This window comes from Pseudomonas canadensis (genome assembly GCF_030980095.1).
Lineage (GTDB): Bacteria > Pseudomonadota > Gammaproteobacteria > Pseudomonadales > Pseudomonadaceae > Aquipseudomonas > Aquipseudomonas canadensis.
Window position 1 is genome coordinate 5,182,837 of the sequence record NZ_CP133298.1, and the last position, 44,664, is coordinate 5,227,500.

The 44,664-nt window shown below is 59.7% G+C and carries 41 protein-coding genes, 1 tRNA gene and 2 rRNA genes (2 of these 44 cut by a window edge); 7 read left to right on the forward strand and 37 right to left on the reverse strand.

From position 1 onward, the window contains the following. The 4 genes from ptsP to treP all read right to left on the reverse strand — a co-directional run. Positions 1–1,578, reverse strand: partial view of a phosphoenolpyruvate--protein phosphotransferase gene (gene ptsP / locus RB216_RS24085; protein ID WP_308907976.1) — the 5' portion only. 939 nt of this gene lie to the left of the window's left edge; the window shows 1,578 of its 2,517 coding nt (coding positions 1–1,578); the start codon lies at positions 1,576–1,578; its stop codon lies beyond the left edge, outside the window. Positions 1,579–1,721: 143 nt separating this feature from the next. Beyond that, a complete protein-coding gene (locus RB216_RS24090; protein WP_028617830.1) occupies positions 1,722–2,942 on the reverse strand; it encodes a maltoporin in 1,221 nt (406 codons plus the stop codon). A 94-nt stretch (positions 2,943–3,036) separates the two neighbouring features. After that, a complete protein-coding gene (gene treC / locus RB216_RS24095; protein WP_308907977.1) occupies positions 3,037–4,683 on the reverse strand; it encodes an alpha,alpha-phosphotrehalase in 1,647 nt (548 codons plus the stop codon). A 119-nt stretch (positions 4,684–4,802) separates the two neighbouring features. Next, a complete protein-coding gene (treP, locus tag RB216_RS24100) occupies positions 4,803–6,245 on the reverse strand; it encodes a PTS system trehalose-specific EIIBC component (protein WP_308907978.1) in 1,443 nt (480 codons plus the stop codon). 238 nt (positions 6,246–6,483) lie between these two features. Between treP and treR the strand changes: the two genes are divergently transcribed. Beyond that, positions 6,484–7,188, forward strand: a complete 705-nt coding sequence (treR, locus tag RB216_RS24105; RefSeq protein WP_028617833.1) for a trehalose operon repressor — start codon at positions 6,484–6,486, stop codon at positions 7,186–7,188. Positions 7,189–7,386: 198 nt separating this feature from the next. On the opposite strand, the gene guaA is transcribed toward treR, so the two are convergent. From guaA to RB216_RS24125, 4 genes are all read right to left on the reverse strand, one after another. Continuing rightward, complete coding sequence (gene guaA, locus RB216_RS24110; RefSeq protein WP_028617834.1) at positions 7,387–8,964, reverse strand: glutamine-hydrolyzing GMP synthase; 1,578 nt, start codon at positions 8,962–8,964, stop codon at positions 7,387–7,389. An 80-nt stretch (positions 8,965–9,044) separates the two neighbouring features. Further along, on the reverse strand, positions 9,045–10,514 hold the full coding sequence (gene guaB / locus RB216_RS24115; RefSeq protein ID WP_016977684.1) for an IMP dehydrogenase: 1,470 nt from the start codon (positions 10,512–10,514) through the stop codon (positions 9,045–9,047). Between the two features lie 221 nt (positions 10,515–10,735). Further along, positions 10,736–11,284 (reverse strand): hypothetical protein, encoded by a 549-nt coding sequence (locus RB216_RS24120; protein WP_028617835.1) that lies wholly within the window; start codon positions 11,282–11,284, stop codon positions 10,736–10,738. Positions 11,285–11,419: 135 nt separating this feature from the next. Beyond that, positions 11,420–12,187, reverse strand: a complete 768-nt coding sequence (locus RB216_RS24125) for a sulfite exporter TauE/SafE family protein (RefSeq protein ID WP_122685577.1) — start codon at positions 12,185–12,187, stop codon at positions 11,420–11,422. 99 nt (positions 12,188–12,286) lie between these two features. Between RB216_RS24125 and RB216_RS24130 the strand changes: the two genes are divergently transcribed. The 4 genes from RB216_RS24130 to leuA all read left to right on the forward strand — a co-directional run bounded on the left by RB216_RS24130 (position 12,287) and on the right by leuA (position 17,395). After that, positions 12,287–13,177: a LysR family transcriptional regulator gene (locus RB216_RS24130; RefSeq protein WP_236317713.1), complete on the forward strand. Its 891-nt coding sequence runs from the start codon at positions 12,287–12,289 to the stop codon at positions 13,175–13,177. A 10-nt stretch (positions 13,178–13,187) separates the two neighbouring features. Next, complete coding sequence (gene xseA, locus RB216_RS24135; protein WP_028617838.1) at positions 13,188–14,567, forward strand: exodeoxyribonuclease VII large subunit; 1,380 nt, start codon at positions 13,188–13,190, stop codon at positions 14,565–14,567. A 3-nt stretch (positions 14,568–14,570) separates the two neighbouring features. Then, complete coding sequence (locus RB216_RS24140) at positions 14,571–15,392, forward strand: M23 family metallopeptidase (protein ID WP_068937981.1); 822 nt, start codon at positions 14,571–14,573, stop codon at positions 15,390–15,392. A 323-nt stretch (positions 15,393–15,715) separates the two neighbouring features. Next, complete coding sequence (gene leuA / locus RB216_RS24145; RefSeq protein WP_016977678.1) at positions 15,716–17,395, forward strand: 2-isopropylmalate synthase; 1,680 nt, start codon at positions 15,716–15,718, stop codon at positions 17,393–17,395. Positions 17,396–17,555: 160 nt separating this feature from the next. On the opposite strand, the gene RB216_RS24150 is transcribed toward leuA, so the two are convergent. The 21 genes from RB216_RS24150 to trmJ all read right to left on the reverse strand — a co-directional run bounded on the left by RB216_RS24150 (position 17,556) and on the right by trmJ (position 36,329). Beyond that, complete coding sequence (locus RB216_RS24150) at positions 17,556–18,347, reverse strand: amidohydrolase (RefSeq protein WP_308907979.1); 792 nt, start codon at positions 18,345–18,347, stop codon at positions 17,556–17,558. Further along, positions 18,335–19,483, reverse strand: coding sequence for a pyridoxal phosphate-dependent aminotransferase (locus tag RB216_RS24155; protein WP_028617842.1), 1,149 nt, complete (start codon positions 19,481–19,483; stop codon positions 18,335–18,337). The genes RB216_RS24150 and RB216_RS24155 overlap by 13 nt, the downstream gene beginning before the upstream one ends. A gap of 121 nt (positions 19,484–19,604) precedes the next feature. Continuing rightward, a complete protein-coding gene (gene der, locus RB216_RS24160) occupies positions 19,605–21,074 on the reverse strand; it encodes a ribosome biogenesis GTPase Der (RefSeq protein ID WP_016977675.1) in 1,470 nt (489 codons plus the stop codon). Between the two features lie 134 nt (positions 21,075–21,208). After that, positions 21,209–22,360: an outer membrane protein assembly factor BamB gene (gene bamB, locus RB216_RS24165; RefSeq protein ID WP_122728709.1), complete on the reverse strand. Its 1,152-nt coding sequence runs from the start codon at positions 22,358–22,360 to the stop codon at positions 21,209–21,211. Further along, a complete protein-coding gene (locus RB216_RS24170; protein WP_016977673.1) occupies positions 22,353–22,994 on the reverse strand; it encodes a YfgM family protein in 642 nt (213 codons plus the stop codon). Before RB216_RS24170 ends, bamB begins: the two co-directional genes overlap by 8 nt. Positions 22,995–23,035: 41 nt before the next feature. Continuing rightward, a complete protein-coding gene (hisS, locus tag RB216_RS24175) occupies positions 23,036–24,325 on the reverse strand; it encodes a histidine--tRNA ligase (RefSeq protein ID WP_027605419.1) in 1,290 nt (429 codons plus the stop codon). Between the two features lie 23 nt (positions 24,326–24,348). Continuing rightward, positions 24,349–25,458, reverse strand: coding sequence for a flavodoxin-dependent (E)-4-hydroxy-3-methylbut-2-enyl-diphosphate synthase (gene ispG / locus RB216_RS24180; protein ID WP_003175952.1), 1,110 nt, complete (start codon positions 25,456–25,458; stop codon positions 24,349–24,351). Between the two features lie 2 nt (positions 25,459–25,460). Then, positions 25,461–26,450, reverse strand: a complete 990-nt coding sequence (locus tag RB216_RS24185) for a RodZ domain-containing protein (protein ID WP_122685585.1) — start codon at positions 26,448–26,450, stop codon at positions 25,461–25,463. Continuing rightward, the gene (gene pilW / locus RB216_RS24190; protein WP_305382696.1) at positions 26,450–27,208 is read right to left on the reverse strand and encodes a type IV pilus biogenesis/stability protein PilW; all 759 of its coding nucleotides are present in this window, start codon (positions 27,206–27,208) and stop codon (positions 26,450–26,452) included. The genes RB216_RS24185 and pilW overlap by 1 nt, the downstream gene beginning before the upstream one ends. A 12-nt stretch (positions 27,209–27,220) precedes the next feature. Continuing rightward, a complete protein-coding gene (gene rlmN, locus RB216_RS24195; protein ID WP_308907980.1) occupies positions 27,221–28,369 on the reverse strand; it encodes a dual-specificity RNA methyltransferase RlmN in 1,149 nt (382 codons plus the stop codon). Positions 28,370–28,398: 29 nt separating this feature from the next. Beyond that, complete coding sequence (gene ndk, locus RB216_RS24200; protein ID WP_003175956.1) at positions 28,399–28,824, reverse strand: nucleoside-diphosphate kinase; 426 nt, start codon at positions 28,822–28,824, stop codon at positions 28,399–28,401. Positions 28,825–28,916: 92 nt separating this feature from the next. Continuing rightward, the gene (iscX, locus tag RB216_RS24205) at positions 28,917–29,117 is read right to left on the reverse strand and encodes a Fe-S cluster assembly protein IscX (protein ID WP_003238461.1); all 201 of its coding nucleotides are present in this window, start codon (positions 29,115–29,117) and stop codon (positions 28,917–28,919) included. A gap of 14 nt (positions 29,118–29,131) precedes the next feature. Continuing rightward, on the reverse strand, positions 29,132–29,473 hold the full coding sequence (fdx, locus tag RB216_RS24210) for an ISC system 2Fe-2S type ferredoxin (protein ID WP_015885743.1): 342 nt from the start codon (positions 29,471–29,473) through the stop codon (positions 29,132–29,134). A 3-nt stretch (positions 29,474–29,476) separates the two neighbouring features. Then, entirely contained in the window at positions 29,477–31,339 is a 1,863-nt protein-coding gene (hscA, locus tag RB216_RS24215) for a Fe-S protein assembly chaperone HscA (protein WP_308907981.1), read from the reverse strand. Positions 31,340–31,392: 53 nt separating this feature from the next. Further along, positions 31,393–31,914 (reverse strand): co-chaperone HscB, encoded by a 522-nt coding sequence (gene hscB, locus RB216_RS24220; protein WP_028617850.1) that lies wholly within the window; start codon positions 31,912–31,914, stop codon positions 31,393–31,395. An 8-nt stretch (positions 31,915–31,922) separates the two neighbouring features. Beyond that, entirely contained in the window at positions 31,923–32,246 is a 324-nt protein-coding gene (iscA, locus tag RB216_RS24225; RefSeq protein WP_191950490.1) for an iron-sulfur cluster assembly protein IscA, read from the reverse strand. Positions 32,247–32,274: 28 nt separating this feature from the next. After that, complete coding sequence (iscU, locus tag RB216_RS24230) at positions 32,275–32,661, reverse strand: Fe-S cluster assembly scaffold IscU (protein ID WP_003175965.1); 387 nt, start codon at positions 32,659–32,661, stop codon at positions 32,275–32,277. Positions 32,662–32,760: 99 nt separating this feature from the next. Next, entirely contained in the window at positions 32,761–33,975 is a 1,215-nt protein-coding gene (locus RB216_RS24235) for an IscS subfamily cysteine desulfurase (RefSeq protein ID WP_308907982.1), read from the reverse strand. A gap of 50 nt (positions 33,976–34,025) precedes the next feature. Beyond that, the gene (gene iscR, locus RB216_RS24240) at positions 34,026–34,517 is read right to left on the reverse strand and encodes a Fe-S cluster assembly transcriptional regulator IscR (RefSeq protein ID WP_003194020.1); all 492 of its coding nucleotides are present in this window, start codon (positions 34,515–34,517) and stop codon (positions 34,026–34,028) included. Positions 34,518–34,773: 256 nt separating this feature from the next. Beyond that, complete coding sequence (gene cysE, locus RB216_RS24245) at positions 34,774–35,556, reverse strand: serine O-acetyltransferase (protein WP_028617852.1); 783 nt, start codon at positions 35,554–35,556, stop codon at positions 34,774–34,776. A gap of 2 nt (positions 35,557–35,558) precedes the next feature. Next, the gene (gene trmJ / locus RB216_RS24250; RefSeq protein ID WP_010207895.1) at positions 35,559–36,329 is read right to left on the reverse strand and encodes a tRNA (cytosine(32)/uridine(32)-2'-O)-methyltransferase TrmJ; all 771 of its coding nucleotides are present in this window, start codon (positions 36,327–36,329) and stop codon (positions 35,559–35,561) included. 145 nt (positions 36,330–36,474) lie between these two features. On the opposite strand from trmJ, the gene suhB reads away from it, so the two are divergent. Further along, positions 36,475–37,290 (forward strand): type III secretion system regulator SuhB, encoded by an 816-nt coding sequence (gene suhB / locus RB216_RS24255; protein WP_003175971.1) that lies wholly within the window; start codon positions 36,475–36,477, stop codon positions 37,288–37,290. 57 nt (positions 37,291–37,347) lie between these two features. Here suhB and RB216_RS24260 read toward each other — a convergent pair whose 3' ends face one another. The 6 genes from RB216_RS24260 to queA all read right to left on the reverse strand — a co-directional run bounded on the left by RB216_RS24260 (position 37,348) and on the right by queA (position 43,421). Further along, positions 37,348–37,890, reverse strand: a complete 543-nt coding sequence (locus RB216_RS24260; protein WP_010207894.1) for a glycine zipper 2TM domain-containing protein — start codon at positions 37,888–37,890, stop codon at positions 37,348–37,350. 123 nt (positions 37,891–38,013) lie between these two features. Next, positions 38,014–38,928, reverse strand: a complete 915-nt coding sequence (secF, locus tag RB216_RS24265) for a protein translocase subunit SecF (protein WP_028617853.1) — start codon at positions 38,926–38,928, stop codon at positions 38,014–38,016. Between the two features lie 9 nt (positions 38,929–38,937). Beyond that, positions 38,938–40,806, reverse strand: coding sequence for a protein translocase subunit SecD (gene secD / locus RB216_RS24270; RefSeq protein WP_028617854.1), 1,869 nt, complete (start codon positions 40,804–40,806; stop codon positions 38,938–38,940). A 62-nt stretch (positions 40,807–40,868) separates the two neighbouring features. Continuing rightward, positions 40,869–41,207 carry a preprotein translocase subunit YajC gene (yajC, locus tag RB216_RS24275; RefSeq protein ID WP_003175975.1) on the reverse strand — a complete coding sequence of 113 codons (339 nt, stop codon included), beginning with the start codon at positions 41,205–41,207 and terminating at the stop codon, positions 40,869–40,871. A 43-nt stretch (positions 41,208–41,250) separates the two neighbouring features. Further along, entirely contained in the window at positions 41,251–42,366 is a 1,116-nt protein-coding gene (gene tgt / locus RB216_RS24280) for a tRNA guanosine(34) transglycosylase Tgt (protein ID WP_003175976.1), read from the reverse strand. 5 nt (positions 42,367–42,371) lie between these two features. Continuing rightward, complete coding sequence (queA, locus tag RB216_RS24285) at positions 42,372–43,421, reverse strand: tRNA preQ1(34) S-adenosylmethionine ribosyltransferase-isomerase QueA (protein WP_028617855.1); 1,050 nt, start codon at positions 43,419–43,421, stop codon at positions 42,372–42,374. Positions 43,422–43,529: 108 nt separating this feature from the next. Between queA and RB216_RS24290 the strand changes: the two genes are divergently transcribed. After that, positions 43,530–43,614, forward strand: a tRNA-Leu gene (locus RB216_RS24290). Positions 43,615–43,980: 366 nt separating this feature from the next. Here RB216_RS24290 and rrf read toward each other — a convergent pair. Next, a 5S ribosomal RNA gene (rrf, locus tag RB216_RS24295) occupies positions 43,981–44,096 on the reverse strand. A 156-nt stretch (positions 44,097–44,252) separates the two neighbouring features. Further along, positions 44,253–44,664: ribosomal RNA gene (locus tag RB216_RS24300) — 23S ribosomal RNA — on the reverse strand (it continues 2,480 nt past the right edge of the window).

Sequence of the window (44,664 nt, forward strand, 5' to 3'; positions counted from 1 at the left end):
ATCGCGGGTAGTGGCAGGTAACGACGCCTGCGCCACATCGCGCTGATGGCGGAGCACCTGTTGTTTACGCGCAACGTCCAGCTGCTCGATTTCGGCCAGGTTCGGTTCGAGGTGCAGCTCGCCTTTGTCGGCGTCGAGCAGCACCTGCTTGCCATTGGCCACCGCCAACACCTGAGCCGAAACACCGCAGATAGCCGGCAGGCCCAGGGCACGGGCGAGGATTGCGACGTGGCTGGTCGCGCCACCACCGACAGTGACAAACCCCAGCACCTTGCGTGTGTCCAGGCTGGCGGTCTGTGAAGGCGTCAGTTGTTCGGCGATCAGGATCGCGCGCTCCGGCAACTCCCAGGCGCTGTCTTGTATGCCCAGGATCAGTTTCAGCACGCGCTGGCCGACGTCCGCCAAGTCTGCCGCACGCTCAGCGATCAGCGCGTTGCCCAACCCCTGGAATAGCTTGATGGTCGCGAGCGTGGCACTGTTCCAGGCGAACGCGGCACTCTTGCCTTCAGCCAGTAGGCGGTGGGCATGTTCCAGCAAGGTCGGGTCTTCGAGCAACTCCTGATGCGCGCGAAAAATCTCGGCCTGAGCGCTGCCAGCCGCCTTGTCCTGCAAAACCTGCAACGCTTCAATGGCGGCGAGCAAGCCGCGCGTCAAAGCAGCGCGTTCCGTTGCTTCATCCGTGCCTTGCGCCGTGATGATCAACTCCGGTTCGGTCACTTGAACGACCTGACCAAACGCCGAGCCCGGTGATGCACACACGCCCCGCAGCAAGGTTGCCGGCGACTGCGTTGCGACCGGCTCGGCAATGCTTGCCACTACCTCGCCACAGCCTTCAGCCAACAAGACCACCAGCGCCTTGATCGCCGCCTCGGCGTCCTCGCCCGCCGCGCTCACTTGCAAGGTATCGCCCTGCACGGTTTGCAACGCCATGATCGCCACCAGCGATTTGGCGTTGGCACTCTGGGTTTGCTTGTGCAGGTAAATACTGGCGTTGAAACCTTTCGCCGCCTGGGCAAATACCGCTGCCGGGCGGGCGTGCAGGCCGTTGGCGTTGGGCAAGGTCAGCGGCTTGGAGAACACTGCATCGCCCTCCTCTTCGTCCGCTGCTTCCACGACCGCACTTGGGGATAACTGCAACAGCGGCTGGCCCATTTGCACCAGGCAGTCCGCCAACAGGCTGAAGGGCTCGCCGCTGACCACCAGCATCAAGGTCAGCAAACTGCGTGCGTTGAGTGCCACGTAGTCGGCATCGAATTCGATCAACGGCTGCCCGACCTCCACCCGCTGGCCTTCCTGCACCAACCGGGTGAAACCCTGGCCCGCCAGGTTCACGGTGTCCAGGCCGATATGCATCAGCACCTGGACGCCGTTGTCGTCGGTGACACTGACCGCATGCCCACTGTCCTGGATATTGCTGATCACCCCGGACAGCGGCGCGCAGAGCGTCTGCGACGTGGGGTCGATGCACAGGCCATCGCCGATCAGGCGGCTGGAGAAAACCGGGTCCGGCACCTTGTCCAGCGCCAGCAGCACACCCGACAAGGGCGCCAGCAATTCCAGGGGTTGAGTTGTGGTCATGACTTCACCTGCTGTTTTGTTCTGTAAATAACCCTGTAGGAGCGAGCTTGCTCGCGAAGGACGTCAACGATGACGTACGCATCCTGGATGAACGCGGTGCCCTTGCGTTTTTCGCGAGCAAGCTCGCTCCTACAGAGAATTGATTATTTCCACCAATATTCGACTTGCACGCCAAAGTTCGACCCATGTCGCGCCGTGCCATAGGCACCGGTATCGGACAACGCCGACCCCGCCGCCAATTCATTCGCCGCACGCTTGGCCGCTTCGTTCCAGGTTGCATAGGTGTAGTACAAGCGCACCTCCGGACGAGCCCAGAAATCCGGGCCTTTGGGCGACCAGGTCGGGGCGAAGGTAAATTTGCTCAGCTTGCGCGTTCCGCCCGTGGCCTCGACTTGATCATGCCCAAGCTCGGTGACCAGTTTGAATTGCTCGCTGATGGCGTATGCCGGGCGCACACCGAGGGACATCCAGGTCTGGTCGCTTGAGCCTGGGCGAATGTCTTTCTGATACACGGCCTCGATCTGCCCGCCAAAACGCGGGGTCACCTGCCAGTCGAAAAACTCCACGGCGCGGTAACTTTTGCTGCTGTTGTCCAGGAAGGTATTGCCGGTGTAACCCAGGCCAGTGCCGGGGCCCTCGCCGTACTGCAAAGCGAACTTGTTCTTGCCGCCGAGGAAAGGTTTTTGCACGTGCTGCGCGGTGATCGCCCAACCGCTGTTGGTGTCGCGCCCGCCGGCTTTTTCGATGTAACTCAAGCCCAATTCCAGCTCACCGCCGGGGTTGGTCTTGAAACCTGCGACGTTGAAGTCGTGACGGGTGGCGTATTCCTTCTGGTACAGGTTGTCCTTGCGGGAAATCGCGTAGCTGTACTTGAGGTCGCCGATCAGCACGTCCTCGATCCCCCCACCCGTGGCGCTCTGGTTCCAGTAGTAGAAGTCTGAGATATGGATGTCGTTTCGTTTGTAGTAACGCCGACCGGCCCACACCGAACCGCCATTGAGGCTGGGCAGGTTGGACCATTGCGCATACATCTGCGGCATGCGCGCCGAGCCATTGTTCTCGCCCTGGAACTTCAGCTCACGGTCGTACTTGTTGTAGAGCGATGCCATGGCATCGACGCTGAGCACCGAGCCGTCGTCGAGGGTGAGCAGGTCCTGGCGCAGTTCCAGCTCGGCGTATTGTTCGCATTCGTTACCCAGGCGGTATTTGGATTGCGCCCCGGGCAGTTGGAAACATTGCTGTGGACCGCTGCCCGTCGAGGTGCCCGCGCCGCTGCGCAGGTAACCGGCAAATTCCAGGGCTTGAGCGCCAAACGGCAGGCTTAGACAAGACGCAACGAGGCCCAGCTTTATTCTTGTTTTCATAAAACGCTCCTAATATTTTTTCTTATTGTTATTGCTTGGTGCACGCTCCCTTGTAGGAGTCGGCTTGCCGGCTCCTACAGTGGGTCGCGGTGTTTCAGTCTTTCAGGTGCAGCACAAACGATTCGTAGGGACGCAGCGCTACCGTGGCGGTACGTTGCGGGCAGTCGGGGTAGTTGCTGATCAGCAGGCGCTGTTCGCCGGCCGGGTTGATCACGTTGTCCGGCAGCTGGATTTCGCAGGGCGTGCCGTAGAAGTTGTTCAGCACCAGCAGGCGTTCGCCATGGCCCTCGCGCAGGTAGGCCCAGACGTGCAAATGGTCCTGCAGCAGTTGGCGATACACGCCCTTCTGGATCAGCGGTTCGTGACGACGCAAGGCGATCAGCGCGCGGTAGTGATGCAGCACTGAGTCCGGGTCATCCAGTTGGCTTTCGACGTTGATCTGCGCCGCGTTGGCCGGAATGCCAATCCACGGCTCACCGCTGCTGAAACCGGCATTTTCCCCGGCACTCCACTGCATCGGCGTACGGCCGTTGTCGCGGGACTTCTGCATGATCGCGGCCATGCTCGACGCCTCGGACTCACCCGCATCGCGCTTGAGGCGGAAGATGTTCAAGGTCTCTACATCGCGGTACTGCTCGATCCTGTCGAAGCCAGGATTGGTCATGCCCAGCTCTTCGCCCTGGTACACAAACGGCGTGCCCTGGAGGAAGTGCAGCGCAGTCGCCAACATCTTGGCCGAGACCACGCGATGCTCGCCGTCATTGCCGAAGCGCGAGACCACCCGTGGCTGATCGTGGTTACACCAGAACAGCGCGTTCCAGCCGCCACCGGCCTGCATGCCCAGTTGCCAGTCGGAGAAAATCTGCTTGAGCTGCAAGAAGTCGAAGTCGGCCTTCACCCACTTCTGCAGGTTCGGGTAATCGACTTTCAGGTGATGAAAGTTGAAGGTCATCGACAGCTCTTTCGACTCTGGCCGTGAGTAGCGGATGCAGTGTTCGAGGCTGGTGGACGACATCTCGCCGACGTTGATCAGGTCATGCCCTTCGAACACTTCGCGGTGCATTTCCTGCAGGTAGTCGTGCACGTTCGGGCCATCGGTGTAGAAGCGCCGACCGTCGCTGGTGTCTTCGGGGAAATCGGCAGGCTTGGAGATCAGGTTGATCACGTCCAGGCGGAAACCGCCCACGCCCTTGTCGCGCCAGAAGCGCATCAGCTTGAACACTTCGGCGCGCACCTTGGGGTTGTCCCAATTCAGGTCGGCCTGGGTGTGGTCGAACAGGTGCAGGAAGTACTGGCCGGTTTGCGCCTCGTATTCCCAGGCCGAACCGCCGAACTTGGATTCCCAGTTATTCGGCTGGTCGCGCCAGATGTAGAAGTCGCGGTACGGGTTATCGAGGCTGCTGCGCGCCTGCTGGAACCACTCGTGTTCGATGGAGGTGTGGTTGACCACGATATCCAGCATCAACTTGATGCCGCGCTTGGCCGCTTCACTGATCAGCAGGTCGCAATCGGCCATGGTCCCGTAGCTGGGGTCGATGGCGTAGTAGTCGCTGATGTCGTAGCCGTTGTCCCGTTGCGGCGAGCGCAGGAAGGGGGTTATCCACAGGCAGTCGACACCCAGCCATTTGAGGTAGTCGAGTTTGTCCACGATGCCCAGCAGGTCACCGGTGGCGTTACCCGCGTGGCTGTGGAAGCTTTTGGGGTAGATCTGGTAGATCACCGAGTGTTGCCAGTCTTGCATGGTGGGTTCCTTCAGTTGATTTGTGTACAGGCCTCTCGGGCCTCATCGCGGGCAAGCCCGGCTCCCACAGGGGAACGCGTTTCAAATGTGGGAGCTGGCTTGCCTGCGATGGCGTCGGGTCAGGCGACCCTGTACCCAGGCCGAACAATCTTGATGCTCAACGCACAGGTCAAAACAAACGGCACCACCATCGCGATGACCATGCCAATCACAAACACCGCGATGGATTGCGGCACGATCGAGATAAACCCAGGCAAGCCTCCCACCCCGATGGCCGAGGCCTGCACCTTGTTCAGCGCGAGGAAAATGCTGCCCAATCCCGAGCCCACCAAGGCCGCATAGAACGGAAACTTGAAACGCAAATTCACCCCGAACATCGCCGGCTCAGTAATGCCGAAGTAAGCCGAAATCGCCGAGGTCGACGCCATGCTTTTATCCCGCGCATTGCGGGTCATGTAGAACACCGCAAGCGCAGCGCTGCCCTGGGCCAGGTTGGACATGACGATCATTGGCCAGATAAAGGTGCCGCCCTGAGTAGAAATAAGCTGCAGGTCCACGGCGAGGAACATGTGGTGCATGCCGGTGATCACCAACGGCGCATACAGCAGGCCGAAAATCGCCCCGCCGACCATCGGTGCCAGGTCGAACAAGGTGACCACGCCTTCAGTGATCAGGATGCCGAGGTGACGCGTTACCGGACCGATAATGGCCAGGGCCAACACGCCGGTGACGACGATGGTGGTGATCGGCACGACCAGCAATTGAATCGCGTTGGGCACTCGCGCCCGCAACCATTTCTCGATCACGCTCATCACATAGGCGGCCATCAGGATCGGTAGGATCTGCCCCTGGTAGCCGACTTTTTCAATCTGGAACCAGCCGAAAATATCGAAGTACGGCAGGCTCTGGCCGTCGAGACCGGCGACCGCCTTGCCGTAGTTCCAAGCGTTGAGCAGGTCTGGATGCACCAGCATCAGGCCAAGCACGATGCCGAGGATTTCACTGCCGCCAAACCGCTTGGCCGCCGACCAGCCCACCAGCGCCGGCAGGAACACAAACGAGGTGTTGGCCATCAGGTTGATCAGGCTCCACAGGCCATCCAGATTCGGGTAGGCCTCCAGCAGCGTCTTGCCCTCGATGAACATGCCCTTGGCGCCCATCAGGTTGTTCACGCCCATCAACAGGCCGGCAATGATCAGCGCGGGCAGGATCGGCATGAACACGTCGGAGAACACCCGCACCAGACGCTGCATGGCGTTGGTCTTGTCGGCGCCCTTCTTCTTCACGTCGGCGATGGTGGCGGCAGCGAGCCCGGTCTGCTCGCGCAGGGCAGCGTAGACTTTTTCCACTTCGCCGGGGCCGATCACCACCTGGAACAGGCCGCCGGTGAAGAACGAGCCCTTGACCAGATCCACTTGGTTCAGCGCACTGCCGTTGACCAGGCTCGGGTCCTTGAGCGCCAGGCGCAGACGGGTGACGCAGTGGGCAGCTTGCTCAAGGTTGTCGCTGCCCCCGAGGTTCTCGAGAAGCTCGCGGGCGATAGTCGAATAGTCGTGGCTCATGCTTGGTTTCCACTTTGATTTTTTTATTTGGGGGCAGTCATTGGCAGCACGCCGAGGGCAAAAGTACTCGTCTGTACGAGTTAAAGCAACAACTCGTCTGTACGAGTTACATTTTGTTTATTTTTTGTAGGACAGCGCATGGCTACAAGCCGCATAAATCCAAGGGTCTAATGGACAAACCCCCGCTCTGCCACTAAGGTTCCTGCCTTGACCGCAACCCCGGCAAAGAGCCATCCCCATGAGCAAATACAACCAGATCTATACGGATCTGCTTGCCAGCATCACCACCGAACGCCTGCAGCGCGGCACACGCCTTCCCTCCGAAACAGAACTGATGGACAGCTACCAGGCCAGCCGAGGCACCGTGCGTCGGGCCATCGAGCAGTTGCAGGAGCGTGGCTTTGCGCAAAAAATCCACGGCAAGGGCACTTTCGTGTTGTCGCCCAACCCGATCGAGTTCCAACTGGGCGGCATCGTCAGCTTCCACGAAACCCACGCCGACCTGGGCGATGACGTACGTACCGAAGTGGTCGAATTCACTCAATTCCCGCTGGAAGGCTCACTGCTGCAACACATCGAAGCCGAACCCGGCACCCTGATCACCCGCATCAAACGGGTACGGCGCATCGGCGGCAAACGGGTGATCCTCGACATCAACCATTTCGTTGCCGAGGTGATTCCGGGGTTGGACCGCGACATCGCCGAACAGTCGATCTACGCGTTTATCGAACAGACGTTGCAGCTGCAAATTGCCTATGCCCAACGCACCATCGAGGCCCTGCCACGCGGCAAGGACGACCAGACACACCTCGACCTCGAAGGGCAGAGCCATGTGATCGTGGTGAGTAACCAGACGTTTTTGCAGGACGGGCGGCAGTTCGAGTACACCGAGTCGCGGCATACGTTGGATAAGTTTTACTTTTCGGATATTGCGCGGCGCTGAGCAGCCTGACGCGCCCACTGTAGGAGCCGGCTTGCCAGCGATGGCATCCTTGAACCCGCCACATCATTCATGGGCCTCATCGCTGGCAAGCCAGCTCCTACAGAGAATCGGGGCGATCCATTTACCGTATTCCATAAACACAAAACCCCGGCACATGGCCGGGGTTTTGTTGTTCAGCGTTCACCTGCTACTGCAGGATCACTCCCACTCAATCGTCGCCGGCGGCTTGCTCGACACGTCGTAAGTCACGCGCGAAATGCCTTCGATCTCGTTGATGATACGGCCGCTGACAGTTTCCAGCAGTTCGTACGGCAGGTGTGCCCAACGTGCGGTCATGAAGTCGATGGTCTCTACGGCACGCAGGGCCACGACCCAGGCGTAACGACGACCGTCACCGACAACGCCAACCGATTTCACCGGCTGGAACACCACGAATGCCTGGCTGACTTTGTGGTACCAGTCGGCCTTGCGCAGTTCTTCGATGAAGATGTGGTCGGCGCGACGCAGCAGGTCGGCGTATTCCTTTTTCACTTCACCGAGGATCCGCACGCCCAGGCCCGGGCCTGGGAATGGGTGGCGGTAGACCATGTCGTACGGCAGGCCGAGTTCCAGGCCCAGACGGCGGACTTCGTCCTTGAACAGTTCGCGCAGCGGCTCTACCAGCTTGAGGTTCATTTCCTCAGGCAGGCCACCCACGTTGTGGTGGGACTTGATCACGTGGGCCTTGCCGCTCTTGGCACCGGCCGACTCGATCACGTCAGGGTAGATGGTGCCCTGGGCGAGGAACTTGATGTTGTCCAGTTTGTTGGACTGGGCATCGAAGACGTCGATGAAGGTGCGACCGATGATCTTGCGCTTCTTCTCCGGGTCGGACTCGCCGGCCAGGTTGTTCAAGAACTGATCTTCAGCATTGGCGCGGATCACTTTGACACCCATGTTCTCGGCGAACATGGCCATTACTTGCTCGCCTTCGTGCAGGCGCAGCAGGCCGTTGTCGACGAACACGCAAGTCAGTTGGTCGCCGATGGCTTTGTGCAGCAGGGCTGCGACCACGGAGGAGTCAACGCCGCCGGACAGGCCGAGCAATACGTTGTCGGTGCCGACCTGGGCGCGAACCTGGGCGATGGCATCTTCAGCAATTTTCGACGGGGTCCACAGGGCCTCACACTCGCAGATGTCGAGGATGAAGCGCGACAGGATGCGGCCGCCTTGCTTGGTGTGGGTCACTTCCGGGTGGAACTGCACGCCGTAGTAACGACGCTCGTCGCTGAACATGCCGGCGATCGGGCAGCTCGGGGTGCTGGCCAGGATGTGGAAGTCTTCCGGCATCTTGGTGACCTTGTCACCGTGGCTCATCCACACGTCGAGGCCGAACAGGCCGTCGGCGTCGACGTGGTCTTCGATGCCGTCCAGCAGGCGGCTCTTGCCGACCACGTCGACACGGGCATAACCGAATTCACGCAGCTCGGAACCTTCAACTTTGCCGCCCAGTTGCTCGGCCATGGTTTGCATGCCGTAGCAAATGCCGAAGACCGGTACGCCCAGGTCGAATACGGCTTGCGGGCAGCGTGGGCTGTTGGCTTCGTGCACGGACTCGGGGCCACCGGCGAGGATGACGCCTTTCGGTGCGAATTCGCGGATCGCTTCGTCGTCCATGTCGAACGGATGCAGTTCGCAGTACACGCCGATTTCGCGCACGCGGCGGGCGATCAGTTGGGTGTATTGGGAACCGAAATCGAGGATCAGGATGCGGTGGGCGTGAATGTCGAGGGCCATGAAGTCAGTCTCGTCTAATGAATCAGAAACAACTCGGGGCTGAAGAACAGCCCCGGTTACTTAACAGTTTGCTGGAAGCATCAACCTACGCGGTAGTTTGGCGCTTCCTTGGTGATCTGCACGTCGTGGACATGGGATTCAGCCATGCCGGCGCCGGTGATCCGTACGAACTCTGGCTTGGTGCGCATTTCTTCGATGTCGGCGCTGCCGGTGTAGCCCATCGAGGAACGCAGGCCGCCCATCAGTTGGTGGATGATTGCGCTCAGAGTGCCTTTGTACGGCACACGGCCTTCGATGCCTTCCGGGACGAGCTTCTCGGCGCCTGCCGAGGAGTCCTGGAAGTAACGATCGGAAGAGCCTTGCGCCTGGGACATGGCGCCCAGCGAACCCATGCCACGGTAAGCCTTGTACGAACGGCCCTGGAACAGTTCGATCTCGCCTGGCGCTTCTTCAGTACCGGCGAACATCGAGCCCATCATCACGCAGGACGCACCGGCTACGATGGCCTTGGACAGGTCACCGGAGAAACGGATGCCGCCATCGGCGATCAACGGTACGCCAGTGCCTTCAAGGGCTGCGGCGACGTTGGCGATGGCGCTGATTTGCGGCACGCCCACACCCGCGACGATACGGGTGGTGCAGATCGAGCCTGGGCCGATACCGACCTTGACCGCATCCGCGCCCGCTTCGGCCAGGGCCTTGGCGGCAGCGCCGGTGGCGATGTTGCCGCCGATCACTTGCACGTCAGGGAAATTCTGTTTGACCCAACGCACGCGGTCGATCACACCTTTGGAGTGACCGTGGGCGGTGTCGACCACCACCACGTCAACGCCGGCAGCGACCAGGGCCGAAACACGGTCGCCCGTGTCTTTACCGGTGCCGACCGCCGCGCCAACGCGCAGACGACCTTGGTCATCCTTGCTGGCCAGCGGGTAAGCCTTGGCTTTTTCGATGTCGTTGACGGTCATCATGCCTTTGAGGGCGAATTTGTCGTCGACGATCAGCACACGCTCGATGCGGTGCTTGTGCAGCAGTTCGCGCACATCGTTCTTGTCGGCGCCTTCCTTGACAGTGACCAGACGCTCTTTGGGCGTCATCACTTCACGGACGGTGACTTCAAGACGGTTCTCGAAACGCACGTCACGGGAAGTGACGATACCGACCAGGTCGCCATCGTGCAGCACCGGAACACCGGAGATGTTGTGCAGGCGGGTCAGGTCGAACAGGTCGCGCACGGTGGCGTCGGCTTCGATGGTGATCGGATCTTTCACCACACCGGCTTCGTAACGCTTGACCTTGCGCACTTCGGCAGCTTGCTGCTCGATGGTCATGTTCTTGTGGATGATGCCGATGCCGCCTTCCTGAGCCATGGCGATGGCCAGACGGGCTTCAGTGACGGTGTCCATGGCAGCGGAAACAAGGGGAATATTCAGCTCGATGCCACGGGTTAGGCGGGTCTTGAGACTGACTTCGTTAGGAAGCACCTCGGAATAACCGGGCACTAGGAGAATGTCGTCGAATGTCAGAGCTTCTTGGCTGATACGCAGCATCGCGGGGGCTCCCGAGCGGGAAAATGGAAGCGCGCCATTATATACATGCACCCTGCCGGGCTCAATGTAAAACTCTGACAAACTTGGTAATACTGATAGATGGGGGAAAACAGCCCTCTGTAGGAGCCTTCTTCCCGGCGATGAGGCCCTCGAGCCTGGCGCTCGACCATTGGGCGCTATCGCCAGCAAGCCGGGCTCCTACAGGGGTGCGCGGCAGTGAGTTACAACTCGACTTTGACCCAACTCATCTTCTGGTCCAGCCAATCGGCAAATTCATCGATAAAACTCTGCTTGAACCCGGCCTCCGCCCAGTTGTTGAAGATAAATCCCAGGTTGGAAAACCCGCATTGCTGTAGGAACAGGAACCCATTGATGTCGTCTTCATGCCCACACAGCGGGCAGGTGAAGTTGTCGGTGTGGCCGGGCATCCAGTCTTCGAGGCTTTCGAACAGGGCTTCACCGACTTCCTTGCGGCATTCCGGGCAACCGGCTTCTTCGAGGAAACCCTTGGCCGGCGTGTAGATGCAGCGCTTGTAGATGATCTCCAGGCCGTTGATCGGCTCGTTGAACGGCAGCGCCTCGGGGTACAACACCACGGCGCGAGCGCCATCGGCGAGGGCATAGCCCATGCGATTGCCGGTACGGCCGCAAGTGGTGAGTTCTTCCTTGATGATGTTCTTGCGCACCAGCCAGCGCACGATTGCCCGGGCGCGGGGTTCGTGGACGGGCAAAGTGGAGATTTTCGGAACAAGGATGCTTTGGGAATTCATGAGAGTCCTGCGGTGTGGCCACTGGCGCTATCGCCGGCAAGCCGGCTCCTACAGTTGATCGCATTTCAATGTAGGAGCCGGCTTGCCGGCGATGAGGCCCTGAAGGCTCGCAGCTTAATCCCTGCCCCACACAGGTCAAGTGCTCAGGTAGCGTCCGATCAGTGCAATACCGCTCGCCAGCACCAGCCAGGTCACCAGTCTTACAAACGCCTCACGGGACATACGCATCGTCAGCCTACGCCCACACCACAGCCCGAGGGCCATCGCCGGCAGCAGGCACACCGCCAACATCAACAGCGGCAAATCAGCATACACCCCGGCTACCAGGAACAGGCTCAGGCGCACCACCGTGCTGCAACTGATCAACGCACTCTGGGTGGCGCGCGCGGCGTCCTTGGGCAGGCGGCTATTGAGATAGATCGCATAGAGAAAGCCGCCACTGCCAAACAATGCGCCGAACAAACCACCGACGGTGCCCATGGGAACCGACCAACCCGCCGCCAGTTGGGCTGGCCGTGCCTTCACTGCCAAGCTGTAGACCGCATAGACGCTGATAAACAAGCCCATCAGCAGCAGTAGCAGGTCCGAATGCAGATTGAGCAAAAACACCACGCCCAGCGTGCAACCGATCGCCATGCACGGCAGCAAGCGCAGCAGCTCCGGCTTGTTCACGTCCCGCCGCGATTGCAGCAGGTTGCCAAACGCCGCGACAAAATCCAGCAGCACCAGCAGTGGGATGATCTTCGACAGCGGCATGAACAGGATCAGCAGCGGCCCCGCCACCAATGCGGTGCCAAATCCCGCGATACCGAACACGATATAGGCCACGACAATGCCCAGGCCGATCACCAGCCAATCCACACCACCAAACGACCACTGGCTCATCAGTTCAACCGGGTTCATGGGTCATTCCTTTTTAGAGATGACCTTCACTTTAGCCAGCGCCGAGAGATGCGACTAATATCTTCAAAGCCCTCCACCCATCTCGAAAAGGCATGACGCGTGATTTCCACCCGCCAACTGCGTTACTTCGTCGAAATCGCCGAAAGCGGCAGCTTCAGTGCCGCCGCCGAGCGCCTGTTTGTGGCGCAATCCGCCTTGAGCCGGCAGATCAAGGAGCTGGAAGCCCAGTTGCAAACGCCACTGTTCGAGCGTACTGCACGCCAACCACGACTGACCGCTGCGGGTGAGGCCTTCTATCCGCGAGCACGCAACCTGCTGAGCGAGCTGCTCAAGGCCAGCGAAATGGCGACACAGGTGGGTAATGGCGAACTGGGTACGCTGCGCCTGAGCCATTCAAGCACTGTGCCGATGAGCGGCCCATTGCTGCAAGGCATCAGCACCTGGCTGGAACGCTGCCCTGGGGTGTCGATGGACATTGTCAAGCTGTCCTCCGAAGCGCAGCTGGAAGAAATCGCCGACGGTCGCCTGGAACTCGGGCTGTTGCGCCTGCCCGTGTTGCGCCAGCGCGAAGGCGTGCGAGTCGTGCCTTTATACAGCGAGCAACTGTTGCTGGCGGTGCCGCCGAATCATGGGCTGGCGCATAGCAATGCGCCCATCGAACTGGGGCAATTGAAGGACGAAGCGTTTATCTCGATCCCCCATCCCCAGCGCGGCGGCTTGAGTTATCTGTCAGCCGAATTGTGCATGCGTGCGGGATTTTTCCCCAAGGCTGCACGGGTGATGTCACGCAAGACCACCCAATTGCAGTTGATCCAGGCCGGCTTCGGTATTGCCTTGTTACCAAAATCCATGCAGGACATCGCGCCTGCCAATGTGCACTTTTTGCCCCTGGCCGACCCGGACTGCCTCAGCACCGTGGCCCTGGCCTGCGCGCAGAGGCCGAGCGCGCTGGTGGAGCAATTCTGCCAAACCTTGCACGAATGCCTATAAACTGCCGCCCATGATTAAAGATCCTTTTGCCCGTTTGGGCCTGGACCGCGAAGTCCTGACTGTCAGCCAGCTGAACGGCCGTGCGCGGGTGTTGCTGGAAGACGTGTTCACCAATATCTGGGTCGAAGGCGAGATCTCCAATCTCGCCCGCCCGGCCTCTGGCCATGTGTATTTCACCCTCAAGGACAGCGGCGCCCAGGTGCGTTGCGCGCTGTTTCGCAACAACGCCGCGCGGGTACGCCAGGCGCTGAAGGACGGCCTGGCGGTGAAGGTACGCGGCAAGGTTTCGCTGTTCGAGGGGCGTGGTGATTACCAACTGATCCTCGACACCGTGGAGCCAGCCGGTGATGGGGCACTGCGCCTGGCGTTCGACGCGCTGAAGGAAAAGCTCAGCGCCGAAGGCCTGTTCAGCGCCGAGCGCAAAGTGCCGCTGCCGGCGCACCCTCGGCGCATCGGCATTATCAGTTCGCCGACCGGCGCGGTGATTCGCGACATCATCAGCGTGTTCCGCCGTCGTGCGCCAAACATTGAACTGACCCTGATCCCCACCGCCGTGCAAGGCCGCGAAGCCATCCCGCAGATTGTGCGCGCACTGAAACTGGCAGATGCACGCGGCTTCGATGCGCTGATCCTGGCCCGTGGCGGCGGCTCGCTGGAAGACCTCTGGTGCTTCAACGAAGAAGCCGTAGCCCGCGCGGTGGGCGCCTGCGTCACGCCAATCGTCAGCGCTGTCGGCCATGAAACCGATGTATCCATCAGCGACTTCGTGGCCGACGTACGCGCCCCTACCCCTTCTGCTGCTGCTGAATTACTGGCACCGGACGCCAGCCATTTGGTGCGCCAGGTCGAGAACCTGCACCGCCGCCTGGTGATGCTGATGCGCAATCGCCTGAGCCATGACCGCCTGCGACTGGAGGGCATGGCGCGACGCCTGCGTCACCCGGGCGAACGTCTGCGTCAGCAAGCCCAGCGCCTCGATGACCTGGACATGCGCCTGCGCCGTGCGTTCGAGCGCAGCCTCAATACCCGCCGTGAGCGCCTGATCCGCCTGGAAACCCGCCTCGCCGGCCAGCACCCCGGTCGCCAACTGGCACTGCTGCGCCAGCGCCTGGAGAGCCTCGCCGAACGCCTGCCCCGCGCCATGCGCGAAGGCCTCAAGGCGCGCCGCCTGCAACTGCAGAGCCAGGTGCAGACGCTGCAGGTGGTCAGCCCGCTGGCGACCTTGGGCCGCGGCTACAGCATCCTGCTGGACGAGCGCGGCCAAGCGATTCGCAATGCCGCGCAAACCCACACCGGCCAGCGCCTCACCGCGCGTCTCGGTGAAGGCCAATTGCAAGTGCGGGTGGAAGACAACCACCTGACACCCGTCACCCTTTCGTTATTGGATTGATTGATGCCACGTCTCTTTAGCCTGCTGATGTTGTTTTGCCTCGCCTTCAACGCCAACGCCGACAGCTACATCACCCGTACCTTGAACAAGCCAGTGCCGGGTGGCGTTGCCGTGGTTGAGCTGGGCCCCGCAGCAGCGGCGCCAAAAGCCACCTATCAGGGCAAGCCGGTGCTTGTGGTGAAAGAGGCGGACAACTGGCTGGCGATTGTCGGTATTCCATTGACGGTCAAGCCAGGCAACGAACGCATCAGCAGCGGCGGGCGCAACCTGCCGTTTATCGTTGGCTACAAGAAGTACCCGGAACAACGCATCACCCTGAAAAACAAAAGCCAGGTGAACCCCGACCCGGCGCAGCTGAAACGCATCGAGGCGGAGCTGGCGGTGCAGATCAAGGCTTACCGAAGTTTCAGCCCGAACCTGCCGAGCAACCTGGTGCTGGACAAACCGGTAAACGGACCGCTGTCGAGCAAGTTTGGCGTGCGGCGGTTCTTCAACGGTGAAGAGCGCAATCCCCATTCGGGCCTGGACTTTGCCGTGCCGGCCGGTACACCGATCAAGACGCCGGCCAACGGCAAAGTGATTCTGGTAGGCAACTACTTCTTCAACGGCAATACCGTGTTCGTCGACCACGGCCAGGGCTTTATCAGCATGTTCTGCCACATGTCGAAGATCGACGTGAAAGTCGGTGACCAGCTCGCGCGTGGCGCCGTGGTGGGTAAAGTCGGTGCCACAGGCCGCGCGACCGGGCCGCACATGCACTGGAACGTCAGCCTGAACGACGCGCGAGTCGACCCGGCGATCTTTATTGGCGCGTTCCAGCCCTGAAACGCTCGATTGCGCGCCTGATAATGGGCGCGCAATTAAAACCAACCCTCGACAAATCCTCAGGCACAAAATCTCGTTTTCTACGTGAATAGCAGAACTTCTCTCAATTTTTCGCGACTGCTTGCCATCTTTCACCCCGACGGTTAGGGTTGGGCTTATGAAAACCTCTCACACCCTCATTCAGCTCCGCCAGCACCGCAGCCTGTGCCTCGTCAGCGCACGACTGCCAGGCTGAATCGATCTGCCTCGTCCCGCGATTTATCCCCAATAACAGTTCCACGGCAGGCCGCCTTTTCTCGGCCCCTACAACAAAGGATTTCCCGATGAGCATGCTCAAAGACCCGTCTTCGAAGTACCGTGCGTTCCCGACCATCGACATCCCGGACCGCACCTGGCCGTCGAAGACCATCACCGAAGCGCCGATCTGGTGCAGCTCGGACCTGCGTGATGGCAACCAGTCGCTGATCGAGCCGATGGACGCGGTGAAAAAGCTGCGTTTCTGGAAGACCCTGGTTGCCGTCGGCGTGAAGGAAATCGAAGCCTCGTTCCCCGCCGCCTCGCAAACCGACTTCGACTTCGTACGTACCCTGATCGAAGACAACCACATCCCCGAGGACACCACCATCCAGGTGCTGACCCAGGGCCGTGAAGACTTGATCGCACGCACCTTCGAATCCCTGCGCGGCGCCAAGAAGGCCATCGTGCACTTGTACAACGCCACGTCGCCGTCCTTCCGCCGCATCGTGTTCAACCAGGACAAGGACGGCATCAAGGCCATCGCGGTCAACGCGGCCAAGCTGTTCGTCAAATATGCCGCCCAGCAGCCGGAAACCCAGTGGACCTTCGAATACTCCCCGGAGACCTTCAGCGCCACCGAACTGGAGTTTGCCAAGGAAGTCTGTGATGCGGTGATCGAGGTGTGGAACCCGACGCCTGAGCACAAGATGATCCTCAACCTGCCGGCTACCGTGGAATGCGCCACGCCGAATATCTATGCCGACCAGATCGAGTGGTTCGGTCGCCATATCAACCGTCGTGACAGCGTGATCATCAGCCTGCACACCCACAACGACCGTGGCACTGGCGTTGCCGCAACCGAGCTGGGCCTGATGGCCGGCGCCGACCGTGTCGAAGGCTGCCTGTTCGGCAACGGCGAGCGTACCGGTAACGTCGACCTGGTCACCGTGGCTCTGAACATGTACACCCAGGGCCTCGACCCGCAGCTGGACTTCTCCGACATCGACGGCGTGCGCAAGGTCGTCGAGGAATGCAACCAGATCCAGGTGCACCCACGTCACCCGTACGTGGGCGACCTGGTGCACACCGCGTTTTCCGGCTCTCACCAGGACGCGATCCGCAAAGGTTTCTCCCAGCAGAAAGACGATGCGCTGTGGGAAGTGCCTTACTTGCCGATCGACCCGGCCGACATCGGCCGCAGCTACGAGGCGGTGATTCGCGTGAACAGCCAGTCGGGCAAAGGCGGCATCGCCTACCTGCTGGAGCAGGAATACGACATCAGCTTGCCGCGTCGTATGCAGATCGAGTTCAGCCAAGTGGTACAGGCCGAAACCGACCGTGTGGGCCTGGAGATGACAGCGCCGCAGATCTACGCCTTGCTGCAGCGTGAATACCTGCAAGCCAACACCCCGTACGCGCTGGTCAGCCATCGCCTGCAGGAAGAAAACGGTAACAGCTTTGTTGAGGTGGAAGTCTCCGGCAAGGGCCAGGGCGAAACCAACCTGCACTGGAAAGGCAAAGGCAACGGCGCGTTGGAAGCGCTGGTGGCAGGCCTGCCGATTGGTGTGGAGATCATGGACTACAACGAACACGCAATCGGCGCAGGCACCAACGCCAAAGCCGCGGCCTACATCGAGCTGCGTGTGAACGGTGAGCGTCCGGTGCATGGCGTGGGTATTGATGAAAACATCACCACCGCCAGCTTCAAGGCGCTGTTCAGCGCGCTGAACCGTTCGCTGAGCCAGCAGGAAGCCAAGGCGGCGTAAGCGTTTCGCTGTCATACAAAAGGCCCCTGGGTAAGAACCCAGGGGCCTTTCTGTTTCCGGACCTTGTAGGAGCGAGCGTGCTCGCGAAAAACGCAAGGGCACCGCTGGCTACCTGATAGCGCTGCGTTATCGTTAAGGTTTTTCGCGAGCAAGCTCGCTCCTACAGGAACTGGAAGCTGTCAGCATCCAAGTTGGCTGGAAACCGGGTGCGATACGCCGCCAATTCCGCCGCGTCCAGGCTCACCTGAAATACGCCGTCCGCTTCCCCCGCACTCAGCAGGGTCTCACCCTGGAAGTCCAACACCTGGCTGTCCCCAGTGTAAGCAAAGCCCTTCCCATCCGTGCCCACCCGATTCACTGCCGCCACGTAGCACAGGTTTTCAATAGCCCGCGCCGGCAGCAGCCGGTTCCAGTGTGAACGCCGCGCACCCGGCCAGTTGGCGGTGTACAGCAGCAGGTCGGTGTCCTGGGCGTCGCGGCTCCATACCGGGAAGCGCAGGTCGTAGCAAATCAACGGGCGAATACGCCAACCCTTCAATTCGAACTGCACCTGGTGTTCGCCCGGCGTGTAGTGATTATGCTCACCCGCCATGCGGAACAGATGGCGCTTGTCGTAATGCAGCGCCTCGCCATCCGGCCGCGCCCACAGCAGGCGGTTGCGGTGGCTGCCGTCGGCGGCCTGGATGATCACACTGCCGGTAATCACCGCGTTGTACTTCGCCGCCTGGGCCTGGAGCCAGTGATGGGTCGGGCCGTTTTCAGGCTCTGCAAGGGCTTGCGACTCCATCGAGAAGCCTGTGGTGAACATCTCGGGCAACACAATCAGGTCGGCGCCTTTGGCTTGCTCCAACAGCAGTTCGAAATGTTCGAGGTTGGCCTGGCGGTCATGCCAGGCCAGGCTGGTCTGGACCAGGGCGATGTTCAGGTTCGGCAGTGCACTCAGATCACGCATAGTTTTTCCGCCGCTTGGCGCAGCGTTTCCTCGCGTTTGGCAAAGCACAGGCGCACCAGGCGCTGGCCTTGGGGTGGGGTCTGGTAAAACACCGAAACCGGGATGGTGGCCACACCGTGTTCGCGGGTCATCCACAAGGACATGGCGACGTCATCCAGGTCCGGGCGGATCTGTGAGTAATCCACCAGTTGGAAGTAGGTACCGGTCACTCGGGTAAAGCTGAAACGGGACGGCGCCAACAGGTCGCAGAACAGGTCACGCTTGGCCTGGTAGAACGCCGGTAATTCGTCGACGTGTTCCGGGTGTTCGGCCATGAAGTCGGCCAGCGCGTATTGCAGTGGGGTCACGCCGCAGAAATTGACGTATTGGTGCACTTTACGCAATTCGGCGGTGAGGGCTGGCGGTGCGACGACATAGCCGGTTTTCCAGCCAGTGACGTGATAGGTCTTGCCAAAAGAGCTGACCACAAACGCGCGCTGGTAGAGTTCTTCGTGGGCCAACACGCTGACGTGAGACACGCCGTCGAATACCAAGTGTTCGTAGACTTCGTCGCTGACCAGATAGATATCACGGTCACGGATCAGTTCGGCCAATTGGTCCAGCTCGGCGCGGCTGATCAAGGCACCTGTAGGGTTGTGCGGGGTATTGAGAATGATCATGCGCGTGCGCGGTGACAGCGCCGCCTTGACCTTCTCGAAGTCGAGGGTAAAGCCGTTCAGGCTCAGTTGCACATGCACGCAGCAACCGCCAGCCAGCTCCACCGAAGGCTCATAGCTGTCGTAGCTGGGGTCGAACACGATCACTTCATCGCCCGTGCGAATCACTGCCTGGATCGCGCAGAAGATTGCTTCGGTGGCGCCAGGGGTGATGGTCACTTCACTGTCGGCATTGACCGTGGCGCCGTAACTGCGGGCAATCTTGGCGGCCACCTGCTGACGCAGCACCGGCAGACCGGTCATAGGGGCATATTGGTTGTGACCGAGGGCGATGTGCTTGCCCACCGCGTCGAGCAAAGCCTGGGGGCCATTGAAGTCCGGGAAGCCCTGGGACAGGTTGAGCGCGCCGGTTTCGGCCGCGAGCTGCGACATGGTGGTGAAAATGGTCGTGCCGACATTCGGCAGCTTACTGGTGATCATCGAAAGGCCCCTGCAGATGAGCCCCAAGTTTTAAGCTGCCAACTGCACCGGGTCAAGGCACAAACCACCGCGCACAAAAAAGGGCTCCAAAGGAGCCCTCTCTCACGACTTGAAGCTGCCGTTATTTCTTGTCACGGCGCTTCTTGTCGGCCTTCTTGTGGTGAGTCATCAAACGACGCTTCTTGTTCACCTGACGGTCAGTCAGTGTGTTCTTGTTGCCTTCGTATGGGTTCTCGCCCCCCTTGAACTCGATACGGATCGGCGTACCGACCAGTTTCAAGACACGGCGGTAGGTGTTTTCCAGGTAACGCACATAGGACTTCGGCACCTTCTCGATCTGGTTACCGTGGATCACGATAATCGGCGGGTTGGCACCACCCAAGTGGGCGTAACGCAGTTTGATCCGGCGGTTGTTGACCATCGGCGGCGCATGCTCACCAACGGCGTCTTCCAGGATCTGGGTAAGGCGATTGGTCGGCCAGCGGGTGACCGCAGACTTGAACGAGTTCTGTACGGACGCGTAGAGGTTGCCCACGCCGGTGCCGTGCAGTGCCGAGATAAAGTGGATATCGGCGAACTCGACGAAGAACAGGCGGCGTTGCAGCTCGATCTTGACGAAATCGCGCTCGCTCGGCGTCATGCCGTCCCACTTGTTGATCGCGATCACCAGTGCCCGACCGGCCTCCAGGGCAAAGCCCAGCAGGTTGAGGTCGTGGTCCACCACGCCTTCGCGGGCGTCCATCACAAAGATCACCACGTTGGCGTCTTTGATCGCCTGCAGGGTTTTCACCACCGAGAACTTTTCAACTTCCTCGTGGATCTTGCCGCGCTTGCGCACACCGGCGGTGTCGATCAGCGTGTACTTTTCCTCGTTGCGTTCGAACGGGATGTAGATGCTGTCGCGGGTGGTGCCGGGTTGGTCGTAGACGATAACCCGGTCTTCACCGAGCATGCGGTTGACCAGCGTCGACTTGCCGACGTTAGGGCGGCCGATGATGGCGATCTTGATACCGTCTTTTTCGCTCGGGCCAGGAATGCGCTTGGCTTCCTCGCCTTCGGCAACGATTTCCTCTTCGCCTTCTTCTTCCTCGACATCATCCTTAGGGAAATCGCGCAGGGCAATTTCCAGCATCTGGGTGATACCGCGACCGTGAGCGCCGGCGACCGGAATCGCATCGCCCAGGCCCATCGGGCTGAATTCGGCACGGGCCGCTTCAGGATCGATGTTGTCGATCTTGTTCGCGACCAGATAGGAACGCTTGTTGCGCTTGCGCAGGTGCTCGCCAATCATTTGGTCAGCAGCGGTGTAGCCCGCACGGGCGTCCACCAGGAACAACACGACATCGGCTTCTTCAATGGCGAGCAGAGACTGCTCGGCCATCTTTTCGTCCATGCCATGCTCGTCACCAGAGATACCACCGGTGTCGACAATAATGTAGGAGCGCCCTTGCCACTTTGCCTCACCGTATTGGCGATCACGGGTCAGACCGGACAAGTCGCCGACGATGGCGTCGCGAGTCCTGGTCAGGCGGTTGAACAAGGTGGACTTGCCGACGTTAGGTCGGCCCACCAGGGCGATTACGGGAACCATGCGGCTCTCCACTTCGTTATTTCAGAAAATACAAAAGCCGCTGCAGGGCAGCGGCTGGTGCTCGGGGCAGCATAATCAAATGCCGCATGCCCCGCCGAAGCGGGGCCGCCTGGGTGTTACCCCAAGCATAGTTCTTACTTGATGGTCAGGGCTTCCAGCTTGCCGCTGTTGCCAAACACATAAAGCATGTTACCCACGACCAGCGGACGCGCACGCAGGCCGTCGCTGTCGATACGCTCGCGACCCACGAAGCGACCGTCCACCTGGCTCAGCAGGTGCAGGTAGCCTTCGAAGTCACCCACGGCGACGTAGCTGGAGAACACTTCCGGTGCCGACAGTTGACGGCGAGCCAGGGAGTCGTTGCTCCACAGCGCGGTAGTGGAACGTTCGTCGACACTTTCAACGGTGCCGGACGAGAGGCTTACGTAGACGCTGCCAAACCCTTGGGCGACACCGGCGTAGCTGGAAGCATCACGCTGCCAGTTAACGCGACCGCTCTGCAGGTCCAGTGCGGCAACACGGCCCTGGTAGGTAGCGACGTAGAGGGTTTCACCGGACAGCAGCAGGCCGCCGTCGATGTCCACTACGCGGTCCAGCTCGGAACGACCTTGCGGGATGGCCACACGGGTTTCCCAGGCCGGCACGCCGTTCTGGGTATCCAGGGCGACCACTTTACCGGTCGACAGGCCTGCAACGGCCAGATTGTTGGTCACAATCGGACCACTGGTACCGCGCAACGTCAGCACCGCTGGGGTGCTGTCGTACAACCAACGCTGTTCGCCAGTGCTGGCGTCGAGGCCGATTACACGGTCGTCCTGGGTTTGCACCACGACGATATCGCCGTTGGTGGCAGGCGGTGCAAGGACTTCACTGGTCACACGAGCGCGCCATTTCTCTTCACCGGTGCTGGAGTCCAGGGCCACGACTTCGCCTTTCAGCGTGCCGAGCATCACCATGCCGTAACCCACGCCGACGGCGCCGGAGACTGGCAATTCGAGGTCTTTCTTCCACTTCACGTCGCCGTTCATGCGATCCATGGAGATCACCACGCCGGTCACGTCAGCGGCCACAATGTTGTCACCGTCGATTGCCGGTACCAACATGTTGTAGGTGTCGCCCTGACCGTCACCGATGGAGCGGCTCCACTGCTTTTGCAGGACCACTTCTTCCTTGAAGCTGGTCAGCTCGGCCGGAGGCAGTTCTTTTTTACTGTTGCTGCTGCAACCCGCGGCCAGAACGGCCAGAGCCAGCAATGCTGCATGTTTCCAACGGATCACGTCACGCATCCCCTTTGGCCAAGTCGTCCAGCTTGATTTGTAAGCCACCGACCGCCGCTTCATCAGACAGCGCCGCCTTGGCTTTTTGGTACGCAGCATTGGCTTCGTCGGTACGACCCAATTGGACCAACAGGTCGCCCTTGAGCTCTTCGCGAGTGGCTACAAATGCCTTGTCAGCATCGCCGTCGAGCAGTTTGAGTGCTTCGTCAGCCTTGTTCTGTGCCGCCAGTACCTGAGCCAGGCGCTGACGTGCGATTTCACCCAGGGTCGGGTTGGTCGGCTTGTCGGCGATGGCCTTCAGCTCAGCGGCGGCGTCATCCAGCTTGCCGGTGTCGACCGCGACTTTCGCGACGAACAGGCTGCCGTATTGGGCGTAGGTGCTACCGCCGAATTCATTCTTCAGCTTGCCGGCCAGGTCTGCAACCTGCGCAGGATCAGGCTTGCCGTCCGGCGTCAGGGTGGTTTCCAGCAATTGCTGATAGAGGATCGAGGCGCCTTGGGACTGGTTAGCCTGATACTTGGTCCAGGCTTGCCAGCCGAACACCACCACTAAAGCCAGCAGACCGCCAGTAACCAGGGGCTTGCCGTTACGCTGCCACCAGTCCTTGAACTCGGCCAGTTGATCATCATCAGAACTCGACACCCCAATACTCCTTAATCGCTAAATTCGGCTGTTCGACAGCTTCAACCCTGCACGACGCAGGTGGCCAAGTGCGCAGCGAGCGCATCAAAGGCAATGTTCTGTTGCTCGCCCTGGCCACGCAGGGGTTTGAAACCTATCACTTGCTGGGCCAGCTCGTCATCGCCGAGGATCAGTGCATACAGCGCACCGCTCTTGTCGGCCTTCTTGAATTGGCTCTTGAAGCTGCCAGCGCCGGCATTGACTTGCAGGCGCAGGTTGGGCAGTTGGTCGCGAACCTTTTCGCTCAGGGCCAGGGCAGCCAGTTCGGCGGCCTCGCCAAAGGCGCACAGGTACACGTCCACCTGACGGGAGATCTCTTCCGGGACCTGCTCCAGGGTTTCCAGCAGCAGGATCAGCCGCTCGATGCCCATGGCGAAGCCCACGCCGGTGGTCGGCTTGCCGCCCATCTGCTCGACCAGGCCGTCGTAACGACCACCAGCACACACGGTGCCCTGGGCGCCGAGTTTGTCGGTGACCCACTCGAACACGGTCTTGCTGTAGTAATCGAGGCCGCGCACCAGCTTGGTGTTGATCACGAACGGAATACCGGCAGCATCCAGGCGAGCCTTGAGGCCCTCGAAGTGGATACGGGACTCGTCGTCCAGGTAGTCGGCCATTTTCGGCGCATTGACCAGCACGGCCTGGGTATCGGCGTTCTTGGTATCGAGGACGCGCAATGGGTTGGTCTTTAGACGGCGCTGGCTGTCTTCGTCCAACTTGTCCAGGTGGGCAGACAGGTACTCGACCAGGGCCACTTTGTAGCGGCCGCGGGATTCACTGGTGCCCAGGCTGTTGAGTTCAAGCTTGACCGCGTCGCGGATGCCCAGCAGGCCCCACAGGCGCCAGGTCAGGACGATCAGCTCGGCGTCGATGTCCGGGCCGTCGATGTTGAACACTTCCAGGCCGATCTGGTGAAACTGGCGATAACGGCCTTTCTGTGGACGCTCGTGGCGGAACATCGGGCCGATGTACCACAACTTCTGCGGCTGGCCAGCACCGGTGAGGCCATGCTCAAGCACAGCGCGAACGCAGGCGGCAGTGCCTTCCGGACGCAGCGTCAGGGAGTCGCCGTTGCGGTCTTCAAAGGTGTACATCTCTTTTTCGACGATGTCGGTCACTTCACCGATGGAGCGCTTGAACAGCTCGGTGAACTCGACGATCGGCATGCGGATCTGCTTGTAACCGTAGTTATCCAGCAGGCGCGCGACAGTGCCCTCGAAATAGCGCCACAGCGGCGTCTGTTCCGGCAGGATGTCGTTCATGCCACGAATGGCTTGCAGAGACTTGCTCACATCAAATCCTTAAATTCGTTCAATCAGCCGCGCGCGATCAGCGCTGCGTCAGCCGCGACCTTTTCGGCCGCTTTCTCGCGGATCAGCTTTTCCAGCTCATCCACCAGATTGTCATTCGTCAACTTCTGCGACGGCTTGCCGTCGATGTAGATCAGGTTCGGCGTACCACCGGTCAGGCCCACATGGGCCTCTTTGGCCTCGCCCGGCCCGTTGACCACGCAACCGATCACTGCAACATCCAGCGGCACCAGCAGGTCTTCAAGGCGCAATTCCAAGTCGTTCATGGTTTTAACCACGTCGAAGTTCTGCCGCGAGCAGCTCGGGCAGGCAATGAAATTGATGCCACGGGAACGCAAACGCAGGGATTTGAGAATGTCGTAACCGACTTTCACTTCCTCTACAGGGTCTGCTGCCAGCGAGATGCGGATAGTATCGCCAATCCCTTCGGCGAGCAGCATACCGAGACCTACCGCAGATTTCACTGTGCCTGAGCGTAAACCGCCCGCTTCAGTAATACCCAGGTGCAACGGCTGCACAATTTCCTTGGCCAGCAGGCGGTAGGCTTCTACCGCCATGAACACGTCGGAGGCCTTTACGCTGACCTTGAAGTCCTGGAAATTCAGGCGTTCAAGGTGCTCAACGTGGCGCAGCGCCGATTCAACCAGCGCCGCTGGGGTAGGTTCGCCGTATTTCTTTTGCAGGTCTTTTTCCAGGGAACCGGCGTTGACGCCGATACGGATTGGAATGCCACGGTCGCGAGCCGCATCAACCACCGCACGCACACGGTCTTCACGACCGATGTTGCCCGGGTTGATACGCAGGCAGTCCACACCCAGCTCTGCCACGCGCAATGCGATCTTGTAGTCGAAGTGAATATCAGCAACCAATGGCACCTTGACCAATTGCTTGATGCGGCCAAAGGCTTCGGCAGCATCCATGTCCGGCACGGAGACGCGCACGATGTCCACGCCGGCTGCTTCCAGACGGTTGATCTGGGCAACCGTGGCGGCCACATCATTGGTGTCGCTGTTGGTCATGCTTTGTACCGCGATGGGGGCATCGCCACCCACCGGCACCGAGCCGACCCAGATCTTGCGCGATACGCGACGTTTGATTGGAGATTCGCCGTGCATGACTATTGTCCCAACTTCAGGCGAGCGGTCTCGCCACTGGTGAACGGCGCTACGTCCACAGGCTGGCCGTTGTAGGCCACTTGCGCGCCACGGGCAAAGCCCAGACGCAGCGTCAAAGGAGGCTTGCCGCCCTGGTCGAGCGTATCTCCCTTACGCTTCAGACCGCTGAACAGCACTTTGCCGTTGCCATCGGTGACTTGCGTCCAGCAGTCAGCGATGAAGGTAATCTGTACACGGCCATCACCGGCGATCAACGCTGGGGTGGTGGGCGGCGAAATCGCAGGGGCAGCAGGAGCGGCTGGAGCGGCTGGAGCCGGAGTCGCTGGCGTCTGCACTGGAGCGGCCGGAGTGTGAGCCGGGGCAGCAGGCGTTGCAGGAGCCGGCGCGGCAGCAGTCGCGGCTGGCGCGGTTTCCGGTGCGGCTGGCTGCTCGGTGGCAGCCGGTGCTTCCGGCGCGGCCTGGCTTTCGGCAACGGCCTGGTCTTCCGGCTCATCCAGCGGGTGAATCTGGGTGGTACCGTCAGCGCTCTCGACTTCGACGTGCTCCATTGCGTTGCTGGTCAAGTCCTTGGCCCGCTGGGAGGTCTGGTCTTGCCACCAGACGAAACCGCCACCAATGACCGCGATCAGCAGCAACAGGCTGACAATTCGCAAAATCGTGTGGGAAACCCGCACCGGCTCTTCGATGCGCCCCAGGCCGTGGACATTGCTGCCCTGGGAGTCGGTGCCGGTAAATTGGTCGAATTCCTGGACCAGTATGGCTTGGTCGATACCCAGCAATTTGGCATAGGCACGGATATAGCCGCGGGCAAAGGTGTGCCCAGGCAGCTTATCGAACGCGCCAGCTTCCAAGTTGCCCAGGGACGTCGTGGTCAAATTGAGCTTGAGGGCCACTTCCGCCAGCGACCAACCATTGCTTTCGCGGGCCTGGCGCAAGGTGTCGCCTGGGTTTACGCGATTAGCTGCTACAACTTCTGGGTGCGCCGCTTTCATCATTGCTCCGACAGGTATTGCTGATATTCCGGCGTACCGGGATAGAGTCGTTCGAGTTGCTGGCCAAAACGTGCGGCCGTGTCGCGTTCTTCATGAACCGTCGCCAGGCGCACGCCGAGCAATAGACTACGTGCATTTTGCCCACTGAGCAGGCTAAAACGCTCGTAATAGTCACGTGCTGGCACATAATGCCTGTCATCAAAGGATATCTCAGCCATTTCGAGCAATGCCCGAGGCTGGCGACTGTTCAAATGCAGGGCTTTTTCCAGTTGCTGGCGGGCGCTGTCGCGTTGACCTAAGCGCATCGAGGTCACCCCAAGGTTCTCGAATACCCGCGAACGCTCAGGATAGAGGGTATCAGCGCTGGCTTGCTGGAAATAAAGGGCGGCCTGGTCATAACGCTTCTGCTCGAACAGGAAGCTGCCGTAATTGTTCAGCAGCCGCGGGTCGGCAGGACGGGAGGCCAGAGCCTTGTGGAAATACTGTTCGGCCAGTTCAGGCTCGGCCTGGGCCTGGAACACCAACGCCAGTGCGCCATTGGCGTCGGCGTCATCGCTGTCCAGCTCCAAGGCCTTCTTCAGCGGCACTTTGGCCTGTTCGCTCATGCCTTGTCGAAGGTAACCCAAGCCCAGTTGCACATAGGCAACCCGCGCCTCGTCACGGCCTTTACCGGTTTGCAAAGGGCTCTCATGACCCGATGAAACACAACCGGCCACGAGACCGGTGACAAGCAAAAGCAGCGCAAGGCGCAAGGGCATAGAGATCCTCTCTCAGATTCGATTCACAGCAATCAGCGGCAGATCGTCGGCGGCGTTCAACTCACGCCCGGCAATATAACGCTCGCTGCGGCGGGTGCGGTCCATCACCTGCCCTACCAATTGGCCACAGGCGGCGTCGATATCTTCACCACGGGTGGTGCGCACGGTGACGTTGTAGCCGGCCTGGTGCAGTTGATCCTGGAAACGGCGGATAGCGTTGTTGCTCGGCCGCTCGTAGCCAGAATGTGGAAACGGGTTAAACGGAATCAGGTTGATCTTGCACGGGGTGTTCTTGAGCAACTCGATCATCTCGACCGCGTGTTCGACCTTGTCGTTGATGTCCTTGAGCAGGGTGTACTCAATGGTCAACACTCGCTTCTCGCCCAACGTTGCCATATAGCGCTGGCAAGATTCGAGCAGCATCTTAAGCGGATACTTCTTGTTGATTGGCACCAATTGGTTACGCAATGCGTCATTCGGTGCATGCAGCGACAACGCCAGGGAGACGTCGATGTGCTTGGCCAGCTCATCGATCATCGGTACCACGCCGGAGGTCGACAGGGTCACACGGCGCTTGGAGATGCCGTAGCCCAGGTCGTCCATCATCAGGTGCATGGCCGAAATGACGTTATCGAAGTTCAGCAGCGGCTCACCCATGCCCATCATCACCACGTTGGTGATGGCACGGTCGACGGTCGCCGGGACGCTGCCAAAGGATTTGTTGGCAATCCACACCTGGCCGATCACTTCGGCGGCGGTGAGGTTGCTATTGAAGCCTTGCTTGCCGGTGGAGCAGAAACTGCAGTCCAGGGCACAGCCTGCCTGGGACGAAACGCACAAGGTGCCACGTTTGCCCTGGGGAATGTACACAGTCTCGACGCAGCTGCCGGACGCCACGCGCACCACCCACTTGCGGGTGCCGTCGCTGGAGATGTCCTCGCTGACCACTTCGGGACCACGGACCTCAGCAATGGCCTTGAGCTTGTCGCGCAGGGCCTTGCTGACGTTCGTCATGGCATCGAAATCGTCGACGCCAAAGTGGTGAATCCACTTCATTACCTGACCGGCACGGAAACGCTTCTCCCCGATTGAGTCGAAGAATTTCTCCATTTCCGGCTGGGTCAGACCCAGCAGGTTGGTTTTAACAGTCGATGTAGTCATGGATTCACCCTCACTCTTTAAGCCGATGCTTAGCGAGCGGTTACTTCAGTAGCAGCGAAAAAGTACGAGATTTCGCGAGCAGCGGCAGCTTCGGAGTCCGAGCCGTGTACAGCGTTGGCGTCGATGGATTCAGCGAAGTCAGCACGGATAGTGCCGGCAGCAGCTTCTTTAGGGTTGGTAGCGCCCATCAGCTCACGGTTCAGAGCGATAGCGTTTTCGCCTTCCAGAACCTGAACAACAACAGGACCGGAGATCATGAAGGCAACCAGGTCGCCGAAGAAACCACGAGCGCTGTGCTCAGCGTAGAAGCCTTCAGCTTCGGCTTTGGACAGTTGCTTGAGTTTCGAAGCTACAACCTTCAGGCCGGCTTTTTCGAAACGAGTGGTGATCTCGCCGATGACGTTTTTTGCAACAGCGTCAGGCTTGATGATGGAGAAAGTACGTTGAACAGCCATGGTGTAACTCCAGAAACGGTAATTTACGAAAAATTAAACCCGCGAATTATACGCGGGTTATTGGGTATTGCCTAACTGCGTAAAAAGGCGGCTCAGTCTGCTTCTTCGATCCACAGGCCTTGAATCGCCTCCAGGACCTTCTCGCCACCCCGATCAGGGATGTCATCGAAGTCCGGCAGCTCCATCACCAGATTGCGCAGCTTGACGAAGTTGACAGTCAGAGGATTGACCTCCGGATGAGCTTCAGCAAGTTGTATAGCGATTTCTTGTACATCAACCCATTTCAGGCTCATGACATTTCCTTGAATCAATGCGGCGCTTCGGCGGCATGGTTGAGGGAATATTTCGGAATTTCGACGGTGATGTCTTCCGTCCCGACCTTTGCTTGACAGCTTAGACGCGAAGTCGCTTCCAGGCCCCACGCGCGGTCAAGGAAGTCCTCTTCCAGCTCGTCAGCCTCTTCCAGGCTGTTGAAGCCCTCGCGGATGACGCAGTGGCACGTGGTGCAAGCGCACACACCGCCGCAGGCGCTTTCGATCTCGATGTGGTTGTCATGGGCAACTTCGAGGATGGACTTGCCGGTCTCAGCCTCCACGACCATACCGTCCGGGCAATGCTCGGCGTGTGGCAGAAAAATGACCTGCGGCATTAATTATTCCTCGATTTCATTCAGGTTGCGTCCCGCCAAGGCGGCTTTGACCGTCTGGTCCATACGACGGGCGGCAAAAGCATCGGTCACTTGGGACAGGCGCTTGGTCTGTTGCTCGATGGCATAACCATCGTCGCCTTTCATCAGTTCGGCCAGTTCCTGCATTTGCAGGTCGATGACCATGCGCTCTTCGGCATCCAACAGGCGCTCGCCGTCAGCATCCAGCGCGCCCTGCACCGCTTCGAGCAGGCGCCGGGCGTCGACTTGCTGCTCACGCAATACCCGGGCGACCTTGTCGTCACCGGCATATTGGAACGAGTCCTTGAGCATCTTGGCGATTTCACCGTCGGTGAGGCCGTAGGACGGCTTGACCTGGATGCTCGCCTCAACGCCTGAGCCCAGCTCGCGCGCGGCCACATTCAACAGGCCATCGGCGTCAACCTGGAAGGTCACGCGAATCTTCGCCGCACCCGCCACCATCGCCGGAATGCCGCGCAATTCAAAGCGCGCCAGGGAGCGGCAGTCGCTGATCAGCTCGCGCTCACCTTGCAACACGTGAATCATCATGGCCGTCTGGCCATCTTTGTAAGTAGTGAAGTCCTGGGCGCGGGCGACGGGGATGGTGGTGTTGCGTGGAATCACCTTCTCCATCAAGCCACCCATGGTTTCGAGACCCAGGGACAGCGGGATCACGTCGAGCAGAAGCAGTTCGCCACCATCGCGTTTGTTACCGGCCAGGGTATCGGCCTGGATCGCAGCGCCGATGGCGACCACTTGATCCGGGTCGATTTCAGTCAGCGGCTGGCGACCGAAGGCTTCGGCGACGGCTTCACGCACGCGCGGCACACGGGTGGAGCCACCGACCATGACCACGGCGCCGACATCTTCCAGCTCGATACCGGAATCGCGCACCGCGCGGCGGCAGGCTTTCAGGCTGCGGGCAACCATCGGTTCGATCAACGCATCGAAGGCTTCGCGCGTCAGTTGGGCCGACCAGTTGCCGTAGGAAACTTCAACACCTGCAGCATCGGTCAGCGCTTCCTTGGCCGCGCAAGCAGTTTGCAGCAGGTTGCGCTGCGCGCCCGGGTCCAGGTCGGCAGACAAGCCGGCGCTGCTGATGATCCAGCCCGCAATGGCGTGGTCGAAGTCATCGCCGCCCAGGGCGCTGTCGCCGCCGGTCGCGAGCACTTCGAAGACGCCGCCGGTCAGGCGCAGGATCGAAATATCAAAGGTGCCGCCGCCCAGGTCGTAAATAGCGACAAGGCCTTCGGCGTGCTGGTCCAGGCCATAAGCCACGGCAGCCGCAGTCGGTTCGTTGAGCAGGCGCAGTACATTCAGGCCGGCGAGTTTTGCCGCGTCCTTGGTGGCCTGGCGCTGAGCGTCATCGAAATAAGCCGGAACGGTGATTACGGCACCGACCAGTTCGCCGCCCAGGGTTTTCTCCGCGCGTTGGCGCAGCACCTTGAGGATATCGGCCGACACTTCCACCGGGCTTTTCGGGCCCTGGATGGTGTCGATGAACGGCATGTGGGATTCACCGCCAACAAAGCGGTATGGCAGTTGGTCGCCCAATTGCTTGACGTCGGACAGACCACGACCCATCAAGCGCTTGACCGACAGCACAGTGTTCAGAGGATCGCTAGAGGCTGCCAGCTTGGCTGACTCACCGACTTCGGTGCGATCAGCGTGATAACGCACGGCGGACGGCAGGATCACCTGGCCATCAGCGTCGGGCAACGGCTCGGACAGGCCGCTGCGCAAGGCAGCAACCAGGGAATTGGTGGTGCCCAGGTCAATCCCAACCGCCAGGCGACGCTGGTGCGGTTGAGGGCTTTGGCCGGGTTCGGCGATTTGCAGTAGGGCCATGGTAATCAGGTCTTATCTGTCTATCAGGCGTGCATCACGGGCAGCACACTGGGTTAATCGTCGAGGCGCTCTTCTAGCTGGCGCACTTCGTAGGTGAGCTTGTCGAGGAACTGCATGCGCCGCATCAGGCGTTCGGCCTGTTCACGTTGCGCAGCATCATCCCAACAGGCTGCGAAGCTTTCGTTGAGTTCATCCTGGGCCGTTTTCAGACGACGCTTGAAGACTGCGACGCCGGCCAGATCGGCTTCGTCCTGCAAGTCTTCGAGTTCCTCGCGCCACTGCATCTGCTGCATCAAGAAGTCCGGGTCGTGAACCGTGACTTCCAGCGGCAACTCGCCACCATTCATCGCGAGCAGGTAACGCGCGCGCTTGGGGGGGCTTTTGAGCGTCTGATAGGCTTCGTTGAGGCTGGCCGATTGCTCCAGCGCCAGGCGTTGCTCACGCTCGGAGGCGTCAGCAAAGCGGTCCGGATGCACGCCACGCGCCAGTTCTCGGTAGCGCGTGGCAAGCTGCTCAAGGTCCAGCCGAAAGCTCGGCTGCAGCTCGAATAAAGCGAAATGACAAGGAGTACCCACGAATAGCCTCAGATGTTGAAGCTTTCGCCGCAGCCACATTCACCGCGCACGTTGGGATTGTTGAACTTGAAGCCTTCGTTCAACCCTTCCTTGACGAAATCGAGCTCGGTGCCGTCCAGGTAGGCCAGGCTTTTAGGGTCGATGATCACTTTCTCGCCGTGACTTTCGAACACCTGGTCTTCCGCAACCACTTCGTCGACAAACTCCAGCACGTAGGCAAGGCCGGAGCAGCCTGTGGTGCGAACACCCAGACGAATCCCCTCACCTTTACCGCGCCCATTCAGGGAGCGGCGAATGTGCTGTGCAGCCGCTTCTGTCATGCTGATAGCCATCGTTGACTCCTTACTCGTCGCCAAATGCTTAGATCAAGCCTTTCTTCTGCTTGTAGTCGCGAACGGCCGCCTTGATGGCGTCTTCTGCGAGTACCGAGCAGTGGATTTTCACTGGCGGCAGGGCCAGCTCTTCGGCCAGCTGGGTGTTGCTGATGGTGACAGCCTCATCCAGGGTCTTGCCTTTCATCCATTCGGTCGCCAGGGAGCTGGAGGCGATGGCCGAACCGCAGCCGTAGGTCTTGAACTTGGCGTCTTCGATAACGCCAGCGTCGTTGACCTTGATCTGCAGGCGCATCACATCGCCGCACGCCGGAGCGCCGACCATGCCGGTGCCGACATCAGGGTCTTCCGCGTTCATCTTGCCGACGTTGCGCGGGTTTTCGTAGTGGTCGATGACCTTTTCGCTGTAAGCCATGGTACTGAATCCTCACTCATCAGGGCCGCTCTGGAACCCTGTAGAAACGCCTGCGTTTTCCGCCACGTTCCTACAGAGCTTGGGTGGCGGCTTCTATATTTAGTGTGCCGCCCACTCGATCTTGGAAATATCGACACCGTCTTTGTACATGTCCCACAGCGGCGACAGAACGCGCAGCTTGTTGACGGCTTCGCAGACTTTCTGCGCGGCGTAGTCGACTTGCTCTTCGGTGGTGAAACGGCCGAACGTAAAGCGGATCGAGCTGTGTGCCAGTTCGTCGTTGCGGCCCAGGGCGCGCAGTACGTACGAAGGCTCAAGGGACGCCGAGGTGCAGGCCGAACCGGACGAAACCGCCAGATCCTTGAGCGCCATGATCAGCGACTCGCCTTCGACGTAGTTGAAGCTCAAATTCAGGTTGTGCGGTACACGGGCGGTCATGCTGCCGTTGATGTACAGCTCTTCAAGGTTCTCGACCTGCTTGTAGAAGCGATCGCTCAGGGCCTTGATGCGCACGTTTTCGGCAGCCATGTCTTCCTTGGCTACACGGAAGGCTTCGCCCATGCCGACGATCTGGTGAGTCGCCAGGGTGCCCGAACGCATACCGCGCTCGTGACCGCCGCCGTGCATGGTGGCTTCGATGCGCACACGTGGCTTGCGGCTCACATACAGGGCGCCGATGCCTTTAGGGCCGTAGGTCTTGTGGGCAGAGAACGACATCAGGTCGACTTTCAGTTTCGACAGGTCGATGTCGACCTTGCCGGTGGACTGAGCAGCGTCGACATGCAGCAGGATGCCCTTCGAGCGGGTCAGCTCGCCGATGGCCGCGATGTCGTTGATGGTGCCGATTTCGTTGTTCACGTGGATCACGGAAACCAGGATGGTGTCTTCACGCAGGGCCGCTTCGATCATGGCCGGGGTGACGATACCGTCGGTGGTTGGCTCGAGGTAGGTGACCTCGAAACCTTCACGCTCCAGTTGGCGCATGGTGTCGAGGACAGCCTTGTGCTCAATCTTGGTGGTGATCAGGTGTTTGCCTTTGGTCGCGTAGAAATGCGCCGCGCCCTTGATTGCCAGGTTGTCAGACTCGGTAGCACCGGAGGTCCAGACGATTTCCCGTGGGTCGGCGCTGACCAGGTCAGCGACTTGGCGACGAGCGTTCTCGACCGCTTCCTCGGCTTTCCAGCCGAATACGTGGGAACGGGAGGCCGGGTTGCCGAAGTTTCCGTCAACCAGCAGGCATTCGCTCATCTTTTGCGCGACACGCGGATCAACCGGGGTGGTCGCTGAGTAATCAAGGTAAATCGGCAATTTCATGGACTTTCTCCTAAATCAGGCTGGCTGGCGTGCCGTTAGCTCTTCGGCTGTCACTCGACGGCGGACGCTTCGATCTTGTCCAGACGCGGCGCCTTGGTGTTGCAACGGCGCTGGTCCTGACGCTGGGCTACTTCTTGCACCTCACGGCGAGTCACAAGATCAGCCAAGCTGATACCACTCAAAAACTCATGGATCTGCAGGCTCAAGTCACACCACAGGTGGTGTGTCAGGCAGGTGTCGCCGGCGTGGCAATCACCCAGGCCCTGGCATTTGGTGGCGTCGACGGATTCGTTGACCGCGTCGATCACCTGAGCCACCTGGATACCCTGCATGTCGCGGGACAACTGATAGCCGCCGCCTGGGCCGCGGACACTGGAAACCAGGTTGCTACGGCGCAACTTGGCAAACAGTTGCTCGAGATAGGACAGGGAAATGCCTTGGCGCTCGGAGATATCGGCCAGGGACACCGGCCCAGTTTGCGCGTGCAAAGCCAGGTCAAGCATGGCGGTCACCGCGTATCGGCCTTTTGTAGTCAGTCTCATGGACAATTACCAAGGTGTTTCAGAATGTGGGCAAGTATGCGATTCCCGAGTATTTAAGTCAACTATAAGACCTAGTACTTTAGTCAGGATTACCCGTAAAAAGGGCGCGCGAATCATAGCAGGGTGCGAGAGGTAATGGCACATTCAACATCATGTGGCCGATAAAGCGTAAACCTTGTAGGAGCCCGGCTTGCCGGCGATAGCGACCTTAACGACGCCATCGCCGGCAAGCCGGACTCCTACAGGAATAAGTACTTTAGCTAGCTTGCTGGTTGGTTTCGGCCTTGATCTCGGCGAAGTCTTCTTCGCGTAGCTCAGGCAGATCCTTCGCACAGTACGGACTGCCCAGGTCCTTCAGCGCACCGCACATGCCATCCAGCTTGCCGTCCACCGCTTGCAGGTGATCCAGCAACTGGCCAATGGCTCGCGCCACCGGGTCAGGCATGTCTTCGCTGACGCCATAGGCATCGAAGCCGATTTTCTCAGCCATGGCCTTGCGCTTGGCTTCCTGCTCGTCGCCGACTTCCGGCTTGACGATGATTCGGCCAGGAATACCTACAACGGTTGCACCTGGCGGCACAGCCTTGGTCACCACCGCATTGGAGCCGACCTTGGCGCCCGCGCCGACAGTGAACGGGCCGAGCACCTTCGCGCCCGCACCTACCACCACACCATCACCCAGAGTTGGGTGGCGCTTGCCCTTGTTCCAACTGGTCCCGCCCAAGGTCACACCCTGATAAAGGGTCACGTCATCGCCGATCTCGGCAGTCTCGCCAATCACGATACCCATGCCATGGTCGATGAAGAAACGACGACCCACCTTGGCGCCCGGATGAATCTCGATCCCCGTCATCCACCGCCCGAAGTTCGACACCAACCGCGCCAGCCATTTCCAGCCCATGCCCCACAGGGCACCGGAAAGGCGGTGAATCCAGATGGCGTGCATGCCCGGATAGCAGGTCAGCACTTCAAAAGCGTTGCGCGCCGCCGGGTCACGGTGGAAAACACTTTGGATATCTTCTCGCAAACGCTCGAACATTTTTAATCCTTCCGCTTAAGAAGCTCGCCACGGGCCGCTTTCTGGGTTTCCGTGAGGATGCCACGCAATATGTTCATTTCTGCCCGGCTGACCGAGCTACGTCCGTAAAGGCGACGCAGGCGTGCCATCAAGTGCCGCGGCTTTTCCGGATCGAGGAATTCGATGGCCACCAGGGTTTGCTCCAAGTGTTCATAGAACCGCTCCAACTCGTCCATGGTGGCCAACTCGCCACTTTTGGTCGACGCGACCTCTTCCTTCTCTACCTTGCTCGGCTGACCCGCAGCGGCCAGCCAGGCCATGCGCACTTCGTAGGTCAACACCTGCACCGCCGCCCCGAGGTTCAGCGAGCTGAATTCAGGGTCCGATGGGATATGCACATGGTAATGACATCGCTGCAGCTCTTCATTGGTCAGGCCGGAGTCCTCACGACCAAAGACCAAGGCTATTTCAGCGCCGCCGGCGGCTTCTTCGACCACTTTGGTGCCGCATTCACGCGGATCCAGCAGCGGCCAAGGGATGCGACGGTCGCGAGCACTGGTGCCGAGCACCAGGTTGCAGCCGACCAAGGCATCTTCCAAGGTAGCGACGACCTGGGCTTTTTCAAGAAGGTCATTAGCGCCGGACGCACGGGCATCAGCCTCGTGGTGCGGGAACACACGCGGTTCGACCAGCACCAGGCGCGTCAGCCCCATGTTTTTCATGGCTCGCGCCACCCCGCCGATGTTACCGGGATGACTGGTATTGACCAAGACGACACGAATGTTTTGCAGCAAGGGAGGCGCTCTCGGACACGGGAAAGGGGAGCAAATCTTACAGAACAGCCTAAGGTTATGCCATGAAAGCTAACGTCGTCCTTCACCTGAAGAAAGTTTCTGCTAGAATGCTCGGCTTTCTTTAACAACCTTAGGTGACACATCCATGCAGCCCATGCTGAATATCGCGCTGCGCGCCGCCCGCAGCGCCAGTGAATTGATCTTCCGCTCCATCGAGCGCCTGGATACCATCAAGGTCGACGAAAAAGACGCCAAGGATTATGTATCCGAGGTGGATCGCGCCGCCGAACAGAAAATCATCGATGCCCTGCGCAAGGCCTACCCTACCCACGGCATCCTCGGTGAAGAAACCGGCTTGCACAAAGGCAGCGGCGAAGGCGAAGACTATCTGTGGATCATCGACCCACTGGATGGCACCACCAACTTCCTGCGCGGCATCCCGCACTTTGCCGTGAGCATCGCGTGCAAATACCGTGGTCGCCTGGAACACGCCGTCGTCCTGGACCCAGTCCGCCAAGAAGAATTCACCGCCAGCCGTGGCCGTGGCGCCCAGCTGAATGGTCGTCGCCTTCGCGTCAGCGGTCGCACCAGCCTGGACGGCGCCCTGCTGGGTACCGGCTTCCCGTTCCGTGATGACCAGATGGACAACCTGGAAAACTACCTGGGCATGTTCCGCGCCCTCGTTGGCCAGACTGCCGGCATCCGTCGTGCCGGTGCCGCGAGCCTGGACCTGGCTTATGTGGCTGCTGGTCGTTTCGATGCGTTCTGGGAGTCGGGCCTGTCCGAGTGGGACATGGCTGCAGGCGCCCTGCTGATCCAAGAAGCAGGTGGCTTGGTGAGCGACTTCACGGGCGGTCACGATTTCCTTGAGAAAGGCCACGTCGTTGCCGGCAACACCAAATGCTTCAAGGCAGTACTGACGGCCATCCAGCCGCACCTGCCTGCATCGCTGAAGCGCTAAGCGAGCGAGCACAAAAAAGCACCCCGAGGGGTGCTTTTTTTATGCCTGTAGAACCGGTTACTGCTGGTTCTGACCCAGGATCAGGCGACCCTCTTTGTCGACTGGAATCTGGCTGCCAGGGTCACGCTCCATACGTACGGAACCTTCCTTGCCATCCAGGTTGTAACGCACGTCGTACCCGACCACCTTGTCGCTGATGTCGTTGACAGTGTTACAACGGGTTTGCGTGGTGGTGTAGGTATCGCGGTTCTGCATGCCTTCCTGAACCTTGTTACCGGCGTAACCGCCACCCACCGCGCCGGCTACAGTCGCCAGCTTCTTGCCATTACCGCCACCGATCTGGTTGCCGAGCAAACCACCCGCCAGGGCGCCTACGACCGTACCGGCGATTTGATGCTGATCCTGCACCGGACGCTGCCGGGTCACTGTGACGTCCTTGCAGACCTCACGGGGAGTTTTTATCTGGGTTTTAACCGGCTGCACCGCCAGCACTTGCGCATACTCAGGGCCGCTTTTTACCAGGCTGTAGGTGGCAACAGCACCCCCGGCAGTCACACCGACAGCACCCAATACCGCACCAACCAGCAACGACTTGTTCACGTGAACCTCCTGACCATCACAAGCGGACCGAAACGTCCGCGCTATACCCAGCCTTGGAGCAAAAAAAAAGGCGCGAGTTCAATACTCGCGCCTTTCTTGTCACAGCCGATCAACAAACGCCCATCAAGGACGATCGTCAACCTCCTTGCCAGTGCTGGCCGGAGGGATCAGGTCTTCGCTGTTGAGGTTCAGCCAGATCAGCACCACGTTGGCGATGTAGATCGACGAGTAGGTGCCCGCCAGAACGCCGATGAACAGCGCCAGGGAGAAGCCCCACAGGTTGTCGCCACCGAAAATCATCAGCGCAGCGATCGCCAGCAAAGTGGAAATCGACGTCGCCATGGTCCGCAACAGGGTCTGGGTGGTCGAGACGTTGATGTTCTCGATCAGCGACGCCTTGCGCAGTACACGGAAGTTCTCACGAACCCGGTCGAATACCACGATGGTGTCGTTGAGGGAGTAACCAATGATCGCCAGTACAGCGGCCAGTACGGTCAGGTCGAACGTGATCTGGAAATACGCCAGGATCCCCACGGTGACGATCACGTCATGGATCAGCGACACAATGGCGCCGACACCGAACTTCCACTGAAAGCGGAACGCCAGGTAGATCATGATACCGACCAGCGCCATCAGCATGCCGAGGCCGCCCTGGTCGCGCAGTTCTTCACCGACCTGCGGGCCCACGAACTCGACACGCTTGACCGACGCAGGGTTGTCGCCGCCGACCTTCTGCAAGGCCTCGGCTACCTGGTGACCCAGTTGCGGGTCTTCGCCAGGCATACGCACCAGCAGGTCGGTGGTGGCACCAAAGCTCTGCACGATGGCTTCGTGATAGCCGGCCTTGACCAGCTCGTTGCGCACCAGGGTCACATCGGCCGGTTTCTCGTAGGTCAGCTCGATGAGCGTACCGCCGGTAAAGTCCAGACCGTAGTTCAGACCCTTATGGAACCAGCTGAACAACGCCAGAACGGTAAGGAGCACGGTGACGCCGAACGCAACGTTGCGAACGCCCATGAAGTTGATTGTACGTAACATGGCAGCCCCTTAAATCCACAACTTCTTGAAGTCACGCCCGCCATAGATCAGGTTGACCATTGCGCGGGTCACCATGATGGCCGTGAACATCGAGGTAAAGATACCGAGGGACATGGTCACCGCAAAGCCCTTGACCGGGCCGGTACCCATGGCGAAGAGAATCCCACCCACCAACAATGTGGTCAGGTTGGAGTCGAGAATCGCGGTAAATGCCCGGCCGAAGCCTTCGTTGATTGCACGCTGTACGGTCATGCCATTGGCGATCTCTTCACGAATCCGCGAGAAGATCAGTACGTTGGCATCTACCGCCATACCCATGGTGAGTACGATACCGGCGATACCTGGCAAGGTCAGCGTAGCGCCCAGCAGCGACATCAGGGCCAGCAGCATGACCATGTTGCCCGCCAGGGCCACGGTGGCGATAACACCGAAGAAGCGGTAGATGGCGATGATGAACAGGGACACGAACAGCATGCCCCACAAGGCCGCGTCGATACCCTTGGTGATGTTGTCGGCACCCAGGCTCGGGCCGATGGTACGTTCTTCAGCGAAGTACATTGGGGCAGCCAGGCCACCGGCACGCAGTAGCAGGGCCAGTTCCGAGGATTCGCCCTGGCCGTTCAAGCCAGTGATACGGAATTGAGCACCCAGTGGCGACTGGATGGTCGCCAGGCTGATGATCTTCTTCTCTTCCTTGAAGGTCTGAACCGGCACGTCTTTCTCGACGCCGTTGACCATCTGCTTGGTATAGGTGGTCACCGGGCGTTGCTCGATGAAGATCACCGCCATGCTGCGACCGACGTTGCTGCGCGTGGCGCGGCTCATCAGTTCGCCGCCATGGCCATCCAGACGGATGTTAACTTCAGGGGTGCCGTGCTCGCCAAAACCAGCCTTGGCGTCAGTCACCTGGTCACCGGTGATGATCAAGCCACGCTCGATCAACGCAGGAGGACGGTTGCCTTCGCGGAACTCGAACTCTTCGGAAGTGGCGCGAGTAGCACCCGGCTCAGCCGCCAGACGGAATTCCAGGTTGGCGGTTTTACCCAGGATACGCTTGGCTTCAGCGGTGTCCTGTACGCCCGGCAGTTCAACCACGATACGGTTGGCACCCTGGCGCTGAACGATTGGCTCAGCCACACCCAGTTCGTTGACGCGGTTACGTACCGTGGTCAAGTTCTGCTTGATGGAGTATTCACGGATTTCCGCCAGCTTGGCCGGGGTCATCGCCAGACGCAGTACAGGTTGACCGTTGAGGTCGGCCGGTACGATGTCGAAATCGTTGAAGTTTTTGCGGATCAGTGCACGGGCCTGTTCGCGGGAAGCTTCGTCAGAGAAGCCCAGCTGGATGGCACCGTTGAGCTGCGGCAGGCTGCGATAACGCAGGCGCTCTTTACGCAGCAGGCTCTTCACGTCGCCTTCGTAGACCTTCAGTCGAGCGTCGAGGGCTTTGTCCATGTCGACTTCCAGCAGGAAGTGCACGCCACCGGACAAGTCCAGACCCAGCTTCATCGGGTGCGCGCCAATCTTGCGCAGCCAGGTTGGCGTGGTCTGTGCCAGGTTGAGTGCGACAACATAGTCGTCACCCATGGCCTTGCGCACGACATCTTTGGCCGGCAATTGGTCTTCTGCCTTGGTCAGGCGCAGCAAGCCGCCCTTCGAATCAGCCGCCAACGTTGCCGCCTTGACCTGGATACCCGCGTCAACGAGCGCTTTGCTCGCGCGTTCCAGGTCGGCCTGATTGACCTGCAGCGAAGTGCTGGCGCCAGTGATCTGGATCGCCGGGTCATCAGGATAGAGATTGGGAGCGGAATAAATAAAACCGATCGCCAGCACCGCCAGGATCAGTACGTATTTCCACAGAGGGTATTTGTTCAGCATCACGCCGCCCGCTTATAACGCGGGGCGCCTTGCGCGCCCCGTCGATTGGTAAAGGTTGTTACTCAGATCGCTTTGAGCGTGCCTTTTGGCAGCGTGGCGGCGATGGCGCCCTTCTGGAACTTCATTTCTACGGTGTCGGAAACTTCCAGAACCACGAAAGCATCGGAAACCTTGGTGATCTTGCCGGCGATGCCGCCAGTGGTCACAACTTCGTCACCTTTCTGCAGGCTGCCCAGCAGGTTTTTCTGCTCTTTGGCGCGCTTGGCCTGTGGACGCCAGATCATCAGGTAGAAGATGACCAGGAAGCCGACCAGGAAAATCCACTCGAAACCACCGCCCATAGGGCCGGCAGCAGCAGGCGCAGCGGCATCAGCCATGGCGTTAGAGATAAAAAAGCTCATTTAGCACTCCAGTTGCAAATAGTGAATCTTAGGGTCGGAAAACTCAGTCCAAGGGCGGCACAGGGAGCCCGCGCTTGGCATAGAAGGCATCGACGAAGGCGGCCAATGTACCCTGTTGAATAGCCTCGCGCAAACCAGCCATCAGGACTTGGTAGTGACGCAAATTGTGGATGGTATTCAACATGCTACCCAGCATTTCCCCACACTTGTCCAGATGGTGCAGATAAGCACGGGAGAAGTTCTGGCAGGTGTAGCAATCACAGGTGGGATCCAGCGGCGAATCATCATGGCGATGGAACGCGTTACGGATCTTCAGCACGCCTGTATCGATGAACAGATGCCCATTGCGGGCATTACGGGTTGGCATCACGCAATCGAACATGTCCACACCGCGGCGCACACCCTCTACGAGATCTTCCGGTTTGCCAACGCCCATAAGGTAACGAGGTTTGTCAGCCGGCATCAGGCCCGGCAGGTAATCCAGCACCTTAATCATTTCGTGCTTGGGCTCGCCCACCGACAAACCGCCGATGGCCAGGCCGTCAAAACCGATCTTATCCAAGCCTTCCAGCGAGCGTTTGCGCAGGCTTTCGTGCATGCCGCCCTGGACGATACCGAACAACGCAGCGGTGTTGTCGCCGTGGGCATTCTTCGAACGCTGGGCCCAACGCAGGGACAACTCCATGGAGATCCGCGCGACGTCTTCGTCAGCCGGGTACGGCGTGCACTCGTCAAAAATCATCACGATATCGGAGCCCAGGTCACGCTGGACCTGCATCGACTCTTCCGGGCCCATGAACACTTTGGAACCGTCCACCGGCGAGGCGAAGGTCACGCCCTCCTCCTTGATCTTGCGCATGGCGCCCAAGCTGAACACCTGGAAACCACCCGAGTCGGTCAGGATCGGGCCTTGCCACTTCATGAAGTCATGCAGGTCGCCATGCTTCTTGATCACTTCGGTGCCCGGGCGCAGCCACAGGTGGAAAGTGTTGCCGAGGATGATCTCGGCGCCGGTGGCGACGATGTCACGCGGCAGCATGCCTTTGACGGTGCCGTAGGTGCCGACCGGCATGAAAGCCGGGGTCTCGACGGTGCCGCGCGGGAAGGTCAAACGGCCGCGGCGAGCTTTACCATCCGTGGCCAGCAATTCAAACGACATACGACTCATGATTGTTCCTCTGGGCCGCGCGGCGCCGGGTTACGGGTGATAAACATCGCATCACCGTAGCTGAAAAAACGGTACTCGTTGGCGATGGCGGCTTGATAAGCGGCCATGGTTTCCGGGTAACCGGCAAATGCCGAAACCAGCATCAACAGCGTGGATTCGGGCAGATGGAAGTTGGTCACCAGGCAATCGACCACATGGAATGGCCGGCCTGGGAAGATAAAGATATCGGTGTCGCCGCTGAACGGCTTGAGCACGCCATCACGGGCCGCGCTTTCCAACGAGCGCACACTGGTGGTGCCCACTGCGACTACGCGTCCGCCACGCGCCTTGCACGCCGCGACAGCGTCCACCACTTCCTGGCTGACTTCCAACCACTCGCTGTGCATATGGTGGTCTTCGATGTTATCCACACGCACCGGTTGAAACGTGCCGGCCCCCACGTGCAGGGTCACATAGGCGGTCTCGACGCCCTTGGCGGCAATCGCATCGAGCAGCGGTTGATCGAAGTGCAGGCCTGCGGTCGGTGCAGCAACGGCGCCGAGGCGCTGGGAGTAAACCGTCTGATAGCGTTCGCGGTCCGAGTCTTCGTCGGGGCGGTCTATATAGGGAGGCAACGGCATATGGCCGACGCGCTCCAGCAGCGGCAATACCTCTTCGGCAAACTTGAGTTCGAACAGCGCATCATGACGCGCCACCATCTCGGCTTCGCCACCGCCATCGATCAGTATGGAGGAACCCGGTTTCGGCGACTTGCTCGAGCGCACATGGGCCAGTACGCGATGACTGTCCAGTACTCGCTCAACCAGAATTTCCAGCTTGCCGCCAGATGCTTTCTGGCCAAACAACCGCGCCGGAATCACTCGGGTATTGTTGAACACCATCAGATCGCCAGGGCGCAAATGCTCAAGCAAATCAGTGAATTGACGGTGTGCGAGGACGCCACTCACCCCGTCCAGGGTCAGCAGTCGACTGGCGCGACGCTCGGCCAAAGGGTGGCGAGCGATCAGCGAATCAGGGAGTTCAAAAGTAAAGTCAGCAACGCGCATGATGGAGTTCGTCTAGCAGGGCCGGGAAGTCTAGCGGAATTAGTCAAAATTGACCATGAAAGGTGATTGACCAACGGTAATCTCATCTCTATACTTCGCCGCCATTGAGCCCTGATGGCGGAATTGGTAGACGCGGCGGATTCAAAATCCGTTTTCGAAAGGAGTGGGAGTTCGAGTCTCCCTCGGGGCACCATCTTAAAAAAAGACCTTGAAATTCAAGGTCTTTTTTTTCGCCTGTAGAAAAGTGCATCACCTGCAAAGTTGTTCTTTTGTGAGCGGTGCACCACGCCAACGCCCCTCTCCAGGCGCGCTCTGACACGCGCTGTCAGCGCAATGCCCGCCTACCATTCATCGCGCACTTACAAGCCTCTAGCAGCTACTGGAGAGCGCTCAACGCGTCGAACGCATTTGGGTGCCAGCGCCACCGAGCATGTATGAAAAACCAGATTAATGCGGAGCTGAAAGCACCGATGAAGTGATCACGCCGAGTATTTGGGGACTTTTCGACCGCCCAAAACAAAACCCCATCTGCTTTCGCAAATGGGGTTTCGGAATTTAATCTTGACGATGACCTACTCTCACATGGGGAAACCCCACACTACCATCGGCGATGCATCGTTTCACTGCTGAGTTCGGGATGGGATCAGGTGGTTCCAATGCTCTATGGTCGTCAAGAAATTCGGGTACTGAGTCGTGGCTTATGCCTCGCTTCAGCAAATTGGGTATGTGACAGCTTTCGGTGTTTTGTGAGCGTCGAACTTTCGGTTCATTTTCGTCTTCACACACCGCAATCTGATGCTCGTTAGAGTAGTCAAATTGCTTGGGTGTTATATGGTCAAGCCTCACGGGCAATTAGTATTGGTTAGCTCAACGCCTCACAGCGCTTACACACCCAACCTATCAACGTCGTAGTCTTCGACGGCCCTTCAGGGAACTCAAGGTTCCAGTGAGATCTCATCTTGAGGCTAGTTTCCCGCTTAGATGCTTTCAGCGGTTATCTATTCCGAACATAGCTACCCGGCAATGCCACTGGCGTGACAACCGGAACACCAGAGGTTCGTCCACTCCGGTCCTCTCGTACTAGGAGCAGCCCCTCTCAAATCTCAAACGTCCACGGCAGATAGGGACCGAACTGTCTCACGACGTTCTAAACCCAGCTCGCGTACCACTTTAAATGGCGAACAGCCATACCCTTGGGACCGGCTTCAGCCCCAGGATGTGATGAGCCGACATCGAGGTGCCA

Bases quoted from the DNA above. Each gene is read 5' to 3' on its own strand.
- RB216_RS24120 (WP_028617835.1), bottom strand. From the start codon at position 11,284: ATGAATTCCCAAAGCATCCTTGTTCCGAAAATCTCCACTTTGCCCGTC.
- bamB (WP_122728709.1), bottom strand. From the start codon at position 22,360: ATGCGTGACGTGATCCGTTGGAAACATGCAGCATTGCTGGCTCTGGCC.
- iscR (WP_003194020.1), bottom strand. From the start codon at position 34,517: ATGAGACTGACTACAAAAGGCCGATACGCGGTGACCGCCATGCTTGAC.
- hscA (WP_308907981.1), bottom strand. From the start codon at position 31,339: ATGGCCCTACTGCAAATCGCCGAACCCGGCCAAAGCCCTCAACCGCAC.
- RB216_RS24235 (WP_308907982.1), bottom strand. From the start codon at position 33,975: ATGAAATTGCCGATTTACCTTGATTACTCAGCGACCACCCCGGTTGAT.
- ndk (WP_003175956.1), bottom strand. From the start codon at position 28,824: ATGGCTGTTCAACGTACTTTCTCCATCATCAAGCCTGACGCTGTTGCA.
- pilW (WP_305382696.1), bottom strand. From the start codon at position 27,208: ATGCCCTTGCGCCTTGCGCTGCTTTTGCTTGTCACCGGTCTCGTGGCC.
- RB216_RS24155 (WP_028617842.1), bottom strand. From the start codon at position 19,483: ATGATCACCAGTAAGCTGCCGAATGTCGGCACGACCATTTTCACCACC.
- treR (WP_028617833.1), top strand. From the start codon at position 6,484: ATGAGCAAATACAACCAGATCTATACGGATCTGCTTGCCAGCATCACC.
- queA (WP_028617855.1), bottom strand. From the start codon at position 43,421: ATGCGCGTTGCTGACTTTACTTTTGAACTCCCTGATTCGCTGATCGCT.
- secF (WP_028617853.1), bottom strand. From the start codon at position 38,928: ATGTTACGTACAATCAACTTCATGGGCGTTCGCAACGTTGCGTTCGGC.
- RB216_RS24125 (WP_122685577.1), bottom strand. From the start codon at position 12,187: ATGAACCCGGTTGAACTGATGAGCCAGTGGTCGTTTGGTGGTGTGGAT.
- iscU (WP_003175965.1), bottom strand. From the start codon at position 32,661: ATGGCTTACAGCGAAAAGGTCATCGACCACTACGAAAACCCGCGCAAC.
- cysE (WP_028617852.1), bottom strand. From the start codon at position 35,556: ATGTTCGAGCGTTTGCGAGAAGATATCCAAAGTGTTTTCCACCGTGAC.
- iscA (WP_191950490.1), bottom strand. From the start codon at position 32,246: ATGGCTATCAGCATGACAGAAGCGGCTGCACAGCACATTCGCCGCTCC.
- treP (WP_308907978.1), bottom strand. From the start codon at position 6,245: ATGAGCCACGACTATTCGACTATCGCCCGCGAGCTTCTCGAGAACCTC.
- RB216_RS24150 (WP_308907979.1), bottom strand. From the start codon at position 18,347: ATGCGTGATCTGAGTGCACTGCCGAACCTGAACATCGCCCTGGTCCAG.
- RB216_RS24140 (WP_068937981.1), top strand. From the start codon at position 14,571: ATGCCACGTCTCTTTAGCCTGCTGATGTTGTTTTGCCTCGCCTTCAAC.
- yajC (WP_003175975.1), bottom strand. From the start codon at position 41,207: ATGAGCTTTTTTATCTCTAACGCCATGGCTGATGCCGCTGCGCCTGCT.
- leuA (WP_016977678.1), top strand. From the start codon at position 15,716: ATGAGCATGCTCAAAGACCCGTCTTCGAAGTACCGTGCGTTCCCGACC.
- ispG (WP_003175952.1), bottom strand. From the start codon at position 25,458: ATGCACGGCGAATCTCCAATCAAACGTCGCGTATCGCGCAAGATCTGG.
- der (WP_016977675.1), bottom strand. From the start codon at position 21,074: ATGGTTCCCGTAATCGCCCTGGTGGGCCGACCTAACGTCGGCAAGTCC.
- tgt (WP_003175976.1), bottom strand. From the start codon at position 42,366: ATGTCGTTTGAATTGCTGGCCACGGATGGTAAAGCTCGCCGCGGCCGT.
- RB216_RS24185 (WP_122685585.1), bottom strand. From the start codon at position 26,450: ATGAAAGCGGCGCACCCAGAAGTTGTAGCAGCTAATCGCGTAAACCCA.
- iscX (WP_003238461.1), bottom strand. From the start codon at position 29,117: ATGAGCCTGAAATGGGTTGATGTACAAGAAATCGCTATACAACTTGCT.
- fdx (WP_015885743.1), bottom strand. From the start codon at position 29,473: ATGCCGCAGGTCATTTTTCTGCCACACGCCGAGCATTGCCCGGACGGT.
- suhB (WP_003175971.1), top strand. From the start codon at position 36,475: ATGCAGCCCATGCTGAATATCGCGCTGCGCGCCGCCCGCAGCGCCAGT.
- xseA (WP_028617838.1), top strand. From the start codon at position 13,188: ATGATTAAAGATCCTTTTGCCCGTTTGGGCCTGGACCGCGAAGTCCTG.
- guaA (WP_028617834.1), bottom strand. From the start codon at position 8,964: ATGGCCCTCGACATTCACGCCCACCGCATCCTGATCCTCGATTTCGGT.
- treC (WP_308907977.1), bottom strand. From the start codon at position 4,683: ATGCAAGACTGGCAACACTCGGTGATCTACCAGATCTACCCCAAAAGC.
- secD (WP_028617854.1), bottom strand. From the start codon at position 40,806: ATGCTGAACAAATACCCTCTGTGGAAATACGTACTGATCCTGGCGGTG.
- RB216_RS24090 (WP_028617830.1), bottom strand. From the start codon at position 2,942: ATGAAAACAAGAATAAAGCTGGGCCTCGTTGCGTCTTGTCTAAGCCTG.
- guaB (WP_016977684.1), bottom strand. From the start codon at position 10,514: ATGCTGCGTATCAGCCAAGAAGCTCTGACATTCGACGACATTCTCCTA.
- rlmN (WP_308907980.1), bottom strand. From the start codon at position 28,369: ATGACTACATCGACTGTTAAAACCAACCTGCTGGGTCTGACCCAGCCG.